At 54.5% G+C, this 54837-nt stretch carries 64 protein-coding genes, 3 tRNA genes and 1 pseudogene (1 of these 68 only partly in view); 31 read left to right on the top strand and 37 right to left on the bottom strand.

Annotated elements, in window-relative coordinates:
- Positions 1-35, bottom strand: partial view of an amidohydrolase/deacetylase family metallohydrolase gene (locus JX360_RS04625; RefSeq protein WP_244349425.1) — the beginning only. The gene continues 1201 nt to the left of window position 1, outside the view; the window shows 35 of its 1236 coding nt (coding positions 1-35); it begins with the start codon at positions 33-35; its stop codon lies beyond the left edge, outside the window.
- A 187-nt stretch (positions 36-222) separates the two neighbouring features.
- On the opposite strand from JX360_RS04625, the gene ppc reads away from it, so the two are divergent.
- Positions 223-3159 carry a phosphoenolpyruvate carboxylase gene (gene ppc / locus JX360_RS04620; RefSeq protein ID WP_244349424.1) on the top strand — a complete coding sequence of 979 codons (2937 nt, stop codon included), beginning with the start codon at positions 223-225 and terminating at the stop codon, positions 3157-3159.
- A gap of 34 nt (positions 3160-3193) precedes the next feature.
- On the opposite strand, the gene JX360_RS04615 is transcribed toward ppc, so the two are convergent.
- Positions 3194-4060 carry a Ycf66 family protein gene (locus JX360_RS04615; protein WP_244349423.1) on the bottom strand — a complete coding sequence of 289 codons (867 nt, stop codon included), beginning with the start codon at positions 4058-4060 and terminating at the stop codon, positions 3194-3196.
- A gap of 133 nt (positions 4061-4193) precedes the next feature.
- Here JX360_RS04615 and JX360_RS04610 point away from each other — a divergent pair, with 133 nt between their 5' ends.
- A complete protein-coding gene (locus JX360_RS04610; protein ID WP_244349422.1) occupies positions 4194-4595 on the top strand; it encodes a hypothetical protein in 402 nt (133 codons plus the stop codon).
- 85 nt (positions 4596-4680) lie between these two features.
- Here JX360_RS04610 and aroH read toward each other — a convergent pair whose 3' ends face one another.
- The 6 genes from aroH to JX360_RS04580 form a co-directional block, all read right to left on the bottom strand.
- Positions 4681-5055 carry a chorismate mutase gene (gene aroH / locus JX360_RS04605; RefSeq protein WP_244349421.1) on the bottom strand — a complete coding sequence of 125 codons (375 nt, stop codon included), beginning with the start codon at positions 5053-5055 and terminating at the stop codon, positions 4681-4683.
- Positions 5056-5140: 85 nt separating this feature from the next.
- Positions 5141-5836 (bottom strand): V4R domain-containing protein, encoded by a 696-nt coding sequence (locus JX360_RS04600; protein ID WP_244349420.1) that lies wholly within the window; start codon positions 5834-5836, stop codon positions 5141-5143.
- A gap of 86 nt (positions 5837-5922) precedes the next feature.
- Positions 5923-6381 carry a globin family protein gene (locus JX360_RS04595; RefSeq protein ID WP_244349419.1) on the bottom strand — a complete coding sequence of 153 codons (459 nt, stop codon included), beginning with the start codon at positions 6379-6381 and terminating at the stop codon, positions 5923-5925.
- 37 nt (positions 6382-6418) lie between these two features.
- Positions 6419-6670 (bottom strand): hypothetical protein, encoded by a 252-nt coding sequence (locus JX360_RS04590; protein ID WP_244349418.1) that lies wholly within the window; start codon positions 6668-6670, stop codon positions 6419-6421.
- Positions 6667-7350 carry a V4R domain-containing protein gene (locus tag JX360_RS04585; protein WP_244349417.1) on the bottom strand — a complete coding sequence of 228 codons (684 nt, stop codon included), beginning with the start codon at positions 7348-7350 and terminating at the stop codon, positions 6667-6669. Before JX360_RS04585 ends, JX360_RS04590 begins: the two co-directional genes overlap by 4 nt.
- A 159-nt stretch (positions 7351-7509) precedes the next feature.
- Positions 7510-7728 carry an Hfq-related RNA-binding protein gene (locus JX360_RS04580; RefSeq protein ID WP_244349416.1) on the bottom strand — a complete coding sequence of 73 codons (219 nt, stop codon included), beginning with the start codon at positions 7726-7728 and terminating at the stop codon, positions 7510-7512.
- Positions 7729-8109: 381 nt separating this feature from the next.
- Between JX360_RS04580 and gvpA the strand changes: the two genes are divergently transcribed.
- From gvpA to msrP, 7 genes are all read left to right on the top strand, one after another.
- The gene (gvpA, locus tag JX360_RS04575) at positions 8110-8328 is read left to right on the top strand and encodes a gas vesicle structural protein GvpA (RefSeq protein ID WP_190804824.1); all 219 of its coding nucleotides are present in this window, start codon (positions 8110-8112) and stop codon (positions 8326-8328) included.
- A gap of 226 nt (positions 8329-8554) precedes the next feature.
- Positions 8555-9673 (top strand): gas vesicle protein GvpC, encoded by a 1119-nt coding sequence (gvpC, locus tag JX360_RS04570; RefSeq protein WP_244349415.1) that lies wholly within the window; start codon positions 8555-8557, stop codon positions 9671-9673.
- Positions 9674-9752: 79 nt separating this feature from the next.
- On the top strand, positions 9753-10637 hold the full coding sequence (gvpN, locus tag JX360_RS04565) for a gas vesicle protein GvpN (protein ID WP_244349414.1): 885 nt from the start codon (positions 9753-9755) through the stop codon (positions 10635-10637).
- Positions 10638-10689: 52 nt separating this feature from the next.
- Positions 10690-11037, top strand: coding sequence for a gas vesicle protein (locus tag JX360_RS04560; protein ID WP_244349413.1), 348 nt, complete (start codon positions 10690-10692; stop codon positions 11035-11037).
- 36 nt (positions 11038-11073) lie between these two features.
- Positions 11074-11481: an LptA/OstA family protein gene (locus JX360_RS04555; protein ID WP_244349412.1), complete on the top strand. Its 408-nt coding sequence runs from the start codon at positions 11074-11076 to the stop codon at positions 11479-11481.
- 19 nt (positions 11482-11500) lie between these two features.
- The gene (locus JX360_RS04550) at positions 11501-11929 is read left to right on the top strand and encodes a DUF29 domain-containing protein (protein WP_244349411.1); all 429 of its coding nucleotides are present in this window, start codon (positions 11501-11503) and stop codon (positions 11927-11929) included.
- Between the two features lie 14 nt (positions 11930-11943).
- Positions 11944-12900 carry a protein-methionine-sulfoxide reductase catalytic subunit MsrP gene (gene msrP, locus JX360_RS04545; RefSeq protein WP_244349410.1) on the top strand — a complete coding sequence of 319 codons (957 nt, stop codon included), beginning with the start codon at positions 11944-11946 and terminating at the stop codon, positions 12898-12900.
- Between the two features lie 117 nt (positions 12901-13017).
- Here msrP and JX360_RS04540 read toward each other — a convergent pair.
- From JX360_RS04540 to JX360_RS04525, 4 genes are all read right to left on the bottom strand, one after another.
- A tRNA-Arg gene (locus JX360_RS04540) sits at positions 13018-13091 on the bottom strand.
- Between the two features lie 24 nt (positions 13092-13115).
- Positions 13116-13745, bottom strand: a complete 630-nt coding sequence (locus JX360_RS04535) for a ribonuclease HII (RefSeq protein WP_244349409.1) — start codon at positions 13743-13745, stop codon at positions 13116-13118.
- Positions 13746-13886: 141 nt separating this feature from the next.
- Entirely contained in the window at positions 13887-14546 is a 660-nt protein-coding gene (locus JX360_RS04530) for a M15 family metallopeptidase (protein WP_244349408.1), read from the bottom strand.
- A gap of 54 nt (positions 14547-14600) precedes the next feature.
- Positions 14601-15089, bottom strand: coding sequence for a MarR family winged helix-turn-helix transcriptional regulator (locus tag JX360_RS04525; RefSeq protein WP_425244357.1), 489 nt, complete (start codon positions 15087-15089; stop codon positions 14601-14603).
- A 280-nt stretch (positions 15090-15369) separates the two neighbouring features.
- Between JX360_RS04525 and JX360_RS04520 the strand changes: the two genes are divergently transcribed.
- The 7 genes from JX360_RS04520 (at position 15370) to JX360_RS17490 (ending at position 20224) form a co-directional block, all read left to right on the top strand.
- The gene (locus JX360_RS04520; RefSeq protein WP_244349406.1) at positions 15370-16737 is read left to right on the top strand and encodes a D-alanyl-D-alanine carboxypeptidase; all 1368 of its coding nucleotides are present in this window, start codon (positions 15370-15372) and stop codon (positions 16735-16737) included.
- A gap of 223 nt (positions 16738-16960) precedes the next feature.
- Complete coding sequence (locus JX360_RS04515) at positions 16961-17338, top strand: hypothetical protein (RefSeq protein WP_244349405.1); 378 nt, start codon at positions 16961-16963, stop codon at positions 17336-17338.
- 100 nt (positions 17339-17438) lie between these two features.
- Entirely contained in the window at positions 17439-18263 is an 825-nt protein-coding gene (locus JX360_RS04510; protein WP_244349404.1) for an electron transfer flavoprotein subunit beta/FixA family protein, read from the top strand.
- A gap of 73 nt (positions 18264-18336) precedes the next feature.
- Positions 18337-19431, top strand: coding sequence for an electron transfer flavoprotein subunit alpha/FixB family protein (locus tag JX360_RS04505; RefSeq protein WP_244349403.1), 1095 nt, complete (start codon positions 18337-18339; stop codon positions 19429-19431).
- Positions 19432-19532: 101 nt separating this feature from the next.
- A tRNA-Pro gene (locus JX360_RS04500) sits at positions 19533-19606 on the top strand.
- A gap of 201 nt (positions 19607-19807) precedes the next feature.
- Complete coding sequence (locus JX360_RS17495; RefSeq protein ID WP_279611248.1) at positions 19808-19939, top strand: anthrone oxygenase family protein; 132 nt, start codon at positions 19808-19810, stop codon at positions 19937-19939.
- 159 nt (positions 19940-20098) lie between these two features.
- Complete coding sequence (locus JX360_RS17490; RefSeq protein WP_279611247.1) at positions 20099-20224, top strand: hypothetical protein; 126 nt, start codon at positions 20099-20101, stop codon at positions 20222-20224.
- Positions 20225-20342: 118 nt separating this feature from the next.
- Here JX360_RS17490 and pyrE read toward each other — a convergent pair whose 3' ends face one another.
- The 6 genes from pyrE to JX360_RS04470 form a co-directional block, all read right to left on the bottom strand.
- Complete coding sequence (gene pyrE / locus JX360_RS04495; RefSeq protein ID WP_244349402.1) at positions 20343-20954, bottom strand: orotate phosphoribosyltransferase; 612 nt, start codon at positions 20952-20954, stop codon at positions 20343-20345.
- A 74-nt stretch (positions 20955-21028) separates the two neighbouring features.
- Complete coding sequence (locus JX360_RS04490) at positions 21029-23554, bottom strand: heavy metal translocating P-type ATPase (protein WP_279611246.1); 2526 nt, start codon at positions 23552-23554, stop codon at positions 21029-21031.
- 82 nt (positions 23555-23636) lie between these two features.
- Positions 23637-24320 (bottom strand): Uma2 family endonuclease, encoded by a 684-nt coding sequence (locus JX360_RS04485; protein WP_244349401.1) that lies wholly within the window; start codon positions 24318-24320, stop codon positions 23637-23639.
- 105 nt (positions 24321-24425) lie between these two features.
- A complete protein-coding gene (locus JX360_RS04480; RefSeq protein WP_244349400.1) occupies positions 24426-24692 on the bottom strand; it encodes a hypothetical protein in 267 nt (88 codons plus the stop codon).
- 34 nt (positions 24693-24726) lie between these two features.
- Positions 24727-26010, bottom strand: a complete 1284-nt coding sequence (gene fabF / locus JX360_RS04475) for a beta-ketoacyl-ACP synthase II (protein ID WP_244349399.1) — start codon at positions 26008-26010, stop codon at positions 24727-24729.
- Positions 26011-26065: 55 nt separating this feature from the next.
- Positions 26066-26311: an acyl carrier protein gene (locus JX360_RS04470; protein WP_244349398.1), complete on the bottom strand. Its 246-nt coding sequence runs from the start codon at positions 26309-26311 to the stop codon at positions 26066-26068.
- A gap of 252 nt (positions 26312-26563) precedes the next feature.
- Between JX360_RS04470 and rpsF the strand changes: the two genes are divergently transcribed.
- From rpsF to JX360_RS04450, 4 genes are all read left to right on the top strand, one after another.
- Positions 26564-26860: a 30S ribosomal protein S6 gene (gene rpsF, locus JX360_RS04465; RefSeq protein ID WP_244349397.1), complete on the top strand. Its 297-nt coding sequence runs from the start codon at positions 26564-26566 to the stop codon at positions 26858-26860.
- A gap of 68 nt (positions 26861-26928) precedes the next feature.
- Positions 26929-27360, top strand: coding sequence for a single-stranded DNA-binding protein (locus JX360_RS04460; RefSeq protein ID WP_244349396.1), 432 nt, complete (start codon positions 26929-26931; stop codon positions 27358-27360).
- Between the two features lie 20 nt (positions 27361-27380).
- On the top strand, positions 27381-28121 hold the full coding sequence (locus JX360_RS04455) for a M14 family zinc carboxypeptidase (protein ID WP_244349395.1): 741 nt from the start codon (positions 27381-27383) through the stop codon (positions 28119-28121).
- A 168-nt stretch (positions 28122-28289) separates the two neighbouring features.
- Positions 28290-28823, top strand: coding sequence for a universal stress protein (locus JX360_RS04450; RefSeq protein WP_244349394.1), 534 nt, complete (start codon positions 28290-28292; stop codon positions 28821-28823).
- A gap of 65 nt (positions 28824-28888) precedes the next feature.
- On the opposite strand, the gene JX360_RS04445 is transcribed toward JX360_RS04450, so the two are convergent.
- From JX360_RS04445 to purM, 5 genes are all read right to left on the bottom strand, one after another.
- Positions 28889-30298, bottom strand: a complete 1410-nt coding sequence (locus tag JX360_RS04445; RefSeq protein ID WP_244349393.1) for a DUF4340 domain-containing protein — start codon at positions 30296-30298, stop codon at positions 28889-28891.
- Positions 30299-30415: 117 nt separating this feature from the next.
- Positions 30416-32008 (bottom strand): GldG family protein, encoded by a 1593-nt coding sequence (locus JX360_RS04440; protein ID WP_244349392.1) that lies wholly within the window; start codon positions 32006-32008, stop codon positions 30416-30418.
- Between the two features lie 86 nt (positions 32009-32094).
- On the bottom strand, positions 32095-32880 hold the full coding sequence (locus JX360_RS04435) for an ABC transporter permease (RefSeq protein WP_244349391.1): 786 nt from the start codon (positions 32878-32880) through the stop codon (positions 32095-32097).
- Complete coding sequence (locus tag JX360_RS04430; protein WP_244349390.1) at positions 32877-33911, bottom strand: ABC transporter ATP-binding protein; 1035 nt, start codon at positions 33909-33911, stop codon at positions 32877-32879. Before JX360_RS04430 ends, JX360_RS04435 begins: the two co-directional genes overlap by 4 nt.
- Before the next feature lie 200 nt (positions 33912-34111).
- On the bottom strand, positions 34112-35167 hold the full coding sequence (gene purM / locus JX360_RS04425) for a phosphoribosylformylglycinamidine cyclo-ligase (RefSeq protein ID WP_244349389.1): 1056 nt from the start codon (positions 35165-35167) through the stop codon (positions 34112-34114).
- A 147-nt stretch (positions 35168-35314) separates the two neighbouring features.
- Between purM and JX360_RS04420 the strand changes: the two genes are divergently transcribed.
- On the top strand, positions 35315-36487 hold the full coding sequence (locus JX360_RS04420) for a septal ring lytic transglycosylase RlpA family protein (RefSeq protein ID WP_244349388.1): 1173 nt from the start codon (positions 35315-35317) through the stop codon (positions 36485-36487).
- Between the two features lie 66 nt (positions 36488-36553).
- Here the strand turns inward: JX360_RS04420 and JX360_RS04415 are convergent, their stop codons facing one another.
- From JX360_RS04415 to JX360_RS04390, 7 genes are all read right to left on the bottom strand, one after another.
- On the bottom strand, positions 36554-37603 hold the full coding sequence (locus tag JX360_RS04415; RefSeq protein ID WP_244349387.1) for a response regulator: 1050 nt from the start codon (positions 37601-37603) through the stop codon (positions 36554-36556).
- Entirely contained in the window at positions 37600-40686 is a 3087-nt protein-coding gene (locus JX360_RS04410) for a PAS domain S-box protein (protein WP_244349386.1), read from the bottom strand. The genes JX360_RS04415 and JX360_RS04410 overlap by 4 nt, the downstream gene beginning before the upstream one ends.
- 127 nt (positions 40687-40813) lie before the next feature.
- Positions 40814-41812, bottom strand: a complete 999-nt coding sequence (locus JX360_RS04405) for a ribose-phosphate pyrophosphokinase (RefSeq protein WP_244349385.1) — start codon at positions 41810-41812, stop codon at positions 40814-40816.
- Between the two features lie 187 nt (positions 41813-41999).
- A complete protein-coding gene (locus JX360_RS04400; RefSeq protein ID WP_244349473.1) occupies positions 42000-42149 on the bottom strand; it encodes a DUF4351 domain-containing protein in 150 nt (49 codons plus the stop codon).
- On the bottom strand, positions 42113-42208 hold the full coding sequence (locus JX360_RS17830; protein WP_425244356.1) for a DUF4351 domain-containing protein: 96 nt from the start codon (positions 42206-42208) through the stop codon (positions 42113-42115). Before JX360_RS17830 ends, JX360_RS04400 begins: the two co-directional genes overlap by 37 nt.
- A gap of 10 nt (positions 42209-42218) precedes the next feature.
- Complete coding sequence (locus tag JX360_RS04395; protein ID WP_244349384.1) at positions 42219-42446, bottom strand: hypothetical protein; 228 nt, start codon at positions 42444-42446, stop codon at positions 42219-42221.
- Positions 42447-42457: 11 nt separating this feature from the next.
- Positions 42458-43006 (bottom strand): TM2 domain-containing protein, encoded by a 549-nt coding sequence (locus tag JX360_RS04390; RefSeq protein WP_244349383.1) that lies wholly within the window; start codon positions 43004-43006, stop codon positions 42458-42460.
- Positions 43007-43257: 251 nt separating this feature from the next.
- On the opposite strand from JX360_RS04390, the gene JX360_RS04385 reads away from it, so the two are divergent.
- The gene (locus tag JX360_RS04385; protein WP_244349382.1) at positions 43258-43533 is read left to right on the top strand and encodes a hypothetical protein; all 276 of its coding nucleotides are present in this window, start codon (positions 43258-43260) and stop codon (positions 43531-43533) included.
- 440 nt (positions 43534-43973) lie between these two features.
- Here JX360_RS04385 and JX360_RS04380 read toward each other — a convergent pair.
- The 4 genes from JX360_RS04380 to JX360_RS04365 all read right to left on the bottom strand — a co-directional run bounded on the left by JX360_RS04380 (position 43974) and on the right by JX360_RS04365 (position 46307).
- Positions 43974-44046 (bottom strand) — tRNA-Phe (locus JX360_RS04380).
- Between the two features lie 91 nt (positions 44047-44137).
- On the bottom strand, positions 44138-44749 hold the full coding sequence (locus JX360_RS04375; protein WP_244349381.1) for a hypothetical protein: 612 nt from the start codon (positions 44747-44749) through the stop codon (positions 44138-44140).
- Positions 44750-44864: 115 nt separating this feature from the next.
- Positions 44865-45623, bottom strand: a complete 759-nt coding sequence (locus JX360_RS04370; RefSeq protein ID WP_244349380.1) for a class I SAM-dependent methyltransferase — start codon at positions 45621-45623, stop codon at positions 44865-44867.
- Between the two features lie 165 nt (positions 45624-45788).
- Positions 45789-46307 (bottom strand): alkaline shock response membrane anchor protein AmaP, encoded by a 519-nt coding sequence (locus JX360_RS04365; protein ID WP_244349379.1) that lies wholly within the window; start codon positions 46305-46307, stop codon positions 45789-45791.
- Between the two features lie 3 nt (positions 46308-46310).
- Between JX360_RS04365 and JX360_RS04360 the strand changes: the two are divergent.
- Positions 46311-46984 (top strand): annotated as a pseudogene (locus tag JX360_RS04360) (transposase).
- Positions 46985-47048: 64 nt separating this feature from the next.
- Here JX360_RS04360 and thyX read toward each other — a convergent pair.
- The 3 genes from thyX to JX360_RS04345 all read right to left on the bottom strand — a co-directional run bounded on the left by thyX (position 47049) and on the right by JX360_RS04345 (position 50259).
- On the bottom strand, positions 47049-47813 hold the full coding sequence (thyX, locus tag JX360_RS04355; protein ID WP_244349378.1) for an FAD-dependent thymidylate synthase: 765 nt from the start codon (positions 47811-47813) through the stop codon (positions 47049-47051).
- A gap of 161 nt (positions 47814-47974) precedes the next feature.
- Positions 47975-48739: a DUF4397 domain-containing protein gene (locus JX360_RS04350; protein ID WP_244349377.1), complete on the bottom strand. Its 765-nt coding sequence runs from the start codon at positions 48737-48739 to the stop codon at positions 47975-47977.
- A 194-nt stretch (positions 48740-48933) separates the two neighbouring features.
- The gene (locus JX360_RS04345; protein WP_244349376.1) at positions 48934-50259 is read right to left on the bottom strand and encodes a bifunctional sterol desaturase/short chain dehydrogenase; all 1326 of its coding nucleotides are present in this window, start codon (positions 50257-50259) and stop codon (positions 48934-48936) included.
- Between the two features lie 363 nt (positions 50260-50622).
- Here JX360_RS04345 and JX360_RS04340 point away from each other — a divergent pair, with 363 nt between their 5' ends.
- The 8 genes from JX360_RS04340 to JX360_RS04310 all read left to right on the top strand — a co-directional run bounded on the left by JX360_RS04340 (position 50623) and on the right by JX360_RS04310 (position 54745).
- Positions 50623-52200: a class I SAM-dependent DNA methyltransferase gene (locus tag JX360_RS04340; protein ID WP_244349375.1), complete on the top strand. Its 1578-nt coding sequence runs from the start codon at positions 50623-50625 to the stop codon at positions 52198-52200.
- Positions 52201-52234: 34 nt separating this feature from the next.
- Positions 52235-52816 carry a Uma2 family endonuclease gene (locus JX360_RS04335; RefSeq protein ID WP_244349374.1) on the top strand — a complete coding sequence of 194 codons (582 nt, stop codon included), beginning with the start codon at positions 52235-52237 and terminating at the stop codon, positions 52814-52816.
- On the top strand, positions 52806-52940 hold the full coding sequence (locus tag JX360_RS17485) for a hypothetical protein (RefSeq protein ID WP_279611245.1): 135 nt from the start codon (positions 52806-52808) through the stop codon (positions 52938-52940). The genes JX360_RS04335 and JX360_RS17485 overlap by 11 nt, the downstream gene beginning before the upstream one ends.
- 61 nt (positions 52941-53001) lie before the next feature.
- The gene (locus tag JX360_RS04330) at positions 53002-53187 is read left to right on the top strand and encodes a hypothetical protein (RefSeq protein ID WP_244349373.1); all 186 of its coding nucleotides are present in this window, start codon (positions 53002-53004) and stop codon (positions 53185-53187) included.
- Positions 53174-53605 carry a type II toxin-antitoxin system death-on-curing family toxin gene (locus tag JX360_RS04325; RefSeq protein WP_244349372.1) on the top strand — a complete coding sequence of 144 codons (432 nt, stop codon included), beginning with the start codon at positions 53174-53176 and terminating at the stop codon, positions 53603-53605. The genes JX360_RS04330 and JX360_RS04325 overlap by 14 nt, the downstream gene beginning before the upstream one ends.
- A complete protein-coding gene (locus JX360_RS04320) occupies positions 53602-53913 on the top strand; it encodes a nucleotidyltransferase family protein (RefSeq protein ID WP_244349371.1) in 312 nt (103 codons plus the stop codon). Before JX360_RS04325 ends, JX360_RS04320 begins: the two co-directional genes overlap by 4 nt.
- Positions 53910-54257, top strand: a complete 348-nt coding sequence (locus tag JX360_RS04315; RefSeq protein WP_244349370.1) for a HepT-like ribonuclease domain-containing protein — start codon at positions 53910-53912, stop codon at positions 54255-54257. Before JX360_RS04320 ends, JX360_RS04315 begins: the two co-directional genes overlap by 4 nt.
- The gene (locus tag JX360_RS04310) at positions 54254-54745 is read left to right on the top strand and encodes a restriction endonuclease subunit S (RefSeq protein WP_244349369.1); all 492 of its coding nucleotides are present in this window, start codon (positions 54254-54256) and stop codon (positions 54743-54745) included. The genes JX360_RS04315 and JX360_RS04310 overlap by 4 nt, the downstream gene beginning before the upstream one ends.
- Positions 54746-54837 lie beyond the last annotated feature (92 nt).

Here is a 54837-nt window from a genome sequence, read left to right as displayed (position 1 = left end):
AATAAATGTGCATTGATAAAGAGAGTTGCAGTCACTGAACTCACCCAAAACAACCACGGGTCTTACATTTTCTTAAGGTAAAGCACTTTTTTCTTGCAATTTGTAGACTCGGCTACAAAACTCATCCTCCTCCAGCCTCAAATCCAAGCGTGATGCCTGCTACATCTACTATTCCGGCGAACAGGCTCTAATATTGGGATGGTTGTTCCAGGAGCTGCCTTCATGACCTCTTCTCCGCGCCTGACTGCTGCAGAGTGGACTGTCGGTTCTGCCAACGGGCTGGAGGAGACCTCCCTGCGGATGGGACGGGATCCCTTGGCTCATTCGCTTGAGGTGAACGAAGCCCTTCACCTGGGAAACAGCCTGCTGAACCGGCGACTGCAATTGGTGGAAGAACTGTGGGAGTCGGTGCTGCTCCAGGAGTGTGGCCAGTCGCTGGTGGATCTGTTGCAACGGCTGCGCTCCATGTGTTCCCCCGAAGGACAAGCTCTGGAATACCCAGTGCCGGAGGTGCTCCAGATTGTTGAGTATCTCAGTCTCGATGCTGCTATTCAAACTGCCCGTGCCTTTGCTCTGTTTTTCCAGTTGATCAACATTGTGGAGCAGCACTACGAACGAGCCGAAGCCTCCGACATGCGCATGGTGGATAGCCAGCAACGAACCGTGCGAGAAAACGAAAAGTTTGAGCGATTATTTCCCTATCTGCGGGCTCAGGGGGTGCCGCCGGGCCTATTGCGTCGATTGCTGGAGCAACTACATATTCGCATGGTCTTTACCGCCCATCCCACCGAGATTGTCCGCCATACCATTCGTGAAAAGCAGCGGGCCTTCTCCCGTCTGCTTAGCCAACTGGACTGGGCTGAGCAGTCTTCTCCCCTGCAGGCTTCCATTCTGAAAGAACAGCTGGCAGAAGAAGTCTTGCTCTGGTGGCGCACCGACGAACTGCACCAGGCCAAACCGACCGTCCTCAACGAGGTAGACTACACCCTGCACTACTTTGAAGAAGTACTGTTTCAAGCCATCCCTCTTCTGCATGAGTACCTCAGCCGCAGCCTGAAAAATTCTTTTCCTCACCTAGAACCCCCAGCGGCCAGTTTCTGCAACTTCGGCTCTTGGGTGGGATCCGATCGCGATGGTAACCCTTCTGTGACGGCGGACGTCACCTGGCAAACGGCTCGTTATCAACGCAATCTGATCCTGGGCAAGTACATCGAATCCGTCAAATCTCTAACCAAAACCCTGAGCATCTCCCTGCACTGGGGGGATGTGGATAGCCAACTGCTGGATGCCCTAGAGCAGGATCACCGCCTGTTGCCAGAGGTGTACGAATCCTTCTCGTTGCAATATCGTCAGGAACCCTATCGCCTCAAACTCAGCTATATTCAACGGCGGCTGGAACTGACCCGCGAACGCAACCGTCAGCTGGCGGACTCTGCCCATTTGCCTGCTCCCCCGCCTCTGGCCAATGCCTATGCCAACGCTAAGGAGTTTTTGGCGGATCTGAGATTGATTCAAACCAGCCTAAAAAGCAGCGGTTTGGCCTGTCGGCAACTGAGTCACCTTATCCATCAAGTGGAGGTGTTTGGCTTTCATCTGGCCCATTTGGATATTCGCCAAGACAGTAGCTACCACGAGGCAGCCCTAACCGAAATCTTTGAGTATTTGCGCATTTTGCCCCGCCCCTACAGCGACATGACCGAAGAGGAAAAAACGGCTTTCTTGCTTCAGGAGTTGCAAACGCGGCGACCCCTCTTGCCTCTGGATACTCCTTTTTCTGAGAAAACTACAGAGTTAGTTGCTACCTTTCGTACCCTTCGTCGCCTCCAACAGGAATTTGGCCTGGCCATCTGTCAAACCTACGTCATCAGCATGAGCCGCCAGCTCAGTGACCTGTTGGAGGTGCTGCTCATGGCCAAAGAAGTCGGTCTCTACGACCCGATCAGCGGCAAGGGATCCCTGGCGGTGGTGCCGTTGTTTGAAACCGTAGAAGACCTAAAGCGGGCCCCGGAAGTCCTGAAGGGGTTGTTGGAGATCCCGTTTTATCGGCAGTATCTGAGCCAGCAGGGGGATCTGCAGGAGGTGATGCTGGGGTATTCCGATAGCAACAAAGATTCAGGTTTTTTGAGCAGCAACTGGGAGATCTACAAAGCCCAACAGATGCTGCAACTGGTGGCAGAGTCCTACGGGGTGAAGCTGCAGATTTTTCATGGCCGGGGCGGATCGGTCGGTCGTGGGGGTGGCCCAGCCTACGAGGCAATCTTGGCCCAGCCGGGGCGCAGTGTGGGCGGACGGATCAAAATTACTGAGCAAGGAGAGGTGCTGGCCTCTAAGTATTCCCTCCAAGATCTGGCCATCTTTAACCTAGAAACCGTCACCAGTGCCGTGATCCAGGCCAGTCTGCTGCGCACCTACCCCAATGATTTACACGAGTGGTCGCGCCTGATGGAGTCCTTGGCGGATCGTTCCCGGCAAGTCTACCGCAGCTTGGTTTACGAGCAGGAGGGTTTCGTCGAGTTTTTCCACGAGGTTACCCCGATTGAAGAGATCAGTCAGTTGCAAATCAGTTCCCGTCCGGCTCGCCGCAGTGGCAGCAAAAAAGATATTGGATCCCTGCGGGCCATCCCCTGGGTCTTCAGTTGGACCCAAAGCCGCTTTCTGCTGCCTGCTTGGTATGGTGTGGGCACCGCCCTACAGGAATACGTGGCTAAGGGGGATCACAACCTCAAGCACCTCCAGCATCTCTACCGCGAGTGGCCCTTCTTCCGCATGGTGATTTCAAAAGTGGAGATGACCCTCTCGAAGGTGGATCTGCAAATTGCTCGCCACTACGTGCGGGAGATGAGCTCCCCGGAGCGCCTAGAGCGGGCCATGGAGCTGTTTGAGTGTATTGCCCAAGAGATGTACCGCACCCGAGAGATGGTGCTGCAAATTACGGGGCATCGTGAGCTGTTGGAAAATGACCCCTACTTAAAGCGTTCGGTGCAGCTACGCAACCGCTCGATCGTGCCTCTGGGCTTTATTCAGGTCTCCCTTTTGAAGCGCCTACGAGAAAACCAGGGATCCCGAACCGGGAGGACTCGCTACAGCCGAGCTGAACTCTTGCGGGGGGCGATGCTCACCATCAACGGCATTGCCGCCGGGATGCGCAACACGGGCTGAGCTAGGAGCTAGTCCAGCGGGATCTTCACCCCCGTTACAGCAAATCATCCTCGTACTCGTCGGGTTCTACTTCTTCTACCTCCACTGACTCCACCTCAACCACTCGGCGGGGGGCACGGGGCGGTGTCTCGTCTGCATAATCTTCCTCTTGAGGCAGGCGCGGCGGGCGACGACGGGTGGCTGTACCTGCACCCCGCTCTTCTTGCACATCCTCTGGATATTCCCCGGCAGCAGGACCGCGGGGGCGGCGGGTTTCTGGAGGAGGAGGAGCCGGCTCGTCATAGTCAGAGCTTTGGCGAGAACGAGGTTCCGGTTCGTCGTAATACTCATCCACTTCCGGGCGACGGCGGGGACGCACCCGGGTATCGCTGGTCAATTGCGGCCTAGGGCGACGGCCAGATCCGGGGCCAGAGTCTTCAGTCCGCCTGGCAATAGAACGGCCATAGGAGGAGGTATCGCGGATACGGGATCCCCCGGCACGGGTGCTGACGGTGCGCCCCTGCCCATAACCATCCGGTTGGTAGGTACGGGTAAAGCCTTGCCGACGGACTGTCGGACGAGCCCCCCCCACTTGCCGTGCTTTTTCGCTCAGGAGAATGCGCAAGCGGAAGGTTTCTATTGCAAACCAACCGGCCATTACCGCCAATAGCACTTGGGCAAAAAACAGCAACGGAATCAGGCGTTGCCCTTCCAACAACAGGCAGACAGAATAAATCAGGCCCATCGTGGCGAAAATGACATCGTACTCAGCGGAAGCTTCTCGCTTGATGAACCGAACTGCAAAGATGGCTCCACTGGCAATAGCCACTAGCGCTGCCATCAAGAAATAGGGGCTTTGGGTGAGAAACATGCCAGGGATCCCTACAACGATGAAAATGGGAGAGAGTTGGTCATTACCCATTTCAACGCCGATCCTAACACTGATCCCCTCTGTAACAGGGGCAATACCTGAGGATTAGGCCAAGGCGCAGCGGCGGGATCCCTTGAACCGAAAAGATCGGTGCTAAAATCACACTGCCTCTCCCATCATCTTCATGCTGTATTTAGCACGGGTGTACAAGAAAGGGCTGTTCGGCCAAGCAGAGCTGCAATTGTTGGCATACCAGACTCCGGATCGGATTTGGTCGGCCGTTCGCAAGCCGGAAACAGTCACCTCTAGTGAGGCTAGCGCTTACAACGTTGGGGTGTTGCTTCTGGTGGAAGTCTCCGAAGAGCGCCGGGTGCAGCGGGTGGAAGAAGCAGCCATGAAACTGGTGGAAATGCTCCATAGCTTATCCCAGGCGGGCAGCCTGATGGATTTGTCTGAAATTGAAAGCTGGCGGCAATCCTTAACCCGGCAAAGCCAGGAACTGAGTCGGCGAGAAGCGGAGGTAGCTGCCCGTCAAGATCAATTGGAGCAATGGGAAATCAACCTACGACAAAGGCAATCCCCCTGAGCAGGATTTGGGTTAGGATCCCTGCCTTTAGGACAAAGTGAACAAAGCTTAATCCCTTACAACGCCAGCAGACCAAACTGGCCCATCAAACTGGGCTGAGATCCGGTCTCAGTTCCCGTGCCCCTCCCAAGTAAACATGCTGCATATCTGTCTGATTCAAGGGCGTATTCAACTGGATCAACACCCGAATGCACCGGGGCAAAGCGCCAATCACTTCCATCTGCTGTACATCCAGCAGGGGCACCAACTCCCAACCGGGACGACGGCGGGCGAATTGGGCTGGAAAAGCAGCATTCAAATCGGGCGTGGCAGAAAACACAACGCTGACCAACTCGGCTGGATCCAAAGCGTTGCGATGTTCCAGGGCATCCAGCAGCTCAGTCACTGCTGTGCAGATCGCCTCGGCACTGTTGCAGGGAACGGTTATGGCTCCGCGAATTGCTCTGACACGCCACCCCAATGACCACAACCTCGTTCGCTTGAGTTCGTCTGGCTTTCAGAAAATTATACCGAGTAGGATCCTGCTTTGACAGGCGCAGCAGTAATCACACGGTTGGGGTCGGTTGCAACAGCTTTTCTAGGACTTGATCGTGGCTGAGGCCAGAGTCCACCCAGGCTTCCCCATCTTTAAGGCGGGTGGCGGTGGAGAGGACAAACAAATTGCTCTTGGCCCCCAAAGCTTCGCTGGTGGTCTGCACAGCGATCAGATCCTGACCGGTCAACTGGCTAAACCAAGTGCCCAGCAAGCCTGCCTCCAGAAAGCCCATGGGGCGGGTGAAATGGGCAGGTGTGAGAGCGGCGAAGGGAGAGTTGCGGATGGACACCACCAAAACCCCTTGATCTTTGTAGGTCCAGTCGATCTCGATCAACCCCCAACCGTGGGTCTTCCAGGCTTGCCCCAAATTTTGTAGAAACAGACCCATTTCTAGTTCCGCCAGCGGCTTTTGATAGTACTCCGAAAGCTCCTGGGCAAAGCGGCGAAAAAATTCTTTCCCCCACATCCGACCACAGTTGCGCAAAACCAAGCGGGCCGCCTGCCCGGTCTCGTATTCCAAGCCACTGTAAATCCCCCGCAGCAGCGCTTCCGGAAGGGCCAAAAGACGGTCCCCACGGCGACTTTCCAGCAGGCCCGATTCCAAATCACTTTGTAGATAGGCACTGGGGGTGTAGTAATTGGCCAAAACTGAGGTGTAGGGATCGAAGCTGGCCGAGCCATTGGGGCTGGAGGCAGTGGTGACCATAGGGATCCTTTGTGAGTTGTGGTTGACTGTGTTGCAGGAGGGATGGGGAGAGCAATGAAAACTCCAAAAAAGTGACCAAGGGTACCTTAAAACAGCAAAGCCACCTGAACCTGAGTAATGAAGGGGCGAATGAACTCCAACTCGCCCGGAGCGAGGTGATCTTTCAGTTCCTGCTGAAAGATCCGGTAGGCAATTTCGTAGACGCTCTGTAGCCCGTACAGTCGCACCTCTTCTTCCATCCACTCAATCAGCCGTTCCTTCAAGAGCTCTTCATCCTGAAGCAACATGGCCATGGCGCTGTGGCGCAACAACAACAGCAGATGTCGCTGACAGAGATCTAATACCTGTCCCGAAAGGCTGGGCATTTCCTGCTTGAGGGCATTCAAAGTGCGGCTCACCATTGGGCTCTCCTGTTCCCGCAGGATCCGGTAGACGTGCTGCCGCTTCGGCCAACCGAGAATATGGGATTTCAATTGGCTCAATTCCTCGGGCTTCAGGTAGCGGGCTTCCGCTTCGATGAGCATCTGTTCAAATGCGCTAGCCATTCTCGCTTCTCCCGATAGTCAGTAGGTGCTGCAGGGGTCAAAACATGCTGAACAGGTCTGCTAGGGTGATTTGATCTTCTTCCGGTTCCGGTTCCGGTACTGCCGCTAGGGATCCCAAGGAACGCGCCGCCAAATCTAAGGGATCCCCGGCCCATGGGATCGAGCCAAATTGCTCCCGCACCAGTAGGAAAGGCATGGGCACCGAGCGCACCTGAAGAGGGCGGTTATCCCAATTCAAACGGGCAAAAAAACCTTGCACGGATTCTTCTAGAGGAATTTCTAGGGTCATGCCTTGGCCACTCCCTCGCCCGAACGCAACTTTTGGGTGATTTCGTTGGCACTGGCCCCCTCGTTGAGCCAAAAGGCAGCCGCATCAATGCGCTCCTTACTGCCGAGCAAAAACTTACAGTAGCTTTCCCCCATGGAATAGCACTGGATCTCAATACAATTCAGTTGCCGCTCCACCATGGCGCTGAAAAAACCGGCAAACAGCCCGGCGTAGAGATGACAAACGGGCTTCCCCACATCCCCAAGGGTGCGTGCGACAGCCGAGTCAAACAGGCTGATGAATATGAACCCCTGTCGCCGGTTTTCGGTATCCACTTCCCAACGTCCCCATCCCTGAGCAGTCAAGGGCCACCACCAGGTTTCCAGCAGAAACATCAGATTACTCTGCTTGGTTTTGCGCTGGTATTCCTCTTCGTACCACCGAGAAAAATGAGCAGCATCATTGCGGCCCCACTCTTGACCAATGGTGTACATCAAAGAAGCGGAGGCGTCTCCCACTTCTTCTTCGAGGCCCTGCTGCAAACCGAGGATAAAATCTTCGCTCACCAAAACATTACGGCCCCCCGTCCAGTCCAGCAGGGATCCCTGTTGGCGGTCAAACCGATAAAAGTCTTCGCGGCTATAGTGATTGTGCCGCTGGGCGGCAGGCTGAAGGCGCAACTCGATAGGGGTAACCGTCATGATCGTGCAAGGAGAGAGTACATTTTTTAACACTCCTTAGATCATACCCTTCTCCTCCGGTACTTTTTCCTAGAGTCAAATGCCCATAGGATAGAGCGGAGGGATCCCTTTGAATTTTTGTAAAGGGACGCAGGGTTGGCGGCAAGGACTGACAGGATTCTACGGATGAGATTTAACCTTGATAAAAGCAATGGCGGAGCGCCACAGCAGCGACTCTTGCCCGCCGGAATCTGCCAAACAGATGCAATCAGGATCCTGCCAGCGTAACTGGCCCACAAAGACATCCCCAGTGTTGAGCTTAATTTCAAAGGTTTCCCGGTCTTTGATCCCCTTTTGCAATCGGCGCACGCTTGGGATCCCAGTATTCAAATCAGCCACAGCAGCTCCACAGGCGGGCGATAGGTCACAGTTGGATAAACATGATGGTTCTCAGTATAAGGGATCCCTGCCAATAGACTCCCCACCCCTACTGCTGGAGTGCAAAAGAAGATTTCACGGGTTTTTCCCTATGAAGAAATATTATGGCTGTGCGGATGGGTCTTCACAAAAAGTGACAAATTGCTTGAGTTCGCTTTCTTTTTTAAGCAGATCTACGGGTGTTCTTGCGGAGGAAAGGTATCAAAATGAGGTTTAGGGCGATGGGAAGTGCGGTTCGTCGCCTCGCCGGGAATGGATTTGGTTTTGGATCCTTTCTGAACGCTTTTGCCGCCCATTTGTTTGTCTCTCTGAACTAGCATCATTAATGCAGGAGTAGTTGTCATGGCAGTTGAGAAAGTAAACTCTTCCTCGAGCTTGGCTGAGGTGATTGATCGCATCTTGGATAAGGGTATCGTTGTCGATGCCTGGGTGCGGGTTTCTTTGGTGGGTATCGAGCTATTGGCGATTGAAGCCCGTGTTGTCGTGGCTTCTGTGGAAACCTATCTGAAATACGCTGAGGCTGTGGGTCTGACGGCAACTGCGGCTGCCCCTGCCGCCTAAGCTAGAGGTTCTTTTTGATGAGGTTGTATCGATTCATCACTCCTCGATGTCATGAACATTCGTGGATTTTGGATTGAGGATCCGGTGCAACTGCATGGTAGAGGCTCTCGTGGAATCAGGCAGGGGTCCGTTTGGGCTTCTGCCTTGTTTTCCTCCATCACGCCAATCCAGTTGATACAGTCATCTTGTTTTCAATGATCTAGTTCATCGGGCTGGGGCATTGGGTTTGCCCGAACTATGCACCCACATTCAGAACAACATTCGGGACAACATTCAGAACGAACGTAAGGGATTGGACAACATGAGTTTGCAGGAACAGTGGGCTACAGCCCGAACCCAACGGGCAGCTCAAAACCAAAGTTTATTAGGTCGATCCCGACAGCAGCGCCTTGAGCGTCACCAAGCCCTGATGGCTGAGTTGAGCCAACAACGTCAACAACGGCGGCAGGCAATGCAGCAGCAAGCAGAGCAAACCCGCAACCACCTGCGCAAGCTGGAACAGGATCGGGCGGTACAGCGTGCCCTAGACGAATATTCCCGTACAGAAACAGCTACACAACGGGCCAAATCGGTGGCACACCTTCTCTCCAGTTTGGGGCAAGAACGGGCTGCTCAGTCCGAGGCCATCCAGCAAGAACTGCAGGCGTTTCGGGCCAATCTGACGTTGGATGTGGAGGGTCTACTGGGATCCTACAGTCAGGCGCGGCAAACCATGGCCGATGCCACTCAGCAAGAACTACAAGCGTTTCGGGCCAATCTTCAACAGCAGGTACAAACCCTACAACACGTGGCTCAGCAGGAACTGGCCCAGATGGCCCAGGAACGGCAGGTCAGGGCGCAAGTGCTGCAAAGTGAACTGGCGGCTTTCCGAGTTGAGCTGCATAAACAGGTGTGGGGCAACGGGATCCCCATCTCAGAACCGGAACCCGTCGTGTCTGCGACCCCCCCTGCTTCGGAACCCACCCCATTGTCTATGGATATGAGTACAGCCTCGGATGTGGGTACAGCCTCTGTTGAAACCCCTGAAACCCCGATCCCATCCCTGTCTATCCCCGTCCCTGCTCCAGAACCCCAACCGCCAATTGCTGCCGTGATGCCGGCTATTCCGGTCATTCCGCCTACTCCTGTAGCCGAGACTGAAGAGCCAAACCGCATTCTTACCTATGTGAACGAGTACGTGGAGGCTCTACGGGCACAAAACCCTGATCTGACGCTATTGCAGGTGATTGGCAATCGGGAACAGGTGCGGGATCTGCTGGCCCGAGGTGCGGTGGATCTGGGGGTGGATCCTTCGGAGATTCTGACCACGTTGCGGCGCATGGTTTCAGAAACCGTCGCAGTTTGAGGCGGACTACAGCCCTCAACGCTACGGCCCTCAACAAGAATCCCAGCTATAGTCAAGGCAAAAGAGGTTGAGTACTCCCATGGCCACCGTTTTGCAGGCGCGTCCACGCCAGTTTGTCAATACTGCCTACACGGAGCGAATTACCCGCCGGGCCTTGCGTTATTTGCAATCGGGCTTTGCAGTTCACCTGCGGGGGCCTTCCGGTACGGGCAAAACCACCTTGGCCATGCATCTGGCTAGCTTGATGGGCCGCCCAATCATGTTGATCTATGGGGATGACCGTTTTGATTCCTCCGATTTGATCGGCGGACGCACCGGCTTTACCCATCGGCGGGTGGTGGATAACTACATTCATTCCGTGGTGAAAACAGAGGAGGATCTGCAGCAACGTTGGGTAGATGCCCGCCTGACTTTGGCTTGCCGAGAAGGGTTTACCCTGATTTACGACGAGTTCAATCGCTCCCGCCCTGAGGCCAACAATGCTTTGCTCAGTGCTCTAGAGGAAAAGCTGTTGGTGATGCCGCCCGATAGCAATCGGTCAGAATATCTGCGGGTGCATCCTCAGTTTCGCGCCATTTTTACCTCCAACCCGGAGGAGTATACAGGAGTCCACAAAGCCCAAGATGCGCTACTTGACCGGATGATCACCATCGATATGGGAGAGCCGGATATCGAAACCGAAAAAGAGATCCTCATTTCACGGGTGGGTCTATCCGGGCCGGATGCCCTTAAGATCGTGCATGTGGTGCGGGCCTTCCGCCGCAAGTTGGATCTGACTCAGCATCCTAGCTTGCGCAGTTGCCTGATGATTGGCCGCATTGTCAAAGAGCACGAGCTGGCCGTTAGCAAAAATAGCGCCGATTTTCGTGCCCTCTGTGCGGATGTGCTGCTGGCTCGTGCCGGTAAGCGCCAAGATGAGGGATCCCAGCTGCTCAATCATTTGCTAGATCAACTGCCTGGCTAATTCCTGACCTAGTGTTCTATCCCTTTGCAAGTCCTGGAGAGTCATCCACCCTGTGCCTATTACCTCTCAACCCTTGACCACAGCCACGCACGGCTCCTCTTTGGCCGATGTGTTGGAGCGGGTATTGGATAAGGGCATTGTGATTGCGGGAGACATTACCGTTTCCGTGGGCAATGTGGAGTTGCTGAATGTGCGGATCCGTCTGCTGATTTCCTCGGTGGATAAGGCCAAAGAAATTGGCATTAACTGGTGGGAATCGGATCCCTATCTGAATAGCCAGGCGCGGGAGCTGTTGCAAACCAACCGGGAACTGATGCAACGGGTGGCCTACCTAGAGGGCCAGTTGGCCCAAGTTCTGTCCAAAGGGGGAAATGGAACGAACTCGGGGGCCACAAGCTAAACTGGCTGCTGTGGTGGTTTGACTGGGTGGTGTGGCATGAAATTAGAAAGAAACCGCTGCCGGAACCCTCTGGGCGGTCTTTTGGCTGTGGGCTTGTTGTTGGGAGCTGGGATCCCGGCTTGGGGTCAAAATCCTCGTGCCATTAGCATCAACGCCGATTCTCAGGAGGCCAACGCCAATACGGGCGTGTTTACCGCCACTGGTAATGTCACCCTCAATTTTCCAGCCGAACGCCTCAGCGCTCGCGCCCAGAGAGCAGTCTACTACAGCCAGGAACAGCGGATTGAACTGGAGGGCCAGGTCACCATCAGCCAAGGGGACAATCAACTGCAAGCGGAGAAGGTGATCTACCGCATCGACCAAGGCACAATCCAAGCTGTTCCGGTGGCGGGACGGCAGGTGGAGTCCATTTACGTTTTGCCGGAACCTGCCCCCAGTCCTTAACCACAAGTACGCATCATCTATGGGATCCTCTACCTACGAATCCGACTTCTACGCTTGGACGCAAACTCAAGTCGATCTCTTGCGGTCAGGCAAGTTAGAAGAATTGGACTGGGAGAACCTGGTGGAGGAAATTGAATCGTTGGGAAAAGCAGAACGGCGGGAGTTGGAAGGTCGTTTACGGGTGATCGTGATCCACCTGCTCAAGTGGCAATTTCAACCTGCTTTGCGATCCCGAAGTTGGCAACTGACCCTGCAGGAACAGCACATCCGTTTGCAAGCTCATTTGCAAGACAATCCCAGTTTGCAAGGTTGGATCCCAGAGGCCTTACGGCGGGTTTATCCTTTAGCTGTCATTGGGGCAGAGCGGGAAACCGGCTTAGAGAGTTTTCCTGATGAATGTCCGTTTACGATAGAGCAAATTTTGGCAACGGACTTTTTCCCCACCTAAAGGATGGCTGACGTATGTTCGGGATCCGGGTTCCTCACCCCTGGCAACAAGAAACCCCTGTTACACCGGAAGAGATCTTTTTGAACCGGCGGCGATTTCTAACCCAACTGGGATCCGCAGGGGCAGGAGCCAGTTTCTCCATTTTTGGGTTTGGCGGCAGGGAGGCAGCTCCTTCTGTGGAACGGGACTTGAGTGGGATCCCACTCAACCCTGCTTTTTCAGATCCAGAGCGACCTCTGACCGAAGAGATTGTTGCGGCCCGTCATAACAACTTTTATGAGTTTGGATCCGGCAAACGCATTTGGCGAGGGGCACAGGCTGTGCCGACGGATCCCTGGACGGTGGAAATCACAGGGCTGGTGCGGCAACCGCAAAAGCTGGGGCTAGAAGATCTGTTTGGGTTCCCCCTAGAAGAACGGATTTATCGCTTTCGCTGTGTAGAAGCTTGGGCAATGGTGGTGCCTTGGTTGGGTTTCCCGATGCGTCTGCTGCTCGAACAAGTGGATCCTTTGCCCGAGGCCAAATTTGTCCGCTTCACCTCTTTTTACGACCGTGACATCATGTATGGCCCCATTTGGCCCCCCAACTTGCCTTGGCCCTATACTGAGGGGCTCCGGATTGAAGAAATGGCGAATCCGTTGGCTTTTTTTGCCCTCGGAATTTATGGCAAGCCGTTGCCCAAACAACATGGGGCTCCGATTCGCATGGTGCTCCCTTGGAAATATGGCTTTAAGGGGGGGAAATCCATTGTCAAGATTGAATTTCTGGCGGAGCAACCCGCCACCTTTTGGAACACCTTAGCCCCGGATGAATATGGATTTGAAGCCAACGTGGATCCGACGGTGCCTCATCCGCGCTGGTCCCAGGCGCAGGAAACCCTGATCGGATTTGGATCCCGTTCCCATTGGCAGACCGTGCCAACCTTGCCCTACAACGGCTATGGAGAGTATGTGGCGCATTTATATGGTTGATTATTGGGTCTGGGCTGAAGCCGCTATCCCGCCACAACTGCAGAAAATGACTCCCCAAGAGAAAATCCTCTTGCGGGGTCGCCCGACGGTAAAGCGGAGAGATCATCCGATGAGAAGCGCCCACGAAAGGATTCGAACCTCCGACACCTGGGACCGGAACCCAGTGCTCTAGTCCACTGAGCTACGTGGGCAACGTAACTGCGGCTCGTATTCTATCAATTTGCTTTCGGGTCTGCCAAGTGGACAAAGCTGCGCCGGTGCTGTGGAGTCAGTCCCAGCTCTTGCAAGGCTCGTCGATGCGCTCGCGTTCCATAGCCAACGTTGGTTCGCCAACCATAGCCGGGGTACTGTCGATCCCAGTCCTGCATCAGGGTATCCCGCCAGACTTTGGCCACAATCGACGCAGCAGCAATGGAGAGGCTGATTTGATCCCCTTTCACCAGGGCTGTTTGCTGGGATCCCAATTCGGCTAGCGGTAATCCATCCAGCAAAATGTGCTCCACCTCACCCACCTCAGCCAAAGCCCGTTGCATGGCCAGCACCGTTGCCTGCCGAATGTTGAGTTGGTCAATCTCAGCTGCGGAGGCACTGCCGATCCCTACGGCTAGGGCTACCTGTCGAATCTGCTCCGCCAATCGAGTTCGTTGCTGCGGGCGCAGTTGTTTGGAATCCTTCACCCCCTCTAGCTCCGCAGGATCCATCTCCACGGGTAAAATCACCGCTGCTGCCACCACCGGCCCCGCCAGGGATCCCCGCCCCACTTCATCGACCCCCGCGACCGAGTGGATCCCTTGCTGCCAAAGGGATCCCTCCTGAACCAAACTGGGCTGCACCTGCTCTCCCATACCCCACAAGCTTGGAACCAACCGACAGACTAAATATTACATGCCCCCCAATTTGATGGTGGTGTTTGGCCGACCTAAGGGTTACCGAGGCTCCCACGAACAGTGGGAAGAAGACGGGATCCCTGGCGGTACCCCTATCCCTCACCCGCATGGCTCGACAGGCTCCGCAGGAGGCAAATCTTGATCCAGCGCCAACTGCTCAAAACTCAAATCCAGAATTGGGTAGCGAGTCCAGAGGGGATGATCATAATGCCACCACTCCCGCGCATAAACGGTGAATCCCTCCTGAGCCATGGCTGATTGCAGTCGATCCCGATTGCGACGGGCCTCTTCTGACCCGCCTGGGTAGGCGATATGGGCGCGCTCCGTCATTTCGTCAAAGTCGCTCGGCATCTCCAGTGCTTGGCCGGTGGTGCGATCAAACAAAGTCAAATCCACGGCACAACCCCGGTTATGGCGGGATCCCCGCGCCGGATCAGCGACGAAAGCCCGTTGAGAAGGGGCGACCGCCTGCCAAAAGGTACGTGTCACCGACCAGGGGCGATAGCCATCAAAGATCTGTAACCCCAACCCTTCTATAGCCAAGGCCCGATGAACCCGCACCACCGCCTCCGCAACCGGACGTTGTAAAAAAGCCCGCGCTTGGGTATACACCGGATAACCCAAAAAGTTATCGCAGCGGGCATAGCGGATATCCAACTTCAAACTGGGATCCAGCTGGGTTAACTCCACCAAATCCACCGTTGCCAGAGTGCCAATCATTAGAGTGCAAACAGACTGCGGTTCAAAATCATCGGTCATGATTAAGGTAGCCGCAACTGAGCTTGAAGGGGCTGTTGATGGGCATCCATTCCCCTATAAGGCCGCCTCATCCGAGAGCTGCGAGAGATGAGCGATCAGCCGATCCACCAACTGCGAGAAGGTGTCCCGTTCTTCTGGGGTGAAACATCCATAAGTATGATCCCGCAGTTCCCAAATTAGGGGGGGCAAAACCTCCTTCAGCTTTTCCCCAGCTGGGGTCAGATAAACCCGCCAGATGCGGCGATCCTGGGGATCCCGTTGCCGCCGAATCAGATCCCGTTTTTCCATGCCATCCAACACACCGGTCATGGTGCCCCCCAACTGCTGTAGGCGCTCACAAATGGTGGAGGTGGGGATCCCGTCTTCTTCCCAAAGACAGCACAACACCACCCAATGGGAGGGGGTCAAGCCAAAAGGCTCTAGATGGGACTGAAACTGCCGCCGTACCAATTGAGACAAAAGCCGAATGCGATATCCCAAAGAATTGGGAGCAAGGATATCGTGCCACCGCTCCAGGAAAGCCTGTTTCTCCGATTTCACCATCACCATAGTTTGACTGTTCCCCATCGGTGGCCTAGCCAGAATGCTTAGAGCTTAAATTGTTTCATTCTATCCTTTAAGCAGAAAAGCGGTTTATGGTTCGTTACAACTGTAAACCTGTCTTGCCAGTTTGAAACAGAGTGGCAAGCAGGGTTTTCTGGGATGTTTGCCAAGGCGATTCTGTTGGCACTAGAGTAGCGTCAAGTCTTGCCTTCCTCCCTCGCGCTATGCCTACAGCAGGAACGGCGCGATTCTGAGGAGCATCGTTATTTGCGAGGTCCCTATGCTGCTGCCTATCCTCCAGGGGTTACCTCCCCGTCGTTCCCTTTGGGCCGGGATCCCGTTGGCTTGTTCCTTGGCCTTGGGGGCCTGCTGGACAAACCGCACAGGAGTCGAAGCGCCTCCGCCAACCCAGGCTGTACAAGCCGGATCTCCGACATCCGCCCAAAATCCTTTCCCGCCCATTCCCACCCCACCGCCGCCACTGCCTTCTCCTACAGGTACGCCGGGTGTACCGCCCTGGTGGCCTCGTTCTCAGGCCCAGGTTTGGGAGTACTCCCCTTATGCGGTGGTGCTATCCGGCTTTTTGCAGGGGTTAGCGGCCCAAGGCGGGTCTCTTTCCCAACAGGGGATCCTGCTGTGGACACCGGAAGGGGATCTGTTGGCGGAGCATTTGCTGGATCAGCCCTTGCCAGTGGGGGCATTGGATCAATTGGCGATCAGTCTGATGGCTCTCGAGACTTGGGGCTACGACCACCGCTTTGAAACCCAGTTTTTGACCACGGGCCGTCTGGTGGAGAATCGCTTGGTGGGGGATTTAATCGTCGTTGGCAGCGGGGATCCCTACTTCAAGGAGGCCGATGTTCAAGCGTTGGCCCGTCATTTGCGCAATTACGATATTCGCCAGATCGACGGGGATGTGAAGGTGTTGCCCTCCTTCCGTCTTTTGGGCCAGCCAGATCCCTTGGCCAGTGGTCGCCGATTGGTCACTCTGTTACAAGAGGGGGATCAGCCAATTGCCGTTACTGGCGCTGTTTCCACCGTGCAGCAAGTGCCTTCCGGTACCCATACCCTGGCTGTCTACACCTCGATGCGCCTGGGATCCCTGCTGCAAATCCTAAATGGCAACGATGATCCTGCTCTGCAGGGCGCGGAGCACCCTCGGGCGATGGCGGAAACCCTGTTGGCCCAGTTGGGGGGTAAAGCCGCTTTGCTGGAGTACCTACAGAATCGCTTGGTTGCCCACCCAGTCTCTTACATGGATGCGGCTATGACTCCTGAGGCAGGGGATATTCGCCTTGAGCAAGGGAGTCAAGAGCTGCACCTCTCCCCACGCGCCCTTGCCCATCTTTGGGAATATCTGATTGATTTTACAGGCGGAGATCCGACTCGGATTTTGCCCATGGCCGGCATTGGCCACAGCACCCTGCGGGTGCGCACCTTGCCTCTCGGCACTTTTGCTCAAGTGGGATTCGTAGTCGATCGTACTCCACACGGTGCGGAGCACCATCGGCTGATGGTAATGGGGCAGTTGCCGGATGGCACCCACTTTGTTTTGCTCAACCACGGGCCAGACCTGGACCTTTTGCGCCAGCAACAGGATCAATTCCTGCACGATGTGTTGGCAATTAACGAGCCTTCCCGCCATTGAAAAAACCCCTTTCTGAAGGGCAAGCTTTCAAAACCTGGATCAACAGGATGGGATAGCCATACCGCACTGAAGCCTTGTCTCCAATGCGGGTTACGAACCCAACACTCCCCCTTGCCAATGGCCCACTTCTGGATGCTTACTCACAAGCCGTCACCCGTGTGGCTGAGCAGGTGGTGAGATTCGAGCGGGATGCCATCAGGGGTGAGCACAGCAGGCAGGCAAATTGGGGATCCACACCCACGTCCAGGTGGATTTTGCAGCGGTGATGAAGCGGGTGAGAGGGATCCAGGATTGCTTTACTCAAGGGGTTCATCGTCGCTGGCAGGAAGCTGGTGTTCGGGGGGTCTGTACGGCAACGGTTTTGGGGATGGTGGCCCACTTCACGCCCGAGCACGTCTGGGATCTGTGCAGCAACGCAGCGCGCAAGGCAATGGGTTTGCCAGAAGTGACCCTGGCTCCGGGATCCCCTGCCGAACTGTTGGCCATTCAAGGGCATCATTTGACGGATGCTCTCGCAGATGGGAGTGAATGGCGGATTGTCCTGCATCGTGGGCGGGTGGTGGCCAACACTACTGTGGAAAAACAATTGATTCGGGCTTGAACGCATCCTCTAGCTCCGATCCCGAAAAAAAGCTGAATAAGCCAGTGTTGCCCAGGGATCCCTTCTAGCCTAGAGGGGATAACTGTGGGGGCGCTTACCCTTGGAAAGTTTTGTTCTGATCAAGCAAGTTCCGGATCAAAGCTCGAAAGCGGGCATCAACAGCGATGGCACCATTGACCGGGCTAAAGCCAAGCGCATGCTCAACCCCTTTGATCGCTATGCCCTAGAAGCGGCCTTACAAACCAAACGACAACACGGGGCGAGGGTCACAGCCATCACCATGGGGCCACCACCGGCGATAGAGGTTCTCTACGAAGCCATTGCCCATGGGGTAGATCGGGGCTTTTTGATGACGGATCGCCGCCTGGCGGCTTCGGACACCTTGGCTACTGCCTATACCCTGGCGCAAACGGTGCGTTACGCGGGCTCCCCGGACTTGATCTTCTGTGGCTTACAGACCACCGACGGCGACACGGCCCAAGTGGGGCCCCAACTGGCGGAACGATTAGGGATCCCGCAGGTCACCTATTGCGAAGCCTTCGAGATTCGGGATGGCATTCTCCTGGCGCGGCGAGCCATTGAAGGGGGATCCCAAACCGTGACTGTCCCCTTGCCGGTTCTGGTAACGGTTGCCAATTCTGCCCAACGCTTGGCCTACCCAACCCTGCGAGGTGCCCAACGGGTGCAACGCCTGATGCGGGATGAAGCGGCGCGGGCTGAGGTGATTCAAATCATTAACTTGGACGATGTGGGCGCAGATCCGGAACGCTGTGGTCTGAAGGGATCCCCGACCATCGTGGCCGCTACTGAAAAAGTGGGGGAAATTGGCGGCAATTGCCAAATCTTTCAGGGACAGTCGGTACCCAGCTTGGTGAAAAGCCTGACGGAGGCTGCCTCGATCTCTAGCTATGTGGGAGCAAGATAGTCCGAAGGTTCATTGTTAACTCAAGGCCATCCAGCCCAATATCAATCCTTATGCTTATGGGAGTTGCAGTTCTATGGTTCAGAAGCGGGTTTTGATCTTCGCCGAGCAGGTGAATGGGGAATTGCAGCCGATTGGCCTGGAGCTGTTGGGCTCGGGGCGTTTGCTGGCTGATAAATTGGGGGCCACTCTGAGTGCGCTGGTTCTGGGATCCAATATTGCCCACTTGGCGTCAACCCTGATTGGCCATGGAGCCGACGAAGTGTTTGTGGCAGATCACCCCGAACTGGCTCAATACCGCACTTTGCCCTATCGTCGGGTGATGACCGACTTGATCAAAAGCTGGCCAGAGCCTCCCCACACCATCCTGCTGGGATCCACCACCACCGGTCGGGACTTGGCCCCACGTTTGGCGGCCCATCTGGAAACCGGGCTGACAGCCGATTGCACCGATCTGGATATTGGCCCCTTCGAGTACTCCAACAGCAAAGACCCGAGTAAATCTGGTCTCTTCCGCGACTGTTTGTATGCGATTCGGCCTAGCTTTGGGGAATCCCTGAAGGCCCGTATTCTCGGTCCTTGGAAAAACCCACAAATGGCGACGGTACGTCCGGGGGTAATGGTGCCGCTGCCTTGGGATGGATCCCGTCGAGGCGAGGTCTTCCAGGTACCGGTTCAATTGGATCCCAGCGATTTGAGTTTGCAGATTGTCGAGACGGTGCGCAATCTTTCCCAGACAACTGATCTGACGCGGGCGGAGGTGATTGTTTCCGGGGGCTATGGGTTGGGTTCGCCAGAAGGGTTTGAGTTGATGCAGCAGCTGGCAGCTTGTTTTCCCAACAGCGCCGTCGGTTCCTCCCGCAAGGCGGTGGATTCTGGTTGGATCCCTTATGCCCATCAAGTGGGTCAAACCGGCAAAACCGTGCGCCCACAAATCTATATTGCGTGCGGTATTTCTGGGGCGATTCAACACCGTGTCGGCATGGATAAATCTCGAACCATCATCGCCATTAACAAAGACAGTTCCGCCCCCATCTTCAAATTTGCCCATTACGGCATCGTCGGGGATCTCTATCAGGTGGTACCGGAGATGATCCGGCAACTGCAACAGAACCAATCCCAGCCTCAAGCTCACCCCACTGAGCGGATCCCAGTTTTGCAAGGGCACTGAGAATGGCTTTAATTAGGCAAGTTGGTTCTTGATCACATCGCTGGTGCAAGACTCGTGTAGCTTCACCCTCCTTTGGTATGATGCTATGATGAGCTACTCATCGGGATGTAGCGCAGCTTGGTAGCGCACTTCGTTCGGGACGAAGGGGTCGCAGGTTCGAATCCTGTCATCCCGATAAAGGTCAAAAACTGGCGTAGCAAACCCTTTCAGCGATTTCTCCCTTTCTTGGAGAGAGGAGCGGTGACCACCTAGGAATGGCATTTTCGGCCCTAGGGTCTCCCTAAAGCCCTCCCTAAACCATAGAGTCGGATCCCCAGAATCCTGTCTGCGTCTAGCATCTCGAGCAATCCCCTTACTGGATGGCAGGGTCATCCGTATGCCCGCCCAAGAAGCCGCAAGCTACTGGCCAGAGTACGTCGGCAGCTGGCAGCGCTGGAACCATATTCGCACGGTGCTCGCAACAGCACCTTTGGCTTGTTTTGCCTGGGGCTTGTATAGGGCAGAATGAGGGATCCCTGGGGGGCTGGTCTTGGAGGATCCCGATACATCTGGGATCCTTGATTTTCGCAACAGGAGGCACACTTTTGCCTTAGGGCAGGCCATAGCCTAAGCCCATGACACAGCCACTTTCTGAAGATGGATGGTTGAATGGGGCTGAACTATCGATGTGGATTCGTACGATCCCCAGGCGAGGCTCTCTCTGCACTACGGGGATCTCACCGACGGCGCTACCCTGGGCAAGATTTTGCAACAGGTACAGCCTACGGGAGCGTTCCCCCTGTTCGAGACGTAAAAACTGGATGATGGTGTCCGTAACCTCAGAGGTGCTCAACGGTGTTGGGCCTTTGCTGGGTGATTGCTATCCTGCGCAGGCTGCTCCTTCTACCCCAACAGGGATTCTGTTGGCCCACTCAACGCTCCGGGGTGTGCCGAGCCCGGTAATAGGCGCGAATGTCCTCGATGGTCAGGAGCCGCCGAAACGGGATCCCGGCCTCTTGGTAGCAAGCCTCCGCCCCCTCCAGTCGATCCACCAAGGTGAGGATCCCTTCCGCCCGATACCCCGCTTCCTGCACCCGCTCCACCGCCTGGAGGGCCGACCCACCGGTGGTGACCACATCTTCCAAAATCCAAACGCGAGTTCCTGGAGACAGTTGCGGCCCCTCTAGCCAGGCTTGGGTACCGTGGCCCTTGGCTTGCTTGCGCACGATCAATGCAGGTAAATTGGCCGGCTGCCGCTGTAAAGAGGCCAAACTCACTGCTGTCACAATCGGATCGGCCCCCAAGGTCATCCCGGCAACCGCTTCGGCTTCGGGGGGCAACAGCCCGTGCAACAGGGATCCCACCAGATAGGCCCCTTGCGGGTGGAGGGTGACGGGTTTGCAGTTGATGTAGTAGTCGCTGTATCGCCCGGAGGTGAGGGTGAAGGATCCCTCGCGGTAAGCCAGTTGGGTGAGCAGGTACAGCAATTTCTCCCGCGCTTCATCCGCAGAAAGGGTCAGGGGAGAGCAATCCAAAATCAGCACTAACGATAAACCCCATCTTCACTTGAGGGATCCCTCTACTATCTATCATCCATGTATCATCCATGAACCTCTAGCTAAGAATGGGGCTTACTTTCTGAAAAAGTCCGGCGCAGCAACAGTGAATTCAAAACAACACTGACAGAACTAAAGGCCATCAACCCACCGGCCATGGCCGGGCTGAGCAAAAGTCCGAACGAGGGCAAAAGTGCCCCTGCCGCCACAGGGATCCCCAACAGGTTATACCCGAAGGCCCAAATCAGGTTCTGGCGAATTTTGCGGAAGGTAGCTGAGCTGAGTCGAATCGCCTCCACCACATCCCAAAGGCGGTTGCGCATCAGGATGATATCAGCCGTTTCAATCGCCACATCCGTAGCCGAATGGAGGGAAATGCCCACATCCGCTTGTGCCAGCGCCGGCGCATCGTTGATCCCATCCCCCACCATGCCGACCCGCAGCCCCTGAGCCTGCAAGTCCCGGATCACCTGAGCCTTGGCGCCCGGATGAACCTCAGCAATCACCCGGATCCCTGGCAATTCCAGGCTTTGGACCACCTGTTCGGCCACCTCAGCCCGGTCGCCGGTTAGGAGCATCACCTGCAAACCCATCTTTTGCAGTTGTTGCAGCGTGGCCCGAGCGTCAGGACGCAGCGGATCCTGAGCTGCCATCAGCCCCACCAGGGATCCCTGCACCGCCACTCCCACCACCGTTTTGCCTGCCCCCACCAGAGCCTCAATCTGGGCTTGCGCCTCTGGAGCAATCGGGATCCCCAAATCGGCTAACCAATGGAGGGATCCCAAGATCACCCGTTGCCCCTCCACCTGAGCGGCAACCCCCAACCCTGGCTCCGTTTGAAAGGCGGTGGCCGAAAACAGCGGCAACCCTTGCTCGCGGGCTGCCCGTAAAATGGCTTCTGCCAAAGGATGGTGAGTTCCACTTTCTACCGTGGCAGCCAGTTGCAGCAGTCGGGCTGAATCCAGGGATCCCTCCAGGCTGATGCAATCCGTCAGGCGGGGATCCCCTTGGGTGAGGGTGCCGGTTTTGTCGAACACCAGGGATTGCAAGTGATGGGCCTTTTCCAAAACATCTCCCCCTCGGATCAACAGGCCCCGTTCCGCCCCTAGGCCCGTACCCACCAAAATTGCCGTCGGTGTGGCCAATCCCAAGGCACAAGGACAGGCCACCACCAAAACCGCGATCGCCAACTTGAGGCTGTTCAGCAGAGGAGTAGGGTGAGGAACATGGTCACTGGCCAGCAGGTGCATGTGCAGACTGTGCCCCGTCAGCCAATCGCTACCCCAAAGAGGGATCCCGACCCAGTACCAAAACCCAAAAGTGAGCAGGGCCAGCGTCACCACCCCATAGGTAAAATAACCCGCCACAGCATCGGCAATGCCTTGGATGGGAGCTTTGCGGGCTTGGGCTGCTTCGACTAAGTGGATGATTTGAGCGAGCGTAGTCTCTTTCCCGGTGCGGGTGGCACGACAAATCAGCACCCCCGATTGGTTCAATGTCCCGGCTACGACGGCATCTCCAGGTTGTTTCAGTACCGGCAAGGATTCTCCCGTCAACATCGCTTCGTTAACCGTGGCCTGCCCGGCGATGACTTCCCCATCTACTGGGATGCGCTCTCCAGCCCGTACCTGCAAGTAATCCCCTACCCGCACCTGCTCAATGGGGCACCCTTCCTCAACTTGCAACCCAAAGTCTAGGGCACCTTCCGCCAGACTGGAACAATGAGCCAGTTCTGCTTCGGATCCCTGGACGCGCCGGGCCACGCTGGGGCGCAAGTTTACCAGCGCCTGTAAACTGCTGGCAGCCCGTAGGCGGCTATGTTGTTCCAGGGCTCGCCCCAACAAAATGAAGCTGAGCAACATCACCGGCTCATCAAAAAAACATTCCCACCCCACCTGTGGCGCCAAGAGCCCCACCAAACTGGCGACATAGGCAGAGCCGGAGCCGAGGGTCACCAAGGTGTTCATATTGGGGGCCAGTCGTCGTGCCGCTTTCCAGCCATCCAGGACAAGGCTCCGGGCCGGCCCAACAAAAGTCAAAGTTGCCAATCCCCAGTGCAACCAGACATCGTTCAGGATCGGCAAACCCAGGCGGGTAAATAGGTTGAGGTGTCCAGCCGCAGAGAGCACGAGCAAAAAAGCGGCAGTGAGCGCTTGGCGAATCTGCTGTTGGGTCTGCTGTCGTTGCTTAGCGACCGGGTCGGCAGAGGCAAAGTGCTCGGTCCCGCTAACGCGAACGAGGGCATCAACATCTGCTCCCAACGCTTCTGAACCGGCTGTGGAGAGAACCTCCCCATCCTGGCGGTAGTGACTGGGGAAACCCGCCTCGGTCAAAATCTCCGCCAAATGCTCCGGGTTAGGTTCAATGCCTGCGGCAAACTCCACCAAGGCTGACCCAGTGACCAGATTCACGCTGGCCTTGACCACCCCCGGCTGCTTCAGCAATTCCTGCTCGACGGCGCGAACACAACCGGCGCAACTCATGCCCCCCACCTCGAGCAAAAGGGATCCCGCCAAAGTTTGACCCTGACCAACCGGATCCCCGACCTGGGCCACTGCATCAAGAATGGGCATCGTGCTATCTTTCATGGTCAACTGCCTCAGCTCAAACTTGAGCACTTCATTTTCAATAGAGTTGTTTAGAGTTGTTTCCCTGTTGTATGGGCTATCCCTAAGCCTCTGCGGGATCTACCCCCAGTGCCCGTAGCTGCTCTGCCAGTCGTGTCGCCTTCTGCTCAGCCTGTATTGCCCGTTCGTTTGCTTCCTCTTCTGGCGTCGGGATCCATCCCGTTTCGTCGAACCACCGTAGCCAGAGGCGCTCTACTCCCTCGAAGGATCCCTGCCACAACCCCAGGCCAATTTCCAAGGTTGGGATCCAGAGAGTTGGTTCGTTCAGGGGTCGGTAGGAGGCCCCCTCCAGGCGAAACAGTTGAAAAGATGCCGCTAACCGGTCAAAGAGCACATAATAGGGCACCCGCAGTAGGCTCTCGCACACCTCCCACTTGCTGGGAATGTCCCCGCCCCGCTTGTCACGTCCTTGATCCCACTCAATCGGGCTCAGAGAGAGCAGTTCCACCACAACAATCGGGGAGCGACCTTCTTGCCAAACGACATAACTGAGTCGGCCCTTATCCAAAAGTCGGGGTACCCCCACAACCGCAAACCAGTCGGGACGCCTATACAGGTGAGTCCGCTGCGAGTCGTAGTAAAGATTCAGGTCGGAAGCAGTAAAAACGTGTTCCAGGGGGTAGGTCTTGGGGCGAAAGGTCTTAGACAGCAGTTGTTGCGGCTGCCATAGGTGAAACTCATCTGGCAAACCCGGATCCTCTGGAGACTCACTGGGCAGATCATACATGGTGGGCAGGATCTGCTTAGAGGAGATGGGGGTAAGGGCCATAGACAGGAAAAAAAGAGCGCTCCCTCATCCTAGCGTTCTGAATCGGAGGAGTTTGCAGCTTACCTATCCGTTCTGAACGCGGCGCTCAAACTCATCGCGGGTGGCATCCACCAGTTGCACCGCCTCTGGGTAGAGTTCGGCATGGTTTTGCTTGAGCCAACTGAGCAGACGCGCTAGTTGTGCTGCACACAGATCCAAATCCGCCTGAAAGATCACCGCTGCTGCCATGTGCTGCGCATAGTGCGGGGGATGTCCCTGCTTAGCCAGTTCGCTCGTGAGAGCAGCCAAGGCTTGCTGACGGATCCATTCGGGCGAAGCATCGGAAGACATAAAAGCGGAAGATGAATGGGAATTGGGTTAGGAGTTAAGCAGGGGAGTAGCGGCGCAGAACCAGCGTCACATTGTGGCCACCAAAACCAAAGGCATTCACCAAGGCCACCTGCAGAGGAAGCTGGCGAGCTGTGTGGGGGACAAAATCCAGATCGCACTCCGGATCCGGATTCTCGAGGTTGAGGGTGGGTGGAGCCCAACCATGGTGAACGGCCAGGGCGGTAGCAATGGTGGCAATGCCGCCGGAGCCGCCCAAAAGGTGACCGGTCATGGACTTGGTGGCGCTGATGGCCAGAGCTCGGGCATATTCTCCAAACACCGATTTGATCGCCTGCACCTCAGCAATATCCCCAGCATTAGTACTGGTGGCATGGGCATTGATATACTGCACCGCTTGCACTGGGATCCCGGCATCCTTAAGGGCCAGCCGCATCGCCCGCGCTGCCCCTTCGCCCCCTGGGGCAGGGTTGGTCATGTGATGGGCGTCGCAGGTGAGACCATAACCAACGATCTCCGCGTAGATTTTCGCCCCACGGGCGCAGGCATGTTCCAACTCCTCTAACAGCAAGATCCCAGCCCCTTCCCCCATGACAAAGCCATCCCGATCCCGATCAAAAGGACGACAGGCTTTCTCCGGATCGTCGTTGCGGGTGGAGAGCGCTTTCATGGCAGAGAACCCCGCCATCGACAGGGGGGTGACCGCTGCTTCCGTACCCCCTGTGATCACCGCCTGAACCTCCCCCCGCTGAATCAGGCGGAAAGCGTCCCCAATCGCATTGGAGCTGGAAGCACAGGCTGTCACCGTACAGGAGTTAGGGCCTTTGGCCCCAAAATGAATGGCCAATTGACCGGCAGCCATATTGGCGATCATCATCGGCACCATGAAGGGGCTACAGCGATCCGGCCCTCTTTGCAGGTAGATCGTCTGCTGTTCCTCCAAGACACGGATCCCGCCGATACCGGTGCCCAAAATCACCCCCACCTGCTCGGCATTGAGGTCGGTGATTTGGAACTGAGCATCCTCTAGAGCCTGTTGGGTTGCTGCCAGCGCCAAATGGACAAAACGGTCAGTGCGCTTGACATCTTTGCGCTCCAGATAGTCGAGGGGGTCAAATCCCTTCACCTCTCCAGCGATGCGACAATCGTGGCGAGAGGCATCGAAGAGGGTAATCGGCCCAATACCAGAGCGCCCCGCCAGCAAACTCTGCCAAAACTCAGTTGGGGAGTTGCCAATCGGGGTCAGCGCACCCAAACCCGTGATCACCACGCGGCGACGGGAGGTTGGCTGAGCAGGCATAGGCACAGTTTCGGGATTCATGACACCAACTATCCGATTAGGTTAAGCGCAACAGCAGGGCAGTTCCTCATCCCCGTCAAGCAGCAGCTTTCTTGGAGATGTAATCGACAGCATCCTGCACTGTAGCAATGCCCTCCGCATCCTCATCAGGGATTTCCAGGTCAAATTCTTCTTCAAAGGCCATGACCAGCTCCACCGTATCGAGGCTGTCGGCCCCCAGGTCGTTCTGGAAATTGGCTTCCGGAGTCACTTTGCCGTCTTCTACACCCAGCTGTTCCGACACGATCTTGCGAACACGGCTGTAAACGTCATCTGCGCTCATGCTTGGAACCTTAAATATCGATAGAAGTGTCTTGGCCAAGCCAGTTGGTGGCCACTGAAGCAACTTTTATTCTATCGGACAACGGATCCCCTCTCTACTGGGAGGTAAGACGCTTATCTGGTGACGCTAACATCACCCTACTCTTAACTCTTAGAAGTTCCTGAGTCATGACCTTTTCGATTGCCAGTCAAAGAAGTTAAGATAACCAACTGCGTCTCTACTGAGTTGATTCCCAAAGGAGAACCCACTTCCATGCCCCGCGCCTATGAAACGATGCTGATTTTGCGTCCTGATATGTCGGATGAACCTCTCGAGCAGCTGCTCAACAGTCAGGAGGCGATCTTGCGAGAGAATGGGGCAGCCAATTTGGAGACCACCAACAAAGGGAAGCGCCGCTTTGCCGGGTTTGAGATGAAAGGCTTTAAGGAAGGGCTGTACATCCAGATGAACTACGAAGCAGAACCGAGCGCGGTGGCCACTTGGGAAAAAGGGCTGCGCATTAACGAAAATGTGTTGCGCTACATGACGACCCGCTCGGATTTGGTTTGACGGGATCCTATTCTGTGGGCATGATGGAGTTGCCTTGAGCTGCCCTTCTACACTTTGGTAGCCTTGCTATGAATTCAATTGTCTTGCTCGGTGAAGTTCTGGCCGAGCCGGAGCTTCGCTACACACCTGACAACTTGGCCGTGACTTCTCTGCTGCTCAGCTTTCCCAGTTTGCGTCCTGAGGAGCCGGACTATCAGGTGCGGGTTTCTTCCTTCGGAGAACTGGCGCAAAAGGTGGTGGATAGCTGCCATGTGGGGGATCGGGTAACGGTGGAGGGGCAACTGCACATGAATGTGGTGGAGCGGGATGGAAGGAAGGAAAAACTGGCAGAAATTACTGCCCGCCGCATCCATCACCTGGGATCCGGCCAGGTGCTGTCTTTAACGGGAATGAGTGAAGCCTCAACAGCCGTTCGCGATAGCGGGACGGAGTCCTTCTCGCCCAAACCTGCTGCTGCCGCTTCTTTTTCTCCGCCCAACCCAGACGAGATCCCGTTTTAGGGGTTGTTGGATTGCCGCCCATGCCCCAAGACCTCAGCGTTAGTGCCCAAAGGATCCAACAGCAGGTTCTCGGGTATTCCGTACAGGGCCGTCCGATTCACCTGTGGCAACTGACCCAAGGGATCCCCTCGGTACTACTGGTGGCAGGGGTACACGGCAATGAGGTGGAGGGGTACGACCTGATCGAGCGGTATGTGCACTCAGAGCTATGGGGATCCCTGGCAGGCAGGGCAACGGTGTGGGTGATCCCGCGGTTGAACCCGGATGGCTGTGCAGTGGGGCAACGACTCAATGCCAACGGGGTGGATCTCAACCGCAATATGCCCACACAAGACTGGATCCCAAACCCCCTAGAAGCTCGCTATCCTCCGGGATCCGCCCCCGGTTCTGAACCTGAGACGCAGGCATTGCTGGCTTGTCTGGAGCACATTCAGCCTCAGTTCATTCTCTCCGCCCACTCTTGCGAGAACCATCCTTGTGTGAATTACAATGGCCCTGCCCTGGAGTTGGCCCGGGTGATGGCGGCCCACAACGGTTTACCGGTCACGGACGATATTGGCTACCCCACACCCGGCTCTCTCGGCACTTGGGCCGGTTGGGAACGCGGGATCCCGACCCTTACCCTAGAACTCTTGCGGGGGACTCCCCTGAACCAGGTGTGGCAAGAACAAGTCCAGGCATTGCAGGCGCTGTTGGAGTATCTTTCGGTTGCAGACAGAGGATCAACCCCAACGATCAACAAAATGGGTCAAGAAACTTGAACTTTGGTTACCGATCCAACCTGCCATCCTTGATCTTCACGATTTCCTCACACAGATCTTCTACAACGCAAATAGGGGGCAAGGAAGAGAGGAAGTTGGAGTCGAAACCAGGTCAATCAGCTCATCTCTATCCCTTGCTCGGCTGTTGACAACCTGGAGGAAGCCGATATGTACAACAGGATTTTGGTAGCCTTGGATCGGTCGGAATTGAGCGACATGGTCTTCCAAAAAGCGATCCAACTGGCGGAAGCCATGCAAGCCAATCTGATGGTGCTCCATGTTCTCTCCCACGAGGAGCCCGGTGCTCCAGAACCGCCGATGATCTTGGGAGTGGATTACAGTTCCACCATCAGCGCCGAGCTGTGGCAATCCTATCGGGAGCAATGTGCCATCTTTGAGCAAAACCAGCAGGATTATCTGCGTTCGCTGACGGATGAAGCGGCTGAACACGGAGTACACGCCGAATTTAGCCTCAACTATGGCAATCCTGGTCGCGTCATCTGTGATTTAGCCCGCTCTTGGGAGGCAGATTTGGTGGTGGTGGGCCGCCGCGGACACTCCGGTTTGAGTGAGTTGTTCATGGGGAGTGTCAGCAACTACGTGCTGCACCATGCCCCCTGTTCTGTATTGACGGTACAGGGAAAAGCCATCCAGAAAAAAGCGCCTACCCCCACCGGTGAAATGGCTGCGGCCACCTCGTGAACGACTCCATGAGCTATTCCAGGGGATCCCGCCGATGGGATCGGGATCCCCCACTAGAATTTCACTTAACTAGCTTCCTCTTGTTCCAGCAGCCGATTCACCTCTGTTTCCAGGGTGTGGAAGGTGCTGAGGTCGATGACGGCGATATCCGGCTGGTAGCTGCTTTGCACGTAGGCGCGTAACCCCGATGGGGCCAAGCTCAAAGTCAGGGGATCCTGCCCAGAATCGGGTTTGGGCCGAAAGGTCAGCCGCAGGGTGGGATCCTGCAAGCTTTTCTGGGCCTCTGGATCGTCCTGCAGGAATTCGCTCGCTCGGGCGGAGTTGAGGGTGGAAAAAATCGAGGTGAGCTCCTGCGCTTGGCCCGGTTGGTCGGGGTTTTCCCAACGAATGCCAGGGGATCCGCTCTCGCTGGGCAAGGGTTGTAAGGTGATCTCCTCTCCTTCCGACGCAAGGGTGATGGCCTCAATTTGATTGGCATTGAGGCGGGCAATACGGTGATCCCGTAGATCTTCGAGATCAGAACGGAGAATGTCGGCTGTACTGGTGAGTAGCGTGGCCACTGCCGGATGTTGAGAGGTGATCACATGCACTTGTCCGTTGGTTTCTGAGCCAAGAGCCACGGTCAGTGGGGCGGGATCAGAGTTTTCGGCAGAGGCCGCGAGTTTAATCGTCAGCTGGGCGGAGGGGTTATCCAGACCGTAGGGGGCCAAATCCGCCTGAGTTTCGGCGGGAAACTCCACCGCTTGCAAACGGGCCAGGGTATTCAGCAACCGATTCACGTTGGTATCATCCGCAGGTAGCCGCTTCGGGTCGGTTATCTGCCAGCCATTGCCCTGCCGCTCTATCTGAAATTGCTCCGGATCCGCCTCTGCCAGTCGCACCTGGAACGATTCCACATCAGCCGAATCAAAGCTAAGCAGGGTTTTATCCCGCAGAGCCAGCAGCGAGGGTAACAGGGATCCCTTTTGGGCACTGGCGATCAACACCACTTCTCCATCATTGGCGCGGGCATAAAAACCGGAGCGGTCAAAGTTGTCGTTTCCGATCGAAAGTCGATAGGGATCCCCCGCCTGAGGCATGAGGGTGATCTGCTGTTTGGGGTTATCCAGGCCAAAGGCGGCCAAATCCTCAGGATTATCCAGGGATCCCTCTAGGGTGATTTCTGGGGTGAGGCGGGAAAAGGTGTTTAACAGGCTGGAGATGGGGAAATCCAGGGCTGCTGACTGAATTGGGCTGAGAATTCGCCACTGGGTCGGATCACTGTCTGGCACCCGTTCCAGAACGATCAACTCCGGTTCGTCGGAGCTTTGCTGCTGGATCTCAATGCGGGCAATCGTATCGGTCTGGACATGGAACAGTTTTGCCCGTTCCGCTTCCGCCTGTTGGCGCAGCTGCTGGGCATTGTCGAAGAGGAAATAGCCGAGGATGCAGGCCACGGCCAAGCCTAACAGAATTAGGGTGGTGCGCTTGAACATCGTCCTCTTGACTCTTCTTGATCAGATGGATAATCAAATTGATTTAGATTGGCAGGATGAGTTTCACCAGCTTCAATGTCAATTGGGGATTCCTTCTCAGGCAACAGCCCCATTCCTCTACCGTCTTTGCCACCAGAGCGCTGCACCAGATCCCAGCGCCAGCAGGGGCAGGAGCACCGTAGAGCCGAGCACCAGCCAATTCAGGTTTTGCCTGGTCAGGGTAAGGCGACGGTTGGTAATCGATTTGGGTCGGATGGAGATTTGATCCGTTTGCTCCGTCAGCCAGTTGAGGGTATTCAAAAACAGATCCTGGTTCCCCTGCTGCAGGAGGTTGCCGTTCACCGCAAAATTGACGTTGCCAATCACCACAAAGCGGGCTTCTCTTGGCTTAGATTCCTGTTCATCGTTTTGTTCAGCGTTCTGCTCAGCATTGGCCTCACTGTTGTCGAGACTGCGGGTGAGCGCGACTCCCAGGGTTAAGGGTCCAGGCTTATCGCGATCAGGATCAAACTGCACCGGGGTATTCTCCAGATCAACGCTGGTTTCCCCCCAACTCTGGGGACTGGTGCGCAGCAGCGGCGTGGCTTGGATCCCTTCTCGCGCCTCGGTTTCGACAGAACGAGCCAGCGGGAAGAGGGTCATCAACCGCTGGGCTGCCAGTGGCGCAGTGATCGGGTGATCGCCATAGCTGGTGACCAGAGCTACAGCCGGGCCGGTTCCCAACAGCTGGCTAACGCTGCTGGCCTCCACAATAATGTCATCCGCCAAGACCACCCCCCACTCCTCCAGCAAGGGATCCAGTCCAGCATCCACCCGGGGGCCAATCAACAACAAAACCCTGCCGCCATTGGCCAAATACTCCTGTAGCTTCTCCACTTCTCCTGGGAACAAAGGACGTTGTGGCCCTGCCAGCACCAGCACGTCCGCATCCTCCGGGATCTCCGCCTGCACCAGGTTCAGGGGTTCTGCTCGGTAGCCTTCTCGACCTAGGGATCCCACCGCTTGCGCAAAACTGACCGTTCCCCCATTCGCCTCCAGAGAGGCTTCCCCATGCCCTTGCACAAAGTAGGCGACCGCTTCCCCTCGGTTCACCACTTTAGAAAGGATCGGGGTGAGGTTGCTCTCCAGATCAGGGGCCGGCGGTTGTGGCAGTTGCTGGCGGCTCTCTCCCGATTCCACCACCAAGGTATTGCTCTGGGTGACCTGCAGCCGCTGGGCCACCAAGGGATTGCGGTTGGGATCCACAAACTCAAACTGGAAGCGGCTGGGGTTAAGACGCCGGTAACGCTCCAGTTGTTCTCGTAGGTTCGGATCCGGTGCGGTGGTGACTACCCATACCTTAACGGGGCGGGATAGGCCCTGAACCAACTGTTGGGTTTGGGGTGACAGGGTAAACAGCCCCCCTTCCGTCAGATCCAGCCGGGCATCGTAGCGCACTGCCACCACGTTGATCAGCACCAAAATCACCGCCATCGCTGCCACCGAGACGAGGATATTGGCGTTGGTTTGGGTGGAGCGCAAACCTAGGAAGGATCCCACCTGTTGTCGGTGGGTGATACCCCAGAACACCAGCAGTGCCAGTCCGGCGGCGAGCAGGCTAAAGGGCACCGCCGTCCAACCCGTCAGGGCGGATCCCACCACTAAGCCAATGGCAATCACCCCGATGCCAATAATGCCTGTCCAATCGGATAATGCCTGTCCGTTTTTCATCCTGCACCTCCTACACCGCTCTATTCGGCCATCCCCTAGGGGGCATAAGTTCGCATGGGTTCAGTAGATCTTTAAAGATCAAGACTTTAGCTCTGCTGCCAACGCAGACTTTCCACCGCCTGCACCGTGGCAAACAACCCCAGCACCGTGATGCTCAAGAACAAAATCAGGCTGCTGCTGCTGACAATCCCTTGCACCCAGTTGCCATATTGCTGCAGCAGGGAAAGATGCCGCAGGGTGGCCGCAATCCAGTTGTTCTCCTGACCGGCTGCCGCATCCACTACCCAAAGCAACAGCACCAAACCAAAAGTGGCCACCGCCGCGATTAGGGTACTGTCGGTGAGGGAGGAGACAAACAAGCCCAAAGCCATGACACTGCCCGCCATCAGCGCCAATCCAACATAACCCACCAGGGTCAGCCGATAATCCACCGCCGGATTGGAAGTGCTCAGAGTCAGCACCTGGTACACCAAGGGCGGGATCAGCAGCGTTATGAAAAAGACCCACACCGCCAGCCACTTGCCCACTGCCACCGCCAAGTTGGTGATCGGGGAAGTGGCCAGCAGCTCTATCGTGCCGCGTCGCCGTTCTTCGGCGTAGGATCCCATCGTTAGGATCGGCAGCAAAAAGAGAAAAATCGTGCCCAGCAGGTTCAAAAATTGCTGCGAGAGAATGGTGGCTGCATCAAAGCTGCTGTCTTGGCCAAACTGGGCAAATAAATCCGCCTGCTGCGCAATAGCGATCACCCGCACCAGGATATTGGTGAAGAAGAACCCGGCCAAGCCCCAAAATACCGCCGCGACTACATAGGCAATGGGGGAGGTGAAATATCCCCGCAACTCTTTGCGGAAAATCGTGATCACTCCGTTCATGCTGCTGCCTCCTCAGGGATCTCAGAGTCTGGCGCTGAGTCGGATCCCTCTTGGCCAGATCTCTCTTGGGTCGTCAGTTGCAGGAAAATCTCCTCCAGAGAGGCTTGTGAACGACCAATTTCGTAGAGAGCCATATCCGACTGGATCAGGGCTTTGGCCACCTCAGGGATCCATGTATCAACGGGGGTACTGCTGCTCAGTTGCAGTTGCCATCGCTGAGACTCTACCGCAGTACGAGGTTCTAGGCTCAAAATTTGCACCTGTGGGATCCGTTCTAGAGCTGTGCGGATGGCAGTTTCGCTGGCAGCACCGATGTGCAGATGAGCCTGGTGTTGCCCCTGAAATTGGGCCGTCAGCTCACTGGGGGTACCGATGGCCGCCACTTGGCCGCGATTGATGATCACCACCCGGTCACAGGTCATGCTCACCTCTGGCAGGATGTGGGTGGAAAGAATGATCGTGTGTTCCCCGGCCAAGCTTTTGATCAGGTTGCGCACCTCAATGATCTGCTTCGGATCCAGGCCCACTGTCGGTTCATCCAAAATGATCACGGGTGGATCATGGACCAAAGCCTGGGCAATCCCTACCCGCTGCTTAAACCCTTTAGAGAGCTTGCGGATCAGGGTGTGGCGTTTTTCTTCTAGGCTGCAGCGCTGTATAGCCCGATTCACCTGTGTTGCTCGGTCACCGGGGCTAACCCGTTTGAGTTGGGCCACAAAATGCAGGTAGCCCTCCACGGTCATTTCGGTGTAGAGGGGCGGATTTTCCGGCAGATAACCAATCCGTTGGCGCACCGCCATGGAGTCTTGGTTGATATCGAATCCAGCCACCCGTGCCGTCCCCTCACTGGCAGGCAAGAATCCTGTCAGGATGCGCATGGAGGTGGTTTTCCCAGCTCCGTTGGGCCCCAAAAATCCCATGATCTCTCCGGCATTCACCTGAAAAGAGATATCCCGGATGGCAGTAAAAGTGCCGTAGGTTTTGCTCAAGTGTTCAACTTCGATCGCGCTTGCGCTTCCTAGAACAGTCATCAGCGGCTCCTACAGGGTCATGAGTGGTTCGCAAACGGCCCTGGTTGATGAAGGCTGTCGCGGGTTGCCCGGATCCCACTGCAAGGCCCTAGGCAACTTTGCTTAGGCCAAATGCAAACTTAGCATAGCTGGAGGAAGCATGGTTTCGCGGGGACGGAATCCCGTTCCCCCTTTTGGTGGGGATCCCCCTGGTGAACCTTTCAAAGGGATCCCCAATTCTCTAGGCCCAAGACTCGCACAGGATGTTCCCCAGCCTCTGCCGCCACCACCTCCCCAATTGCCTGGGCTTCCGGCAGGAGGCTTTGCACCCGTTCCTGCACATCGGGTGGCACAACCAACACGTACCCTACCCCAAGATTGAAAGTCCGGAACATCTCGTCAGTCTCCACCTGCCCCTGCTCCTGGAGCCAAGAAAACTCCCGTGGGATCCGCCAACTGTGGGGGGTAAGGCGTGCTGCTTGCGTGGGGGCCAAACAACGGGGCAGGTTTTCGGGGATGCCGCCACCGGTGATGTGGGCCATGCCGTGGATTTCAATGCCTGCCTGCTGTAGCTGGTGTACTGCCTCAACGTAGATGCGGGTCGGGGTGAGAAACACTTCCCCCAAGGGCCGCTCCCATCCCTGCGGTTGATGATCCCAAGTCCAGCCCCCCTCCGCCACAATCCGGCGCACCAGGCTGTAGCCGTTGCTGTGAACACCACTACTGGGCAGAGCCAACAGCCGATCCCCAATGCACACCTGGGATCCATCCAAGATGGCGGATTTCTCGACAATGCCGACGCAAAACCCCGCCAGGTCATATTCCCCCGGCGGATAGAACCCCGGCATCTCCGCCGTTTCGCCGCCGAGCAATTCACAACCCGCCTGTTGGCAGCCCTCTAGGATCCCGTCGATCACCTGCAAGAGGGCGTCTGGCTCCAGCTTGCCGGTGGCGATGTAATCCAGGAAAAACAGCGGCTTTGCCCCCACCGTCAGCACATCATTGACGCACATGGCCACCAAATCAATGCCGACCCCACGGTGCTGGCCCCACTGCTGCGCAATCTGCAACTTGGTGCCCACCCCATCGGTTCCCGCCACCAATACAGGCGCTTGATACCCCGTTGGCAACTCAAACAGACCCGCGAACCCACCGATTCCCCCTAGGGTTCCTGAAGAACCGGAAGACGGGACTTTAGTACGTGCGACCCGCTCCTGGATCCCCTTGACAAGGGCGCGGCCCAGATCTATGTCAACCCCTGCGGAACGGTAATCCAAGATGCCGAGAGTCCTTATGCTGACGAGACTTGGGCTTTTCGGGCCCTATCGCCTAAACTTGCCAACTTAAAAACCTATGGTACATTAACTTCTGCTTCAACTATCGCACTGAATGTTGTAGGTAAAGTTAGAGAGGAGCGCGGCCTCATGCGGAATTGGAAATGGCTTGGACAGGGACTGGATCCCGCCCAGAAATTGGGTTTGGTCAGTTGCCTCTGTGTCACGGCTTTGGGCTTACCTATCGGGATTGTCGGTAGTTTGGCTCCACGGGCACAAGCCTCAACTCGAACAGGATCCCCCAATGGCAGAGCAACCAATTTGGCAGATGTATCAGAAGCAACTGTATTAGACGGGCCCTCTACCCTATCGCCAGCGGCTGTCCAAGTTCCTGCACCCCAATCCATTTCTGGAATTTTGGCCGAGCAGCAGGGCACTTTATCCGCTGCTACCCTACCCATCCCCGCCAAACCGGGCAGCCTAAACCTGGATGACCTTTTGGATCAAGTTCGTCAAGCGGCCCCTACCTCCGGGGAAGAACCCGCCCTCAAGATCGGCGAACAGCAGCAGCAAACCAGCCAGCCCATCTCCACCCTGTACGACTATCAGATGGACGGCCAGCAGGTGGTCACGGTTTACGTGCGGGATCTGCCCGTGGTCAGCTTTGTCGAGCAACCTGAGTTGGATAACCCTCTGGAACGAGCCACTTCTTTGGTGGCCCAGCTGAACCAAATAGCGCAGGGATCCCTGAAAGACACCACCATTACCCTCGACTGGGCAGACCCGAAACCCACAGAACAAGAGTCGGGTGTTCCACTCTATGCCATCCATGTCAACGAAGAAGAACTGCTTCGTATCGATGAGGGGGTGCTGTTGGTGGATAGCCAGCGCCCCGTCGATACTGCTGTGCTGGCAGTCAACCGTTTGCGTCGTCTGTTGCTGGATGCCCCTCCCATTCAGGCCCCAGCTTTGCCCCAGTCCCCCACCCTCACTGCTACAGCCCGCCAGCCCAAAACGGGAGCTCAGCAGGAACCTGTTCCAGCTCCCACCCGCGTGGTTGGGCCTGTGGAAGAAGGCATTGCCTCCTGGTATGACCTACACAAAACCCGCCATGAAATGACAGCTGCCCACCCCACCTTGCCCTTTGGCACCGAGGTACGGGTCACCAATGTGGAGAATGGTCGCCAAGCCATCGTGCGCATCAATGACCGCGGCCCTTTCATTCCCGGTCGCATTATTGATGTGTCAATTCGAGCGGCGGAAGTGCTGGGGATGGTACGTTCTGGGATTGCTCCCGTGCGGGTGGAAGTGGTGCAGCGTTGAGTTGAATTGCTAGCCAATGGAATGGGCTGAAGGGATCCCTTCAGCCCATCAATACCATCAATAATGTTAGGGCACAGGCGAAAAGCGCTTGGAATCGGAAGAATACCGCCAAGAGATGCCATCCGGATCCCGGCTACGGCTCCATTCCGGAAATCCGGTTTTGAACTTCCAGTAGGTGATGGCGGAGACCACCACCCCCAAGCGTTCCGCCAGCTGAGTTTGGTTAAGGGGGCGTAACGTCACCCGGGGTACCGTGATTGCCTCATCCATGGCCATTGGAGCAGCAGGGGTAAAGGCCGGGGCAGCCGCCTGCGCGGGCATAGTAGCAACTCCAACCGATGGAGTTGGTGCAGACGCAGGTATTTTTTCCCCTTCCATCAGCCGACCTCGACTGGGTTCCTGGGGCCGCAACAGGCTGAATTGGCTGAGTAAGCCAACATTTTCCAGGTTGAGGAGATCTTCTAGGTTGGAGGTCTGGTGGATCAGCTCCAACTCACGGCGAAATTCCTCCTCAAGCACCTGCAGATAATGCTCCCGCTTAGGATCCGCCTCAGCATCTTTAAGGAGACTAACGGCAAAGCTGAGATTGGATAAGGGCTCGCTCAGATCCTGCAGGAACTTTTTGAACAGGGTGCCCTTCACATCGGTGAACTGCTGAAGCTTGTGTAGGTTTTGCCGCAGCTCCTCAATCTTTTTCTCTTCTAATTTGCGATTCTCGATGCTCTGCTGGTGGTTGTGCAGGGCAATCTCGATGGTGGTGTACAGCTCCCGCTCCTTGAAGGGTTTGATGATGTAGCCGAAGGGCTGGGTTTCCTTGACGCGGGCCAGCGTGTCATCGTCGGCATAGGCAGTCAGATGCACCACCGGAATGTTGAACCGCTCGGTAATACGCTTAGCCGCTTCTACACCGTCGATATCGCCTTTCAAGACGATATCCATCAGCACTAAGTCTACGGGGGACTCTTCTAACCGACGCATCGCTTCCTCTCCAGAGGAGGCAATGGCAGGCACAGTGTAACCAAATTTTTTCAGGACGGTGGCGATATCCTTGGCAATAATTTTCTCGTCTTCGACGACCAGGATACTGCCTTTAACCAGTGGGGGAACTTTCTTCAAGATTCGATCCTCGGGAAGGTAATGATGAAGGTTGTACCAGTTTTGTTTTTTGATTCTATCTTGCCCTCCAGCTGTTCGGTAAGGGTTGCAACCAGTTGTAAACCCAAAGATTGAGTTTCCTTGAAATCAAAGTCCGGCGGCAGACCAATGCCATCGTCAGAGACCCGCAGTTGTGTGAATTTGCGAGTCTGGCTGAAGTGGACGTGGATTTCGCCGCTACGGCCTTTCGGAAAGGCGTATTTGAGACTGTTGGTCACCAGCTCGTTGATGATCAGGCCACACAGAACGGCCTCATCAATGCTGAGGCGGATCCCTTCAGCCCGAATGCTGGCGCGAATGCTCTCCGGGTTCACCCCGTAGGAGTGAAAGAGATTGGAGATTAAGTTGTGTAGGTACTGGGTCAAATCGACAGCAGCCAGATTGTTGGATTGGTACAATCCCTCATGGATAAGGGACATGGCTTGAATACGACTGCCGGCATCCCTAAACACACGGGCATACTTCCGGCTTTTGATCTGGTCAGCCTGTAGGCGCAATAGGCTGGAGATGATCTGAAGGTTGTTTTTGACGCGGTGATGAATCTCCCGTAGCAAAATCTCTTTTTCTTGGAGGGCCGCCTGAATTTGCAGTTCGGCTCGCTTTTCTTCGGTGATATCTTCAGAGATGCCAATGGTGAAAAGGTTCTTGCCATCGGCGTCCCGCACAGCAGACACCGCCAGTCGACACCAGAAGATTTGCCCGTTGCGGTGAATGTAGCGTTTTTCCAGACGATAATGATCCCGTTGACCATTCCAAATTTCCTGAAACAGCTGCCAATTCTGGGAGACATCTTCAGGATGGGTGAAGTCACAAAAGCTCATACTGGCCAATTCGGCAGCGCTGTAGCCCAGCATCTCTTCCAAGGCAGGATTGACCTTCACGTAGTGGCCTCGTTGATCAGCAATAGAAATGCCGAGGGCACTCTGCTCGAAGATGCCCCGTAAACTCAGCTCGCTTTGACGGAGGGCTGCTTCCGCCTGTTTTCGTTCGGTAATGTCGAGGATTTGGCTGAGAAAGTAACTGGGATCCCCTTGGTCTGTCCGCACAAGAGTGATGCGGAGAATCGCATGGATAACCTGACCATTCTTGTGAAAATAGCGTTTTTCCTGTTCACACTGATGGGCTGCTCCAGTCAAGAGCCGGTTGACATTCTCAACTGTGGCCGCCACATCATCAGGATGGGTGATGTCAAGGATGGTTTTACCCTGAAGATCAGCCAGGGTGTAACCTAGGGTTTGGGTGAAAGCAGAGTTGATCTGTAGGTATTCCCCCTTGAGATTGGTCATGGCTTTGGCGATGGGCGCCAACTCAAAGGTTTGTCGAAACCGTTCTTCGCTCTCCTTCAGGGCACGTTCTGCTTCAACACGGGCACTGATGTCGATGACTTGCACTAGAAATTCAGTGGGGTTGCTTGCTTCATCGGTTAGGAGAGTAACCCGAAAGAGCAGATGAATAATCTGACCTGAACGATGGGTACAGCGAATTTGCCGCTGGCTAACCGTGACTTTCCCAGTCAGGAGAGCTTCATTGGCTTCTAAGAGCTGAATAACATCTTCAGGGTAAAGGATATCGAGCTGCTGTCGTCCTTTGAGTTCTTCGGGGTTATATCCAACAATCTCGGCAAAAGCATCATTGACCTGAATAAACCGCCCCTGCAAATCTACAAGAGCAATGCCATTGGGAGCCAATTGAAAGATTTGCCGAAAATGTTTGGCACTTTGTTGCCAAGCTTGCTCGATCTGATGACGCTCTGCTTCCAGTTGCTTGGATTCTGTAATGTCTTCGGCAATGCCTGCTACTCGGTAGACTTTTCCGTTTTTATCTCGAATGGGAAAGCTGCGTTCCCGCAGCCAAATTATTTTACCGTCAGTACGAATAACACGAAAGGTAACATCTGTTTGCTGACCTTCCGATTGAGCCTTCAGTATAGATGGAAACAACCAGCGATCGTCAGGGTGAATTTGACGGATCCAGGCTTGGGGATTGGCGTAGCACTCTTCAACAGAACGACCCCAAATCCTTTCACAAGCAGGGCTGACGTAGATGAGCTCTTTGCTGTAAACCGTCGTGATCCAAAATAATTGTTGGGTATTTGCTGCCAGTTGTAAAAAGCGAAACTCGCTCTCCCGCAAGGCTTCTTCCGATTGCCGCTGCCGTTCTTTCAACTGATGAGCTGCTGTGATGTCGGTAACAAATCCTTCAAAATAAAGAGGCTCCCCTTGTTCGTTATAAATGGTGCGAGCATTGAGAGAAACCCAGATGAGTTTTCCATCTTTGCGACACACCTGATGTTCAAAATCCACCACTTGGCCTTCTGTCAGCATTCGCTGGACAAACTCTTCACGACGATCCGGATCGGCATAGATCTGGCTACCAATGTCTGAGACATTGTGCATCAGATCTTCTGGTGAGTCGTACCCAAAAAGGTGAGCCAAGGCTGGGTTGGCAACCAAATGTTTGCCGTCTGGGGTGGTTTGAAAAATACCTTCGATGGCGTTTTCGAAGATCTGTCGGTAGCGGGTGGCACTGTTTTGGCTGTCTTGTACTTGTGTCTGGAGATGGGCTTGGATTTGCCGGTGCTCTTGGATTTGGATGAGTATTCCCCTCAAGCTGAGGGTAATCAGAGACACCTGCTCCTGTTCAGAAGGACTCAGTTGGCGGGGGCGGTAGTCGAATAAGTGCAGATCCGCTAGGCGGGATCCCTGGTCATCTTGCAAGGGAAATGCTTGATGAAAGGCCCATTGTTCTGAAGCTGGATAGGGATCGGAGCCAAGCCGCTCCCAAGTGGGCAGGAGCTGCGGATCTCGATAAAGGATCCCCTCTGAAGCTGAGAGGGAGTGGGGTTCACAGCTTAGCGGGTCAAGTGCCAGATAGACCCAAGGAACCTTTAGCAGGCGCCCCAACAGCTGTAACAATGGGTACAGCGGTGAGGTCGATTCAGCCTCAGAGCTGGTATCAGCAGTCCACTCTTCAACAGGAGTGGTCTGTTGAGAAACCAAGCCATTGACACGGGATCCTGGCAAGCGAGAAATAGGAGGTGACATGAGAAAACCTGACTAGGGGGTTAGCTCAATCCAACCCATCACATCCAAACCGACTGGTAGGGCTCCACAGCTACGGGGATCCTTTACGGGCATATCAGTTCTGTACTCACTCAATTCTAATGAAAATTTAGTGAAACATGCTGCTGACAGAGCTGTCTTCGTGGATACGCCAAATTGCTTCCCCTAGCACGTTGGCTACCGACAAGATGGTCAATTCTGGAAAACGCTGTTCTGCAGGGACAGGGATGGTGTTGGTGACGATCACTTCTTCAAACAACCCGCCCCGAAGGCGCTGAATGGCAGGCTCGGAGAAAACAGGATGGATGGCGCAGGCATAGACAGCCTTGGCTCCCAGCTTGCGCAAGAGTTTTGCCCCTTCCGAAATGGTGCCTGCTGTGTCGATCATATCGTCCACAAGGATGGCTATTTTGTCCCGCACATCTCCGATTAAATTCATGACTTCTACATCGTTGTGGGCCTGCCGCCGCTTATCGATGATCGCTAGGGGGGCTTCCTTAAGTTTCTTGGCAAAGGCACGGGCACGGGCTACCCCTCCCACATCCGGTGAAACCACTACGATCTCTTCGTTCAGAATCCCCTTCTCTTTCAAATAAGCTTGCAACACCGGTTGAGCATAAACGTGATCCAGAGGGATGTCGAAGTACCCTTGGATTTGGGCTGAGTGCAGATCCATAGCCAGCACCCGATGCGCCCCTGCTTGGGTGATCATGTTGGCCACCAGTTTGGCGGTGATCGCTTCACGCCCTGCCGTTTTCCGATCGGCACGAGCATAGCCATAGTAGGGCAGGACTGCGGTGATTTGTCGGGCAGAAGCGCGGCGGCAGGCATCGATGATCACCAACAATTCCATCAGGTGATCGTTGACAGGACGGCAGGTGGGCTGCACCAAGTAAACATCTGCACCCCGAATCGACTCTTGAATCTGGATATAGAGCTCGCCATCGGCAAAGCGTTTTTGCACCATCGGGCCAAGATCCATACCCAAGTAGCGCGCCACCTCCTGAGCTAGAGCTGGGTTGGCACTACCCGAGAAGATCTTGAGGCGGTTGCTATCCGAGATCGGAGCCAGGGGGGAGGGAGGGAGAAGGGGGGCAGAGCGAACCACAGATTGGAGTTGAACTCGTCCGTAGCCAACGCCTGACGGCAAGCTGTCGTTATCGTAGCACCGGCACTTCTACCCTCAGCAACCGTATTCTTCAGGACTTATTGACACGGAGTTAGAAAAACCAGGGGAAAAGGATTAATCCTTAGCTCCCTCTTCTACATTCAAGCTACATCCAAACCGCATCGAATCAGATGTCCTCCAGCCAATCAATGAGATCCCCCAGGGATCCAAAATCCAAGAGCGCTTCCGCCAGCACTTCCAACTGCTCCACCGACAAGGAGCGAATCTGGATCTGCAACTCTAAGCTAAGGGGATTTCTCCTAGCTTTCGCTGCAATTGGTGGATTACGAGTTCAGATTCCCCCTGTTGGATCCCTTGACTGAGTCCCTCGGCCAGCCCCAGTTGCTTACTTTACTTCTACCAAGGCTTGGTCAGTCACCGATTCCCGCATCACGTCCTCCCGCAACAGTTGCCGCAATACCTCCTTGTTAAAGCGTAATCCACCTAGCAGGTAGGTGTAGGTTGCCAGGTTTGTCCGCTCCTGCCCACCAGATAACTTCTGAATCTCACCCGCCACCTGCCTCAAGATTGCCTCTGGGTTTGCGGCTCGCCTCAAGATGGCCAACGGCCACAACCTTGGTTCCTTCAGTTGAAGGGTTGATCTGGCGAACGGGGAAGCAAGTGAACAAACTGATATTCCACCGCCCCGGTAATCCGATTGTTCTCCGGGAAAGCCATGCCACGGCGACTCAGTTCCTGCAGTGCTCGCTCAATCTCATCAAAATCAGCAGGCAAGTCGATGGCAATTTCCGAGAGCGTGAGGATGCCTTGACGCTGTTGGGCCAGCCGCAAGATCTCTCGCATCAAAGCTTGCCCCTTCAGGAGTTCCGGAGGAAGGGAGGGGGGTGTTGTCTGGGTTGGGGGTTCCAGTCTGGTCTGGGGAAGCTGGGATCCCTGACCGAGGAGAACCGCTTGCCTGAAGTTGTAGTCTTCCACCATCCCTGGGATCAAAAACAGGTCGATCAGCTGGCCAATGCCCAATAGCCCAAAGGTGAGCAACCAGAGAACGCCCGTACCGGTCTTGCCCGCGTAGAGACGGTGGATGCCACAAGCTCCAAAGAAACCCAAACACCAAAGGGCATAGGCTGCACCGGTGGATTTGGGGGTAATCGGAACCAAGTAACGGGAACTCATAGTGGCGTTGACCGGACATACCTTTAGTCTGCCATTTCCTGGGGCAAAGGGGAGCTGGAGAGCCTGATCCCCTGTTCAGCAACCGGCACTGGACTGGGATCCCTGCACCCTGAACAAGAGATCTGAATCTGATCAAGACAAGGGATCAAGAGTAAAGTAGCTCCAACCGGGAAAAGGATTGGAAAATGAGATCTCATTCATTTCCGGGCGGGTCAGCAGTGACTGGGGCATGGGAAGGCATGGGGAGATCAATGCTCGAGCCAATCTTAATCGGATTGAGTGCTGTGCTCTGGGGCAGCCTTTGGGGCTATGCCACGCTGCTGATTCTGCTGGTGAACTTCAAAGAAAGCGAATCGGTTTACGCCTACCCGATGCAAACAGTACTGGATCGCTTCGTGGAATCTTTGGGGTTAGGCTGGCTGAAAACCTTACATGCGATGCAACTGAAGCCCCTACGCCAGGTAAGCTATGCTCTGTTTGGTGCTGTCACCCTAGGAGTCGCCTTCATGCTCTGGGTGTTGGGCTAAGGTGCTCCCGCATACTGATCTCTACCCAGCTCTGCCGGAAACGTGGTGGAGGCAGTCTATTCCGTTTATTCCGTATTCTGCGATCCTTGCCCGGTCAGGTGTTGACACGGGATCCCTGACCCTAGCCGAGGGAAGCAGCGGTCAGAGCTATGAGGTGCTCGACGAGATTACCGCCCGCGTTCTGGCCAACGGCGGGGAGGTGCTGGGGGTGCGCCACGATGACCCCGAGGTGGCCGCCCTGCTGCCCATCTCTGTTACCTATTCTTCGCTGGGGGTGACCAGAGAAAAAGGCATAACCAGCGGAGGGGTGAGGCACCTAGGACGACAGTCCATCGCTCAGGGTGATGATGGCCACTGCTGCACCCACCAACCCCAAGGCCCACTGACCCAGATCCCGGAAGGATACCCACCGCTGAGATCGGAATCAAGGTTGTATTCGATGCCAGGAACCAGACTTGAACTGGTGACACGAGGATTTTCAGTCCTCTGCTCTACCAACTGAGCTATCCCGGCTAAGAACTCCCGCTTATGTGTTTGGACTTTCCATCTTACGATCCCAGGAAGACCTTCTGCAACTGGTCACAACCCCGCTTTAGATTGATCACTAGTTTGCATCCCGAATGGTGAGAATAGCCGTTGTACAACAGGGAGCACCCGAGTAGGGATCCCCAACAGGCAGCTCAAGCAAGTTCAAAATCAGCGTCCGATCTCCCACAGGGTTCAGATTGTTGATCAGCTCAATCACCAGAGTGGCCCGACTTTGCCCCGCAGGAACCGTGAGTTCGGTGCTAAAAGGAACATAATCTCTACCGGGGACTGCGGTGGAAGCAGGATCCACTTGAAAGGTGATGGGAACGCTACGCTCGGTGGTTTGCTCTGTAATAGGCCCTTGGTTGAGCAGTTCATCTTCGTTGAGGAGGGTAAATACCACCCGCTGGGAAGGTTGAGTTTCCGGCACCGTCAAACGCACAGGATTCCCGATGTTAGAAAACCTCAACAATCCAGGTGCTTCTGGTTGAATAATGGGCTGATTCGCATCATTAAAAAACCGTAAGCCCACCAGTGGAGCTGGGAAAAGAATCGGAGCCAAGCCAACAGCAGCACCACACGCAGTTAGGGTCGCCAACGCTGCTGCCTTAAAGACCGTGGAGCCTGGGCTATTCCAGATAGATCTGATTCGACTGGGCAAATGAACCTTGACAACCGAGGATCCCATGTCTTTGCACCGGCTAGCTTACTGTTAGCACAGCCTACAATACTTCTGGAACATTTGGCTCATCGAAATCACAGATCTCAACGTTGAGATTTGGCTGGGTTAGGCTTTCCCAAATTCAGTTATGAGGGATTGAGGAAGCTTCCGATATTAAATGTTGTGAGAAGGCCATTCTTACAGGGCTAGCTACTGCCAACAAAGATAAGCCAAAGGGTAATGCAAATCTCGGTATCAGATAGGCTTCCGCCGAGAAAATACTTGTTAACAGTTGATTTAACCAAGGAGATGGCATTTTCAGGTCTTGGCTTTCCGGAAGACGAACTATTTTCCGGAACAAGCGGATCCCTGCGATCAGGGGAAAAAGGACGCTGTTGAAATAACAAAGCGTGTGAACTTCTAAGTCAGAATGCTCAAGTGTCGCCAAAAGCTGGGGACGAGTGTAACGGCGTTTGTGATGGTTGAGTTCATCATGAGAACTCCATAACCATGGGTAAGCAGGAACGGTTACAAGCAAATAGCCCGTTGAAGTCAACCTCGATTTCAGGGCTTTTAGAGACTCTCTATCTTGCTCTAAATGTTCCAGTACATCCAGCAGAGCGATCAAATCAAACTGTTGACCCTCAAACGGGATCCGATCCGGCAATTCCCCTTCTGCAACGATGCCAATCTGACGTGCTTGCGCGAGAGGACGTGCAAACTCACTTTTTTCCATGCCCCAAACTTTGCCAAATTGGGACAACATCTTCAAGTTGCCGCCACTACCGCATCCGGCTTCCAAAATATGTGCGGGAGAAGGTAAAGCAAGGGTCTCGATCACTCGACTGAAAATACGGCGACGGCCCACGAACCACCAGTGTTCGTCTTCCAGCTTGGCCATTTGCTCATAAGCTTTGGGATCCATTAGAGCCAACTTAGCAAAAGGTGAGAAATGCGATGTAAGTGGGTGGTCCTAAATCATCAGCGTACTGACCATGGCACAGTAAGGCCTTCAGTAATTCAGGACTACGTTTACTTAAGCACACCTACTTAGCAACGAAATACGTTAGTCTTCAGCGGAAGAGTTTTGATGAGAAGAAGCAAGTCGGTTTGACAGCAAAGCCAAGACAACAAGTGTCAGGATGGATAAAATTAACTTCTGCACAACAAATCCACGTTCATACCAGCCTCCACGGTTCCCGTAAAGCATCAAATAGACACCAGCAATTCCTAGACCGTTTGCAAAGATTGTAAATCTTCGGTGTAGTTGAATGGCAAAGGTGAGGGAAAGACCTCCGAATCCCCAGTACACTGTTGGGCGGAGCCAGCTTTCTTCATCAGATCTCCAACTATATCCTGAAAAATCATTTCCAAATAAATAGTTGCCCAATATGTCAACCAAGTATCCAGCAATTTGACCGAGACAGATGATGATTGCGAGGGTGACTAGCACTCGCTTGGTTTTCTGCATTAAGAGACTATCCCAACTCATGCTTCCCCCTCCTGTTTTTAGATTTGAGTGGCGTTGTTGCATGAAGAGGTGTTGTGGAAGAGTAGAGACATGGTAAGTTTCCACCAAAACCATGCCATGAAACCTCAATACTGCATCCGCAACTGGCCTGAGTATAACGCTGGATTGAAGCAGAGGGGAAGCCTCACCTTCTGGGTTGAGGAGTCCGTGCTAGAAGCATGGACTGTTGAGGACTTAAGCGGCAAGCCTGGAGCCTCCATCTTTTACAGCGATTTGGCAATCCTGACGATGGCGACGCTGAAAGCCGTGTATCGGCTAGCGGGACGGCAATGCCAAGGCTTCGTGGAATCAATTTTTGAGTTGATGGGGGTTGATTTACCTGTGCCAGACCACAGCACCTTATCGCGACGATTGGGGCAACTCTCGGTTGAACTGCCAGTGATGCCGAAGGAGGGTGCTCGCCACGTGGTGGTGGATTCAACGGGGGTGAAAGTGTATGGCGAAGGAGAGTGGAAGACCCGCCAAATGGCAATCGCAAAGGCAAGGCGCATCCACGCGACCAGAACCTGCGCTCGATTCGTAAGCATGGACGCAAACACTGGAAACGAGAGTCTGGTTATCATCGTCGCTCGATTGCTGAAACCACTATGTTTCGACTCAAAACGATCTTTGGAGGCAATCTCGATGCCCGTAAATTTGAAAATCAAGCGGTGGAGTTGTTTATCAAATGCGCTGCGCTCAACCGCATGATTCAGATCGTCAAGCCCGATAGCTATAAGGTTGAAGCTTAAGACCAAGGTTGCCTCAAGACAAACCTGGCTCCTTTCCATTTATGCAACAAAGCCGATTTGAGTTTTAAGGAGACAGTTTGGCCTTACCCCAGCGATTTTTGTAGTACCAAGCCGCCACATGGGGGCACCACGCCTCAAAATGGGGCCACATCAGCTCACAGAGGTAGCGGATCTCCCGTTGGGCATCGTCTTTGGCTCGCAGATCCAGGAAATGCATCAGGCTGCGGCAATTAAAAGAGACCACAAAGTGCTGGCGGATCCCGTATCCAATGATGTTGCGGGCATCTTCGTAGGGCAATCCGCACTCTTCCACCAAGCGATAGTAGGCAATGGCCTGATTTCGATACTGCTCCAGAATAATTTCCATTGCTTCGGGTGAAACGGGCTTAAAGCCTTGACGAGTTTTGGCTTTCCCCTGTTTGACGGTTTCTGGCAAATAAAATAAGCCCTCTATTTTGGCGATGACTTCATTTGGCGGCTGTGCCTGACTGCCAGCGTGGAGGAACTTACCCAAGGTAGAGATTTGCTGGCCGGTATATCGAAAAGATTGCACATCGAAGCTGATTCCGACCCGATGGGTACGGGCCTGTTGCATCACCGTATGAGGGAAATGACCGACCCCAAACGTGATCTGGGGATGCTCAAGCGGGCCATAATGACCGCGATTCCCCTCTAGCAAATGTTTAACAACTGCCTCTCCATACTGATCCGGGATCCGATCCTCAGCCGTCACAAACCCAGGGCTGTAATCCTGGTGCATCGCTAGGTAAATCACCCGTTCTGGATCCGGAGTTTGGTTGAGTACCACCACTTGAAACAACGCGTCCATCTGCTTCCTCACCTCGAGGTCACTTGCCCCGCTACCGATTCCAGCCTGTGGGTGCGAGTCACCGCATTGCCTCAGGCAATACAGAAGAGGGTCATGGGTACCCAGGGGATCCCAGAACCCACTATAAGAGGAATGGTTGTAGAGGAAAAACAGAAGTCTATCTATAGGAGTTTGCGAGCGCGGGTTTCCTCCGCCAGTACGAAATCCAACCCCGGCTTGCTGCGCAACAGACCCGCCACGTAGAGGGTGTATACCTTGCCGGCTTCCAACTGCAGATCAAACCGTTCTAAGGCAGAGCTACTAGCCATGGACTGCACACCAGGTGTGGTCGAGGGGGCTGGAGCCACCTGAATTTGTGTAAACCCAGGTCGCATCGCTTGGAAGGTAGAGACTTCCCCGAAGGCCAGGCGAGGCAAAAGCACTCGATCTTGTTCTCCCCGCCATTGCAGAGCTGGCGCATCGGGAGCCGCATGAACAAACCGCACCAGTGCTTGATCGAAGAGGGGATTGATATTGTCTGCCAGAACCAAAGCCGTCATGCGATTGGGCTCGTCGGTTGCGACCACCGAAAACACTCCTCCACCCCGCAAGTTCGCTACGGTTCTGGCAGCAACAGTGGCACGCAAAGGTTGGTTCAGGTCAATTTTCTCAGGCGTCGAAGACAAGACAATATCGTACTCACCTGCCGGCATCCGCACATACTCACTCACAGAGCCATAGGCCACGTACTGAGCTGCCCTGACCCCCCCCACTTCCAGATCAATCCGAGGGGTATTGGGGGCCACATGAACCAAACGCACCTGAATTTCAGAAACTTCAGCAGATGCAGAAGGCATAGGGATGGCACAACCGGACAAAAGCCCTGGCAGGAAAGCACCGCCTACAACCCAGAGAACTGCGCCCACCCATTCGCGCACAACTTTCATATCTCACTCCTACTCCTCACACAAAGAACCCACTGTGCCTACGGCATCCTAGAGGGACAGGGACTAAACCCCAGGGGGACATTCTCACACCCAGGAAAGCTCCAGCTCGCGCAATGGAACCTGCTCTTGTCTTACTCTACTTCTGCGCTAAATGCCACAGGGCTGGCCAGGATTCACCAAGCAGGGATCCCCTTTCAACCCAAGATCCCATCGCCTTGCGGCACGCTAGTGCTATCGCCTTGCGGCACGCCACTGCTATCGGAGTTGGAAGCAGGGGCTTCTGGATGAGGGAGCGAATGACTAAACAGTCGGAAGTAGGTGCCTACGGCCAGCTCTTTCAGGGGTAAAAACAGGTAGGTGAAGGGGTTGATGGTGACAATAATGTTGCGGCAGTCCCGCTTGGCTTGGGCCAGGATCTGGGCGGCAACCCAATCTCCAGACATCACTCCAATTGGGTTGAGGTTACTCTTGAAAGGCCCCAGGATCAGCTTGCGCACCACACAAGGGGCATCCAGACGGCGCAGGGTCACCAAGTCTCCCAGGGCCCGTTTGGACAGCTCGTAGAGGGGACTGAAGGCGGGGCTGACTTCGGCTTCTGAGGTATTCACCCAAACTTCTTTGGTGGCCACCTCCGGGTTGCTGCGTACCGTTTGGAAAAACAGCTCCATCAACCGCCAACTGGAGAAGGTATTGACTGCATAGGATTGTTGTATCGCCGCTGCATCCCGAGCTCCATGGACGTTCACACCGTGGTTAAGCACCAGAATATCGACCCGTTCCAACAGCTCCGCCAGGGATCCCTCCTGCCCCACTTGCCACTGGAGGGTTTCCACCGCTTGCGGTTGCCCGTTCACCTCAATTTGAATGGGATCCGCCTGAGAGCTGAGGGCGATCACTTTGGCCCCTTGCCGATGAAGGTGCTTCAACAGGGCGCGCCCAAGGGTGCCAGAGGCTCCTGTAACTGCCACTCGCTTGCCCTTGAGAGAAAGACTGGTACCCATAATCCGATCCACAAACGTCAGTGTGCCGCAAAAATAAGCGTTGGTATCGTCGAAGTGATGTCGCCAGTGGTAGGTGCGGTTCACATGCCATTGGCTGGGGGGCACAGGAAAAGGCCCCGGTTGGTGGGTGATGTCGGTTTCCAAAGCCAACCCCCAACCCCGTAACATTCCTGAAATCCAAAAGCTGGCGGAGTAGACAATACCCGCCGTTGCTGCTACGCCATTCAGCCAGGATCCCCACCCCAACAAAATCACCCAAGGGATTCCGGCCACCATCATTGTCACAGCTTCCGGCACATCGTGGTGCCACTGAGATTCCCGGTACAGTTGTTCATCGACCACACTCAGATCGCGGCGAAACAGGCGATGGTGCAAAGTGTGTTTGGGCATCAGCCAGGGCCAAACATGAGCCAGCCAATGACGCAGATCCCGCACGATCTCTGCCCAAAGAATGGATCCCAATGCGATTACTCCAGCCCCCACCCACTGATTGATCTGATTGATGCCGGCGATGTCCATAGTGCTCTGTACTGCGTCTGCGACTGCTCAATGCTGCTTGCAATCCAAAGGGTATCCCAAATAAGACTTTCAGGACTTTCCCAAGATGTAAGCGCCACTCGCACCATTATTTCATCTATCTCCGAGAGATTTTCCTCAGGTGCAGACCCTGGAGGGCCACGGAATCGGTCATAACGTACCAGGGTGAAGGGAATAGGGAACAAAGGATCCCAGAGCCAGTATATTAAGCTTTGCTTAATGTTCCAGGTATAGCTCCGAAGCAGACAGCAGCACAGACTCTAGATATCTTGCTGCTACGATCGCAAATTAGTGAAGGCGATTGATTGACTTTCCATGGAATAGTGGTCATCGATCTATACCCCTATGCCGCAGCCTCCCGCACCTCAGCCGAATAACGGTGCTCATCTTGGTTACGAAGCCGAACTCTTCAAGGCAGCGGACAAATTACGCGGCAACATGGAGCCGTCCGATTACAAACACGTTGTCTTGGGGCTGATTTTCTTAAAGCATATTTCCGATCGCTTTGAGGCCCGGCGGCGGGAGTTGGCGGCGGAATACCCGGAAGGGGTGGAAGACCCGGATGAGTATGCGGCGGAGAATGTGTTCTGGGTGCCGCAGGCGGCGCGGTGGTCGCACCTGCAAGCCAACGCCAAGCAACCGACCATCGGCAAGCAGATTGATGAGGCGATGCTGGCGATCGAACAGGAGAATGCTTCCCTCAAGGGAGTTTTACCGAAGGAATACGCCCGTCCAGCCTTGAATGCGGTGATGCTGGGGGAGTTAATCGACCTGATTTCTAACATTGCCCTAGGTCAGGCGCAGGATGCCGCTAGGGATGTGTTGGGGCGGGTGTATGAGTATTTTCTGGGCCAGTTTGCCGGATCCGAGGGCAGGCGGGGGGGCGAGTTTTACACGCCGCGATCGGTGGTGCGGTTGCTGGTAGAAATGCTGCAACCCTACAAGGGGCGGGTCTATGACCCCTGTTGTGGTTCGGGCGGAATGTTCGTGCAGTCGGAAAAGTTTGTAAAAGATCACCAAGGGCGGATAGGCGATATCGCCATCTATGGGCAAGAGAGCAACTACACTACCTGGCGCTTGTGCAAGATGAATCTGGCGGTGCGAGGGATTGATGCGGATATTCGCTGGAATTCGGAGGGGTCGTTTCACAAGGACGAACTGCCAGACTTGCGGGCTGACTTCATCTTGGCAAATCCACCCTTTAATATTTCCGACTGGGGCGGCGACCGGCTGCGGGAAGATGTGCGTTGGAAGTTTGGCATTCCGCCTACAAGCAATGCCAACTATGCCTGGTTGCAGCACATCTGGCATCATCTATCCCCAACGGGCACTGCCGGGGTGGTGTTGGCGAATGGGTCGATGTCGTCCCAGCAGAGCGGCGAGGGGGAGATCCGCAAAGCCATGATTGAGGGGGATGCGATCGACTGCATGATTGCCTTGCCGGGGCAGTTGTTTTATTCGACGCAGATTCCCGCTTGTCTGTGGTTTTTAGCGAAAGACAAATCGAATGGCATCGCCCGGCACAAAAAGTTGAGAGACCGCCGGGGCGAAATCTTATTTATTGATGCCCGCAAGTTAGGCTACATGGTGGATCGCACCCGCCGCGAGCTTAGCGATAAGGATATAGCGCAGATTGCCGATACCTACCACCGCTGGCGAGAATGCAGGGAAGGGTTTGAAACCCGCCCCTATGAGGATGTGCCAGGGTTCTGTAAGTCCGCCAGTTTAGAGGAAATCCGCGGGCATAACTATGTACTGACTCCGGGGCGGTATGTAGGGGCAGCGGCGGCTGAGGAAGACGATGTGCCCTTTGCGGAGCGGATGGCGGAGTTGTCGGCGAAGTTGGGGGAACAGTTTAAGGAATCGGCTAAGTTAGAGGCAGCGATTCGGGAGAATTTGCGGGGGTTGGGTTATGAGGTGTAAGTTAATGTTACTGCTCTTAAATTAGGAGATTGTAATGATTGTAGCCAGAGATCAGGAGCAGCGCTTTACGCCTGAAGAGTATTTTACTTGGGAAGAACAGCAGTTAGAGAAACACGAGCTAATTGATGGCCGGGTTTATGCCATGAGTGGCGGAACAAAAAATCATAGTGCGATCGCCACAAATTGCTTATTGTTAATTCGCTCGCATTTAAGAGGCAGCAAGTGTAGCGTTTTCAACTCAGACTTAAAGATTAACATCCTCCACACTCCAAATTATACCTACCCTGATTTGAGTGTGACTTGTGACGATCGCGAGCATTCTCTCTATATCACCTATCCTTGCTTGATTGTGGAGGTTTTATCCCCTAATACTGAGGCTTACGATCGCGGCAAGAAGTTTGAACAATATCGCCGCAATCCGAATTTAATGGATTATGTGTTAGTGAGTTCAGAGGAAATGGCGATTGATATTTATCACAAAAACGAGGCGGGAGATTGGCTGATTCTCAGCTATCGACCGGGCGATATTGTGGAGCTTAAAAGTATTGGGTTAAGTTTGCCGATCGAGCAGTTTTATGATGAAATTGTTTTCGAGCCATCCCCTGATGCGGTTTAGGGTTGACGAGTTTTTGCCTAGTGTGGCGCAATCTGCAAAATCGGAATGGTTAACAGCACTGATTCAGGAGAAGTTGGCGGAGGTGGCGATTCGGCAAAGCCGACGTTATGCGAACGATGAATGACCTAACAACAAAGCCCAGAACGACCCTTGAGTTTTATGCAAAGGAAAGGAGGTATGGAACGATGAGTTCACAATTGCAGACTATTTTTGAACAAATGAAAACCCTAACCCCGGAAGAGAATCTAGAATTAATCCGCTATGCGGAGCAGTTATTACAAGAGCGGCAAGCGGTTAGTCCGATCTGGCAGGCATATCTGCAATCTAAACAAGAGCGAAGGGAGGTTTATAATCGCCTTGCCGAATCCTAATTTTTTGATCAAGGAGGATGTGTTGCTGATACATGCCGATCAAATTCAAAGCTTTGGCGGGTCTCTAGGGCTGCGGGATGAAGGATTGCTAAATTCAGCATTAGCGCAACCTCAAGCAATGTTTGACGGTGTTTTACTGCATCCGACAATCTGTGAGCAAGCCGCAGCTTATTTGTACCACTTAGCTATGAATCACCCGTTTATTGATGGCAACAAGCGCACGGCTTTTGCAGTGATGGATACGTTCTTGCGTGTGAATGGGTATGAGTTAACCCTGTCAAACGACGAAGCCTATGATTTGGTAATGGCTGTTGTTAACCAACAGGTGAGTAAACCCGATTTGATTGCGGTACTGCAAGCGGCGGTTAAAGGCAGTGGAGGAGGCGATTCGGCAAAGCCGACGCTATGCGAACTATGAGTGACCTAAAAAAAGCACCAAACCTGAATTTACTACGACAAAAACGTGAGGACATTCTCGCTATTGCTCAAAAACACGGAGCAAAGAATATTAGAGTTTTTGGCTCTGTTGCCAGGGGAGAAGCTGACGAGGAGAGCGATATTGATTTGTTGATTGATTACGATCTCGATAAAATATCGCCTTGGTTTCCTGCGGGTTTGTTGCTGGATTTGGAAGCTTTGCTGGGTTTTAGGGTTGATATTGTTACTGAGCGGGGACTCAAGCCGCGAATTAAAGAACGGGTGCTGAAGGAGACGATCGCTTTATGAGAGACCCCTTAGAAAGATTACGAGACATCATTGCCGCGATCGAGGCTATCGAACGCTATCAAAACATTAGCTATGAGGATTTAGAAAATAATGACCTATTGCCTGTTTGGTTTGTTAGGCATTTAGAAATTATCGGGGAAGCCGTTAGAGCACTACCACAAGAGGTTAAAGCAATGGATCGCAGTGTACAATGGTCAGAAATTATTGGTATGAGAAACATGTTAGTGCATCAGTATTTCATGATTGACTTGGATATAGTCTGGAAAGTTGTACAAAATGATATTCCTATCTTGAAAACCCAAATCCAAAATCTTTTAACTCAATTGGAGAGGGGCAATCAATGAGTGAGTGGAAAGAATTGAGTTTTGAAAATGCTCCTTTAGAAATAATTGATGGAGATCGAGGAATCAATTACCCTAAGCAGTCTGATTTTTTAGCTAGTGGCTATTGTCTATTTCTGAATGCTGGAAATGTAACAAAAACAGGATTTAACTTTTCTGATTGTACGTTTATCTCTCAAGACAAAGACTCTATCTTGCGAAAAGGAAAACTAAATAGAGGCGACATAGTTCTAACAACCAGAGGAACTGTAGGCAATGTCGCATTTTTTGATAGTTCAGTGCCATTTGAAAATATCAGGATAAATTCAGGGATGGTAATCTTACGCCCAAAAGTTAACAACCTTGATCCTAGATACTTATATCTATTTGTCAGATCATTAGATTTTCAAGAACAAGTGTTAGCCCTACGTTCAGGTAGTGCACAGCCCCAGCTACCTATTCGAGATATCAACCAAATTGGCTCTCCTGACATTTTGGTGTCGATAGTATAATGAGATACTGAGTTCCATGACGAACATTGGTTCCTCTTGATAAGTTATTGGGTCTTGCTGGAGTCAAAATCCAAGAGTTTGTAGAGTTAGAA

It is taken from the genome of Thermostichus vulcanus str. 'Rupite' (genome assembly GCF_022848905.1).
GTDB classification, from domain to species: Bacteria; Cyanobacteriota; Cyanobacteriia; order Thermostichales; family Thermostichaceae; genus Thermostichus; species Thermostichus vulcanus_A.
Note: the sequence above shows the minus strand (reverse complement) of the source record. Positions and strands in the feature narration are given on the sequence as shown.

What these genes read in the sequence shown, in the direction of transcription:
- JX360_RS04330 (WP_244349373.1), top strand. Translation starts at nt 53,002, where the DNA reads ATGAGTTCACAATTGCAGACTATTTTTGAACAAATGAAAACCCTAACC.
- msrP (WP_244349410.1), top strand. Translation starts at nt 11,944, where the DNA reads ATGTTCGGGATCCGGGTTCCTCACCCCTGGCAACAAGAAACCCCTGTT.
- JX360_RS04410 (WP_244349386.1), bottom strand. Translation starts at nt 40,686, where the DNA reads ATGTCACCTCCTATTTCTCGCTTGCCAGGATCCCGTGTCAATGGCTTG.
- JX360_RS04460 (WP_244349396.1), top strand. Translation starts at nt 26,929, where the DNA reads ATGAATTCAATTGTCTTGCTCGGTGAAGTTCTGGCCGAGCCGGAGCTT.
- JX360_RS04615 (WP_244349423.1), bottom strand. Translation starts at nt 4,060, where the DNA reads ATGGGTAATGACCAACTCTCTCCCATTTTCATCGTTGTAGGGATCCCT.
- JX360_RS04365 (WP_244349379.1), bottom strand. Translation starts at nt 46,307, where the DNA reads ATGGTTTTGGTGGAAACTTACCATGTCTCTACTCTTCCACAACACCTC.
- fabF (WP_244349399.1), bottom strand. Translation starts at nt 26,010, where the DNA reads ATGAATCCCGAAACTGTGCCTATGCCTGCTCAGCCAACCTCCCGTCGC.
- JX360_RS04470 (WP_244349398.1), bottom strand. Translation starts at nt 26,311, where the DNA reads ATGAGCGCAGATGACGTTTACAGCCGTGTTCGCAAGATCGTGTCGGAA.
- JX360_RS04335 (WP_244349374.1), top strand. Translation starts at nt 52,235, where the DNA reads ATGATTGTAGCCAGAGATCAGGAGCAGCGCTTTACGCCTGAAGAGTAT.
- JX360_RS04320 (WP_244349371.1), top strand. Translation starts at nt 53,602, where the DNA reads ATGAGTGACCTAAAAAAAGCACCAAACCTGAATTTACTACGACAAAAA.
- JX360_RS04345 (WP_244349376.1), bottom strand. Translation starts at nt 50,259, where the DNA reads ATGGACATCGCCGGCATCAATCAGATCAATCAGTGGGTGGGGGCTGGA.
- JX360_RS04525 (WP_425244357.1), bottom strand. Translation starts at nt 15,089, where the DNA reads ATGGTGAAATCGGAGAAACAGGCTTTCCTGGAGCGGTGGCACGATATC.
- JX360_RS04600 (WP_244349420.1), bottom strand. Translation starts at nt 5,836, where the DNA reads ATGGTCACCACTGCCTCCAGCCCCAATGGCTCGGCCAGCTTCGATCCC.
- JX360_RS04550 (WP_244349411.1), top strand. Translation starts at nt 11,501, where the DNA reads ATGGGATCCTCTACCTACGAATCCGACTTCTACGCTTGGACGCAAACT.
- JX360_RS04610 (WP_244349422.1), top strand. Translation starts at nt 4,194, where the DNA reads ATGCTGTATTTAGCACGGGTGTACAAGAAAGGGCTGTTCGGCCAAGCA.
- JX360_RS04435 (WP_244349391.1), bottom strand. Translation starts at nt 32,880, where the DNA reads ATGAACGGAGTGATCACGATTTTCCGCAAAGAGTTGCGGGGATATTTC.
- JX360_RS04310 (WP_244349369.1), top strand. Translation starts at nt 54,254, where the DNA reads ATGAGTGAGTGGAAAGAATTGAGTTTTGAAAATGCTCCTTTAGAAATA.
- JX360_RS04455 (WP_244349395.1), top strand. Translation starts at nt 27,381, where the DNA reads ATGCCCCAAGACCTCAGCGTTAGTGCCCAAAGGATCCAACAGCAGGTT.
- JX360_RS04430 (WP_244349390.1), bottom strand. Translation starts at nt 33,911, where the DNA reads ATGACTGTTCTAGGAAGCGCAAGCGCGATCGAAGTTGAACACTTGAGC.
- JX360_RS04370 (WP_244349380.1), bottom strand. Translation starts at nt 45,623, where the DNA reads ATGGCCAAGCTGGAAGACGAACACTGGTGGTTCGTGGGCCGTCGCCGT.
- JX360_RS04390 (WP_244349383.1), bottom strand. Translation starts at nt 43,006, where the DNA reads ATGAGTTCCCGTTACTTGGTTCCGATTACCCCCAAATCCACCGGTGCA.
- JX360_RS04485 (WP_244349401.1), bottom strand. Translation starts at nt 24,320, where the DNA reads ATGTATGATCTGCCCAGTGAGTCTCCAGAGGATCCGGGTTTGCCAGAT.
- JX360_RS04450 (WP_244349394.1), top strand. Translation starts at nt 28,290, where the DNA reads ATGTACAACAGGATTTTGGTAGCCTTGGATCGGTCGGAATTGAGCGAC.
- JX360_RS04440 (WP_244349392.1), bottom strand. Translation starts at nt 32,008, where the DNA reads ATGAAAAACGGACAGGCATTATCCGATTGGACAGGCATTATTGGCATC.
- gvpN (WP_244349414.1), top strand. Translation starts at nt 9,753, where the DNA reads ATGGCCACCGTTTTGCAGGCGCGTCCACGCCAGTTTGTCAATACTGCC.
- JX360_RS04375 (WP_244349381.1), bottom strand. Translation starts at nt 44,749, where the DNA reads ATGGGATCCTCGGTTGTCAAGGTTCATTTGCCCAGTCGAATCAGATCT.
- JX360_RS17485 (WP_279611245.1), top strand. Translation starts at nt 52,806, where the DNA reads ATGCGGTTTAGGGTTGACGAGTTTTTGCCTAGTGTGGCGCAATCTGCA.
- JX360_RS04420 (WP_244349388.1), top strand. Translation starts at nt 35,315, where the DNA reads ATGCGGAATTGGAAATGGCTTGGACAGGGACTGGATCCCGCCCAGAAA.
- gvpA (WP_190804824.1), top strand. Translation starts at nt 8,110, where the DNA reads ATGGCAGTTGAGAAAGTAAACTCTTCCTCGAGCTTGGCTGAGGTGATT.
- JX360_RS04350 (WP_244349377.1), bottom strand. Translation starts at nt 48,739, where the DNA reads ATGAAAGTTGTGCGCGAATGGGTGGGCGCAGTTCTCTGGGTTGTAGGC.
- JX360_RS04520 (WP_244349406.1), top strand. Translation starts at nt 15,370, where the DNA reads ATGCTGCTGCCTATCCTCCAGGGGTTACCTCCCCGTCGTTCCCTTTGG.
- JX360_RS04595 (WP_244349419.1), bottom strand. Translation starts at nt 6,381, where the DNA reads ATGGCTAGCGCATTTGAACAGATGCTCATCGAAGCGGAAGCCCGCTAC.
- JX360_RS04315 (WP_244349370.1), top strand. Translation starts at nt 53,910, where the DNA reads ATGAGAGACCCCTTAGAAAGATTACGAGACATCATTGCCGCGATCGAG.
- thyX (WP_244349378.1), bottom strand. Translation starts at nt 47,813, where the DNA reads ATGGACGCGTTGTTTCAAGTGGTGGTACTCAACCAAACTCCGGATCCA.
- rpsF (WP_244349397.1), top strand. Translation starts at nt 26,564, where the DNA reads ATGCCCCGCGCCTATGAAACGATGCTGATTTTGCGTCCTGATATGTCG.
- JX360_RS04505 (WP_244349403.1), top strand. Translation starts at nt 18,337, where the DNA reads ATGGTTCAGAAGCGGGTTTTGATCTTCGCCGAGCAGGTGAATGGGGAA.
- JX360_RS04490 (WP_279611246.1), bottom strand. Translation starts at nt 23,554, where the DNA reads ATGAAAGATAGCACGATGCCCATTCTTGATGCAGTGGCCCAGGTCGGG.
- JX360_RS17495 (WP_279611248.1), top strand. Translation starts at nt 19,808, where the DNA reads ATGCCCGCCCAAGAAGCCGCAAGCTACTGGCCAGAGTACGTCGGCAGC.
- JX360_RS04555 (WP_244349412.1), top strand. Translation starts at nt 11,074, where the DNA reads ATGAAATTAGAAAGAAACCGCTGCCGGAACCCTCTGGGCGGTCTTTTG.
- JX360_RS04445 (WP_244349393.1), bottom strand. Translation starts at nt 30,298, where the DNA reads ATGTTCAAGCGCACCACCCTAATTCTGTTAGGCTTGGCCGTGGCCTGC.
- JX360_RS04480 (WP_244349400.1), bottom strand. Translation starts at nt 24,692, where the DNA reads ATGTCTTCCGATGCTTCGCCCGAATGGATCCGTCAGCAAGCCTTGGCT.
- JX360_RS04385 (WP_244349382.1), top strand. Translation starts at nt 43,258, where the DNA reads ATGCTCGAGCCAATCTTAATCGGATTGAGTGCTGTGCTCTGGGGCAGC.
- JX360_RS04340 (WP_244349375.1), top strand. Translation starts at nt 50,623, where the DNA reads ATGCCGCAGCCTCCCGCACCTCAGCCGAATAACGGTGCTCATCTTGGT.
- JX360_RS04535 (WP_244349409.1), bottom strand. Translation starts at nt 13,745, where the DNA reads ATGGGAGAGCAGGTGCAGCCCAGTTTGGTTCAGGAGGGATCCCTTTGG.
- JX360_RS04585 (WP_244349417.1), bottom strand. Translation starts at nt 7,350, where the DNA reads ATGACGGTTACCCCTATCGAGTTGCGCCTTCAGCCTGCCGCCCAGCGG.
- JX360_RS04530 (WP_244349408.1), bottom strand. Translation starts at nt 14,546, where the DNA reads ATGACCGATGATTTTGAACCGCAGTCTGTTTGCACTCTAATGATTGGC.
- ppc (WP_244349424.1), top strand. Translation starts at nt 223, where the DNA reads ATGACCTCTTCTCCGCGCCTGACTGCTGCAGAGTGGACTGTCGGTTCT.
- JX360_RS04590 (WP_244349418.1), bottom strand. Translation starts at nt 6,670, where the DNA reads ATGACCCTAGAAATTCCTCTAGAAGAATCCGTGCAAGGTTTTTTTGCC.